This is a genomic window from Streptococcus sp. A25 (assembly GCF_043674095.1).
In the GTDB taxonomy this organism is placed as follows: Bacteria; Bacillota; Bacilli; order Lactobacillales; family Streptococcaceae; genus Streptococcus; species Streptococcus suis_V.
This window is the reverse complement of record NZ_JBIMJO010000001.1, coordinates 1-57,671: the sequence shown is the minus strand read 5'-3', so window position 1 is coordinate 57,671 and position 57,671 is coordinate 1. Positions and strand designations below refer to the sequence as shown.

General features: G+C 41.7%; 56 protein-coding genes, 1 tRNA gene, 1 other RNA gene and 2 pseudogenes (1 of these 60 running past the window's edge). 16 read left to right on the top strand and 44 right to left on the bottom strand.

The features are described 5' to 3' along the window. The 6 genes from pepT to ACHBID_RS00275 form a co-directional block, all read left to right on the top strand. Positions 1-905, top strand: the 3' portion of a protein-coding gene (pepT, locus tag ACHBID_RS00300) for a peptidase T (protein ID WP_105111839.1). The gene continues 316 nt to the left of window position 1, outside the view; 905 of the gene's 1,221 nt are visible here — the last part of the coding sequence; the start codon falls outside the window, past its left edge; its stop codon occupies positions 903-905. Positions 906-1,024: 119 nt separating this feature from the next. Continuing rightward, positions 1,025-1,423 (top strand): DUF5684 domain-containing protein, encoded by a 399-nt coding sequence (locus tag ACHBID_RS00295; RefSeq protein WP_105111840.1) that lies wholly within the window; start codon positions 1,025-1,027, stop codon positions 1,421-1,423. 148 nt (positions 1,424-1,571) lie between these two features. After that, a complete protein-coding gene (locus tag ACHBID_RS00290; protein WP_257117576.1) occupies positions 1,572-1,889 on the top strand; it encodes a PadR family transcriptional regulator in 318 nt (105 codons plus the stop codon). Next, positions 1,886-2,953, top strand: coding sequence for a DUF1700 domain-containing protein (locus tag ACHBID_RS00285; RefSeq protein WP_394731358.1), 1,068 nt, complete (start codon positions 1,886-1,888; stop codon positions 2,951-2,953). The genes ACHBID_RS00290 and ACHBID_RS00285 overlap by 4 nt, the downstream gene beginning before the upstream one ends. 10 nt (positions 2,954-2,963) lie before the next feature. Then, complete coding sequence (locus tag ACHBID_RS00280; protein ID WP_394731359.1) at positions 2,964-3,548, top strand: DUF1700 domain-containing protein; 585 nt, start codon at positions 2,964-2,966, stop codon at positions 3,546-3,548. Continuing rightward, on the top strand, positions 3,535-4,389 hold the full coding sequence (locus ACHBID_RS00275; protein ID WP_105160125.1) for a DUF4097 family beta strand repeat-containing protein: 855 nt from the start codon (positions 3,535-3,537) through the stop codon (positions 4,387-4,389). Before ACHBID_RS00280 ends, ACHBID_RS00275 begins: the two co-directional genes overlap by 14 nt. A gap of 38 nt (positions 4,390-4,427) precedes the next feature. Here the strand turns inward: ACHBID_RS00275 and ACHBID_RS00270 are convergent, their stop codons facing one another. Together ACHBID_RS00270 and ACHBID_RS00265 are read right to left on the bottom strand one after the other, a co-directional pair. Further along, the gene (locus ACHBID_RS00270) at positions 4,428-4,787 is read right to left on the bottom strand and encodes a DUF1304 domain-containing protein (protein WP_105160124.1); all 360 of its coding nucleotides are present in this window, start codon (positions 4,785-4,787) and stop codon (positions 4,428-4,430) included. Positions 4,788-4,808: 21 nt separating this feature from the next. Continuing rightward, positions 4,809-5,204, bottom strand: coding sequence for a MarR family winged helix-turn-helix transcriptional regulator (locus ACHBID_RS00265; protein WP_394731390.1), 396 nt, complete (start codon positions 5,202-5,204; stop codon positions 4,809-4,811). A 189-nt stretch (positions 5,205-5,393) separates the two neighbouring features. Here ACHBID_RS00265 and ACHBID_RS00260 point away from each other — a divergent pair, with 189 nt between their 5' ends. Genes ACHBID_RS00260 through ACHBID_RS00250 form a run of 3 tightly spaced genes read left to right on the top strand, consistent with a single transcriptional unit; the run spans position 5,394 to position 7,851 of the window. After that, the gene (locus ACHBID_RS00260; RefSeq protein ID WP_394731360.1) at positions 5,394-6,149 is read left to right on the top strand and encodes a threonine/serine exporter family protein; all 756 of its coding nucleotides are present in this window, start codon (positions 5,394-5,396) and stop codon (positions 6,147-6,149) included. A gap of 3 nt (positions 6,150-6,152) precedes the next feature. Then, positions 6,153-6,605: a threonine/serine exporter family protein gene (locus tag ACHBID_RS00255; protein ID WP_394731361.1), complete on the top strand. Its 453-nt coding sequence runs from the start codon at positions 6,153-6,155 to the stop codon at positions 6,603-6,605. 52 nt (positions 6,606-6,657) lie between these two features. Continuing rightward, positions 6,658-7,851 (top strand): cation diffusion facilitator family transporter, encoded by a 1,194-nt coding sequence (locus ACHBID_RS00250; protein ID WP_394731362.1) that lies wholly within the window; start codon positions 6,658-6,660, stop codon positions 7,849-7,851. Between the two features lie 45 nt (positions 7,852-7,896). Here the strand turns inward: ACHBID_RS00250 and ACHBID_RS00245 are convergent, their stop codons facing one another. The 6 genes from ACHBID_RS00245 to ACHBID_RS00220 form a co-directional block, all read right to left on the bottom strand. Continuing rightward, the gene (locus ACHBID_RS00245) at positions 7,897-8,727 is read right to left on the bottom strand and encodes an amino acid ABC transporter substrate-binding protein (RefSeq protein WP_394731391.1); all 831 of its coding nucleotides are present in this window, start codon (positions 8,725-8,727) and stop codon (positions 7,897-7,899) included. A gap of 20 nt (positions 8,728-8,747) precedes the next feature. Further along, positions 8,748-9,380, bottom strand: coding sequence for an amino acid ABC transporter ATP-binding protein (locus ACHBID_RS00240; RefSeq protein WP_105111848.1), 633 nt, complete (start codon positions 9,378-9,380; stop codon positions 8,748-8,750). A gap of 9 nt (positions 9,381-9,389) precedes the next feature. Beyond that, positions 9,390-10,031, bottom strand: coding sequence for an amino acid ABC transporter permease (locus ACHBID_RS00235; RefSeq protein ID WP_105111849.1), 642 nt, complete (start codon positions 10,029-10,031; stop codon positions 9,390-9,392). A gap of 148 nt (positions 10,032-10,179) precedes the next feature. Continuing rightward, positions 10,180-11,991, bottom strand: coding sequence for a glutamine--fructose-6-phosphate transaminase (isomerizing) (glmS, locus tag ACHBID_RS00230; RefSeq protein WP_394731363.1), 1,812 nt, complete (start codon positions 11,989-11,991; stop codon positions 10,180-10,182). Positions 11,992-12,178: 187 nt separating this feature from the next. Beyond that, positions 12,179-12,721, bottom strand: coding sequence for a signal peptidase I (lepB, locus tag ACHBID_RS00225; RefSeq protein ID WP_172059452.1), 543 nt, complete (start codon positions 12,719-12,721; stop codon positions 12,179-12,181). Positions 12,722-12,773: 52 nt separating this feature from the next. Then, positions 12,774-13,391: a GDSL-type esterase/lipase family protein gene (locus tag ACHBID_RS00220; protein WP_172096014.1), complete on the bottom strand. Its 618-nt coding sequence runs from the start codon at positions 13,389-13,391 to the stop codon at positions 12,774-12,776. Positions 13,392-13,475: 84 nt separating this feature from the next. Here ACHBID_RS00220 and ACHBID_RS00215 point away from each other — a divergent pair, with 84 nt between their 5' ends. After that, on the top strand, positions 13,476-14,582 hold the full coding sequence (locus ACHBID_RS00215) for an NAD(P)/FAD-dependent oxidoreductase (RefSeq protein WP_394731364.1): 1,107 nt from the start codon (positions 13,476-13,478) through the stop codon (positions 14,580-14,582). 87 nt (positions 14,583-14,669) lie between these two features. Here the strand turns inward: ACHBID_RS00215 and pyk are convergent, their stop codons facing one another. From pyk to ACHBID_RS00200, 3 genes are all read right to left on the bottom strand, one after another. Next, complete coding sequence (gene pyk, locus ACHBID_RS00210; protein WP_105111854.1) at positions 14,670-16,175, bottom strand: pyruvate kinase; 1,506 nt, start codon at positions 16,173-16,175, stop codon at positions 14,670-14,672. Between the two features lie 64 nt (positions 16,176-16,239). Then, positions 16,240-17,250, bottom strand: a complete 1,011-nt coding sequence (gene pfkA, locus ACHBID_RS00205; RefSeq protein WP_105111855.1) for a 6-phosphofructokinase — start codon at positions 17,248-17,250, stop codon at positions 16,240-16,242. 79 nt (positions 17,251-17,329) lie between these two features. Next, entirely contained in the window at positions 17,330-20,440 is a 3,111-nt protein-coding gene (locus ACHBID_RS00200; protein WP_394731366.1) for a DNA polymerase III subunit alpha, read from the bottom strand. A gap of 149 nt (positions 20,441-20,589) precedes the next feature. On the opposite strand from ACHBID_RS00200, the gene ACHBID_RS00195 reads away from it, so the two are divergent. Genes ACHBID_RS00195 through ACHBID_RS00185 form a run of 3 tightly spaced genes read left to right on the top strand, consistent with a single transcriptional unit; the run spans position 20,590 to position 22,449 of the window. Further along, the gene (locus tag ACHBID_RS00195) at positions 20,590-20,964 is read left to right on the top strand and encodes a GntR family transcriptional regulator (protein WP_105111857.1); all 375 of its coding nucleotides are present in this window, start codon (positions 20,590-20,592) and stop codon (positions 20,962-20,964) included. Beyond that, positions 20,957-21,664, top strand: coding sequence for an ABC transporter ATP-binding protein (locus ACHBID_RS00190; RefSeq protein ID WP_394731367.1), 708 nt, complete (start codon positions 20,957-20,959; stop codon positions 21,662-21,664). The genes ACHBID_RS00195 and ACHBID_RS00190 overlap by 8 nt, the downstream gene beginning before the upstream one ends. 17 nt (positions 21,665-21,681) lie before the next feature. After that, a complete protein-coding gene (locus ACHBID_RS00185; RefSeq protein WP_394731368.1) occupies positions 21,682-22,449 on the top strand; it encodes an ABC transporter permease in 768 nt (255 codons plus the stop codon). A 97-nt stretch (positions 22,450-22,546) separates the two neighbouring features. Here ACHBID_RS00185 and ACHBID_RS00180 read toward each other — a convergent pair. After that, positions 22,547-22,634 (bottom strand) — tRNA-Ser (locus ACHBID_RS00180). 2 nt (positions 22,635-22,636) lie between these two features. Further along, positions 22,637-22,984, bottom strand: a transfer-messenger RNA (tmRNA) gene (gene ssrA, locus ACHBID_RS00175). A gap of 105 nt (positions 22,985-23,089) precedes the next feature. Between ssrA and ACHBID_RS00170 the strand changes: the two genes are divergently transcribed. Beyond that, the gene (locus ACHBID_RS00170) at positions 23,090-23,683 is read left to right on the top strand and encodes a TVP38/TMEM64 family protein (RefSeq protein ID WP_105122309.1); all 594 of its coding nucleotides are present in this window, start codon (positions 23,090-23,092) and stop codon (positions 23,681-23,683) included. A 48-nt stretch (positions 23,684-23,731) separates the two neighbouring features. On the opposite strand, the gene ACHBID_RS00165 is transcribed toward ACHBID_RS00170, so the two are convergent. The 10 genes from ACHBID_RS00165 to dnaG all read right to left on the bottom strand — a co-directional run bounded on the left by ACHBID_RS00165 (position 23,732) and on the right by dnaG (position 35,582). Continuing rightward, positions 23,732-24,337 carry a hypothetical protein gene (locus ACHBID_RS00165; protein ID WP_161948241.1) on the bottom strand — a complete coding sequence of 202 codons (606 nt, stop codon included), beginning with the start codon at positions 24,335-24,337 and terminating at the stop codon, positions 23,732-23,734. Between the two features lie 111 nt (positions 24,338-24,448). Next, the gene (gene aguB / locus ACHBID_RS00160; protein ID WP_394731369.1) at positions 24,449-25,324 is read right to left on the bottom strand and encodes an N-carbamoylputrescine amidase; all 876 of its coding nucleotides are present in this window, start codon (positions 25,322-25,324) and stop codon (positions 24,449-24,451) included. 106 nt (positions 25,325-25,430) lie between these two features. After that, complete coding sequence (gene aguA, locus ACHBID_RS00155) at positions 25,431-26,534, bottom strand: agmatine deiminase (protein WP_257104645.1); 1,104 nt, start codon at positions 26,532-26,534, stop codon at positions 25,431-25,433. Then, a complete protein-coding gene (gene nspC, locus ACHBID_RS00150) occupies positions 26,531-27,658 on the bottom strand; it encodes a carboxynorspermidine decarboxylase (protein WP_394731370.1) in 1,128 nt (375 codons plus the stop codon). The genes aguA and nspC overlap by 4 nt, the downstream gene beginning before the upstream one ends. Beyond that, positions 27,659-28,918 (bottom strand): saccharopine dehydrogenase family protein, encoded by a 1,260-nt coding sequence (locus ACHBID_RS00145; protein WP_394731371.1) that lies wholly within the window; start codon positions 28,916-28,918, stop codon positions 27,659-27,661. Continuing rightward, on the bottom strand, positions 28,918-29,775 hold the full coding sequence (gene speE / locus ACHBID_RS00140; RefSeq protein ID WP_172053564.1) for a polyamine aminopropyltransferase: 858 nt from the start codon (positions 29,773-29,775) through the stop codon (positions 28,918-28,920). Before speE ends, ACHBID_RS00145 begins: the two co-directional genes overlap by 1 nt. Positions 29,776-29,777: 2 nt before the next feature. Continuing rightward, on the bottom strand, positions 29,778-31,226 hold the full coding sequence (locus ACHBID_RS00135) for an aminotransferase class I/II-fold pyridoxal phosphate-dependent enzyme (protein WP_394731372.1): 1,449 nt from the start codon (positions 31,224-31,226) through the stop codon (positions 29,778-29,780). A gap of 520 nt (positions 31,227-31,746) precedes the next feature. Next, positions 31,747-32,070: a metal-sulfur cluster assembly factor gene (locus tag ACHBID_RS00130; protein ID WP_105122859.1), complete on the bottom strand. Its 324-nt coding sequence runs from the start codon at positions 32,068-32,070 to the stop codon at positions 31,747-31,749. 600 nt (positions 32,071-32,670) lie between these two features. Then, the gene (gene rpoD, locus ACHBID_RS00125) at positions 32,671-33,789 is read right to left on the bottom strand and encodes an RNA polymerase sigma factor RpoD (RefSeq protein WP_105111872.1); all 1,119 of its coding nucleotides are present in this window, start codon (positions 33,787-33,789) and stop codon (positions 32,671-32,673) included. Between the two features lie 2 nt (positions 33,790-33,791). Further along, a complete protein-coding gene (dnaG, locus tag ACHBID_RS00120) occupies positions 33,792-35,582 on the bottom strand; it encodes a DNA primase (protein WP_105160557.1) in 1,791 nt (596 codons plus the stop codon). 162 nt (positions 35,583-35,744) lie between these two features. On the opposite strand from dnaG, the gene mscL reads away from it, so the two are divergent. Further along, a complete protein-coding gene (gene mscL, locus ACHBID_RS00115; RefSeq protein ID WP_105111874.1) occupies positions 35,745-36,104 on the top strand; it encodes a large conductance mechanosensitive channel protein MscL in 360 nt (119 codons plus the stop codon). An 84-nt stretch (positions 36,105-36,188) separates the two neighbouring features. On the opposite strand, the gene galE is transcribed toward mscL, so the two are convergent. The 16 genes and pseudogenes from galE to ACHBID_RS00035 form a co-directional block, all read right to left on the bottom strand. Continuing rightward, positions 36,189-37,202 (bottom strand): UDP-glucose 4-epimerase GalE, encoded by a 1,014-nt coding sequence (gene galE / locus ACHBID_RS00110; RefSeq protein WP_105122861.1) that lies wholly within the window; start codon positions 37,200-37,202, stop codon positions 36,189-36,191. A 97-nt stretch (positions 37,203-37,299) separates the two neighbouring features. Next, positions 37,300-37,476: a 30S ribosomal protein S21 gene (gene rpsU, locus ACHBID_RS00105; RefSeq protein ID WP_000048054.1), complete on the bottom strand. Its 177-nt coding sequence runs from the start codon at positions 37,474-37,476 to the stop codon at positions 37,300-37,302. A 94-nt stretch (positions 37,477-37,570) separates the two neighbouring features. Continuing rightward, entirely contained in the window at positions 37,571-38,203 is a 633-nt protein-coding gene (locus tag ACHBID_RS00100) for a TIGR01906 family membrane protein (protein ID WP_394731373.1), read from the bottom strand. Next, entirely contained in the window at positions 38,193-38,966 is a 774-nt protein-coding gene (locus ACHBID_RS00095) for a TIGR01457 family HAD-type hydrolase (RefSeq protein ID WP_105160559.1), read from the bottom strand. Before ACHBID_RS00095 ends, ACHBID_RS00100 begins: the two co-directional genes overlap by 11 nt. Positions 38,967-38,975: 9 nt before the next feature. Beyond that, positions 38,976-39,305, bottom strand: a pseudogene (locus ACHBID_RS00090) (NUDIX domain-containing protein); the annotation flags it as partial. Between the two features lie 110 nt (positions 39,306-39,415). Beyond that, the gene (locus tag ACHBID_RS00085; protein ID WP_394731374.1) at positions 39,416-40,855 is read right to left on the bottom strand and encodes a recombinase family protein; all 1,440 of its coding nucleotides are present in this window, start codon (positions 40,853-40,855) and stop codon (positions 39,416-39,418) included. Further along, positions 40,848-42,455, bottom strand: a complete 1,608-nt coding sequence (locus tag ACHBID_RS00080) for a recombinase family protein (protein ID WP_394731375.1) — start codon at positions 42,453-42,455, stop codon at positions 40,848-40,850. The genes ACHBID_RS00085 and ACHBID_RS00080 overlap by 8 nt, the downstream gene beginning before the upstream one ends. Continuing rightward, positions 42,455-44,029 (bottom strand): recombinase family protein, encoded by a 1,575-nt coding sequence (locus ACHBID_RS00075; protein WP_394731376.1) that lies wholly within the window; start codon positions 44,027-44,029, stop codon positions 42,455-42,457. The genes ACHBID_RS00080 and ACHBID_RS00075 overlap by 1 nt, the downstream gene beginning before the upstream one ends. A gap of 98 nt (positions 44,030-44,127) precedes the next feature. Beyond that, positions 44,128-44,268: a hypothetical protein gene (locus ACHBID_RS00070; protein WP_099778355.1), complete on the bottom strand. Its 141-nt coding sequence runs from the start codon at positions 44,266-44,268 to the stop codon at positions 44,128-44,130. A gap of 269 nt (positions 44,269-44,537) precedes the next feature. Further along, positions 44,538-44,735: a helix-turn-helix domain-containing protein gene (locus ACHBID_RS00065; RefSeq protein ID WP_044683880.1), complete on the bottom strand. Its 198-nt coding sequence runs from the start codon at positions 44,733-44,735 to the stop codon at positions 44,538-44,540. Between the two features lie 405 nt (positions 44,736-45,140). Further along, on the bottom strand, positions 45,141-46,346 hold the full coding sequence (locus ACHBID_RS00060; RefSeq protein WP_394731377.1) for an MFS transporter: 1,206 nt from the start codon (positions 46,344-46,346) through the stop codon (positions 45,141-45,143). Next, positions 46,343-47,602, bottom strand: a complete 1,260-nt coding sequence (locus ACHBID_RS00055; protein WP_394731378.1) for an ATP phosphoribosyltransferase regulatory subunit — start codon at positions 47,600-47,602, stop codon at positions 46,343-46,345. Before ACHBID_RS00055 ends, ACHBID_RS00060 begins: the two co-directional genes overlap by 4 nt. Before the next feature lie 3 nt (positions 47,603-47,605). Next, on the bottom strand, positions 47,606-48,541 hold the full coding sequence (locus ACHBID_RS00050; protein WP_394731379.1) for a S66 peptidase family protein: 936 nt from the start codon (positions 48,539-48,541) through the stop codon (positions 47,606-47,608). A 5-nt stretch (positions 48,542-48,546) separates the two neighbouring features. Then, entirely contained in the window at positions 48,547-49,806 is a 1,260-nt protein-coding gene (locus ACHBID_RS00045; protein ID WP_394731380.1) for an acetyl-CoA carboxylase biotin carboxylase subunit family protein, read from the bottom strand. Positions 49,807-49,833: 27 nt separating this feature from the next. Beyond that, entirely contained in the window at positions 49,834-50,838 is a 1,005-nt protein-coding gene (locus tag ACHBID_RS00040) for an asparagine synthetase A (RefSeq protein WP_394731381.1), read from the bottom strand. Beyond that, entirely contained in the window at positions 50,831-51,724 is an 894-nt protein-coding gene (locus tag ACHBID_RS00035; RefSeq protein WP_394731382.1) for a class I SAM-dependent methyltransferase, read from the bottom strand. Before ACHBID_RS00035 ends, ACHBID_RS00040 begins: the two co-directional genes overlap by 8 nt. Positions 51,725-51,967: 243 nt before the next feature. Here ACHBID_RS00035 and ACHBID_RS00030 point away from each other — a divergent pair, with 243 nt between their 5' ends. After that, positions 51,968-52,816, top strand: a complete 849-nt coding sequence (locus ACHBID_RS00030) for a helix-turn-helix domain-containing protein (RefSeq protein WP_394731383.1) — start codon at positions 51,968-51,970, stop codon at positions 52,814-52,816. 269 nt (positions 52,817-53,085) lie between these two features. On the opposite strand, the pseudogene tnpA reads toward ACHBID_RS00030, so the two are convergent. The 5 genes and pseudogenes from tnpA to ACHBID_RS00005 form a co-directional block, all read right to left on the bottom strand. Next, positions 53,086-53,600, bottom strand: a pseudogene (gene tnpA, locus ACHBID_RS00025) (IS200/IS605 family transposase). A gap of 344 nt (positions 53,601-53,944) precedes the next feature. Then, positions 53,945-55,807 (bottom strand): SAG1250 family conjugative relaxase, encoded by a 1,863-nt coding sequence (locus ACHBID_RS00020; protein WP_394731384.1) that lies wholly within the window; start codon positions 55,805-55,807, stop codon positions 53,945-53,947. Next, entirely contained in the window at positions 55,794-56,159 is a 366-nt protein-coding gene (gene mobC / locus ACHBID_RS00015; RefSeq protein ID WP_394731385.1) for a plasmid mobilization relaxosome protein MobC, read from the bottom strand. Before mobC ends, ACHBID_RS00020 begins: the two co-directional genes overlap by 14 nt. A 2-nt stretch (positions 56,160-56,161) precedes the next feature. Continuing rightward, the gene (locus ACHBID_RS00010; RefSeq protein ID WP_394731386.1) at positions 56,162-56,524 is read right to left on the bottom strand and encodes an SAG1252 family conjugative relaxosome accessory protein; all 363 of its coding nucleotides are present in this window, start codon (positions 56,522-56,524) and stop codon (positions 56,162-56,164) included. Between the two features lie 378 nt (positions 56,525-56,902). Continuing rightward, positions 56,903-57,340 carry a hypothetical protein gene (locus ACHBID_RS00005; RefSeq protein WP_394731387.1) on the bottom strand — a complete coding sequence of 146 codons (438 nt, stop codon included), beginning with the start codon at positions 57,338-57,340 and terminating at the stop codon, positions 56,903-56,905. Positions 57,341-57,671: the final 331 nt, after the last annotated feature.

The following is a 57,671-nucleotide window of genomic DNA, read 5'->3' as shown; positions in this document are numbered from 1 at the left end:
CTTTAGGAACTTCTGGCTATGAATTGCATCCAAAAGACTTCCCTCAACTTGCCAACTACCAGGGTCAAACCCTGATTACCACAGATGGTACCACCTTGCTAGGCTCTGATGACAAGTCAGGAATTGCAGAAATCATGACGGCTATCGAATACCTAGTCCAAAATCCTGATATCAAGCACTGCGAAATCCGTGTCGGTTTTGGTCCTGACGAGGAAATCGGTGTCGGTGCTGACAAGTTTGATGTGGAAGATTTTGATGTGGACTTTGCCTACACCATGGACGGTGGACCGCTGGGGGAACTCCAGTACGAAACTTTCTCAGCTGCTGCTGCCAAGATTGACTTCCTTGGACGCAATGTCCACCCAGGATCTGCCAAGGACCAGATGATCAACGCCTTCCAGCTAGCCATTGACTTCCACAATGCTCTTCCAGAAGCAGACCGCCCTGAAAAAACTGAAGGTTACGAAGGTTTCTTCCACTTGATGAACATGGTAGGCAGTGTCGATACTGCTTCTACCACCTATATCATCCGTGACTTTGAGGAAGAGGATTTCCTTGCCCGCAAACAGCTCATGCTGGACATTGCTGATAAAATGAATGACAACTTTGATACGCCACGTGTCATTGTCAACTTACATGACCAATACTACAACATGAAGAAAATCATCGAAAAAGACATGACTCCAATCAACATTGCTAAGGATATCATGGAAAATCTGGGTATCAAGCCACTGATTGAGCCTGTTCGTGGAGGAACAGACGGCTCTAAGATTTCCTTCATGGGCATTCCAACGCCAAATATCTTCGCAGGTGGTGAAAATATGCACGGCCGCTTCGAGTTCGTTAGCCTGCAAACCATGGAAAAAGCTGTTGATGTGATTTTAGGTATTGTAGCTTACAAATAAGAAGGAAAAGTAGGTTTTCTGAAAAAATCTACTTTTTTTGAAAATTGTTCGATATAACTATTGTATTATTTAAATAATACCGTTATAATAGAACCATCAAAAAGAAATGGAGTTTTATTATGACAGAAGAAACATTTGCACAAGGTATTTTAGTTGGGCTTTGGGGAGCCGGTATGATTTTTTCACTCATTTGGTATGTCCTCCTTGCCATTTCCAACTTCATCCTCTTTAAAAAAGCTGGCTATGCTGGTTGGAAATCCCTCATTCCTTTCTACAACCTTTATATCCAACAATGTATCACATTCAGCGAAGACAAGGGCTGGTTTATCCTATTCCTACTCATCCCACTTGCTGGACCACTTTATGGCATTTATTTGACTTACTGCTATGGTAAAGCATTTGGTTTGTCTGATATTCAAGCCATCTTCTATGTCTTGTTTACACCACTTTTCAATGTCTACATCGCCTTCAATGACAGAAGCCGTTACCAAGGTCCACAAACTTTCTTTATCGACTAATATCAAATGAAGTAACTTTTTCTAGCTGGAAGGGTTGCTTTTACTTTTTTAAAAAATATATAAAAAATTTATATAATTACTTGACTTTAGGAAATGATAGGTATATTATTTATATATAAAATATTTACACAATAAAAGGAGGGAGCTTATGTACTACCCCGTTTCCTCTATCTTGATAGAATTTCTGATTTTGGCCATGCTGGAAAAGCAGGATTCCTACGGATATGAAATCAGTCAAACCATCAAGATAGTGGCCGATATAAAAGAGTCCACGCTCTATCCTATTCTGAAAAAACTGGAAAAGGCCGGCTATGTAATCACTTACAGCCAGGAATTTCAAGGACGCAAACGCAAATACTACACCATTACTCCTGCCGGCCGCAACCACATCCCCTTCCTCAAGGGAGAATGGACAGCCTACAAGGACAATATCGACGGAATAATAGAAGGGAGCCTACGAAAATGATACGTGTAGATTATTTAAAACAGCTTGAACAAGCACTCAACAAACTCAATCCAACCGCCAAACAAGAGGCCATGGACTATTTCCAAGAATACTTCGACGACCGAAATGATGACCAGGCGACTATCTCAGAGCTAGGCGATCCGATCTCTGCTGCTCAGGAAATCATAGCTAACCTGCCTGAAGATGCCCTGATAGAGAACCAGGAGCCACCACGTGTTGATTTGACCTGGGACTGGAAGAATTTTTTCAAGAACTTCAGCTTCAAGGACACCAAGCCCCTCGACTTTGAGACTGTGGAGACCCCTTTGCCAAACTTCCAACGCCTTAACCTCCAGCTGGAGGACCAAACCTTGATAATTGAGAGCTGGGACAAGGACTCCGCCAGCCTCCTCTCCCCCGCCTCTCTTGATAGCAACTACCAGCCCTTTACCTTCTGCCTGGATGGCGACACACTCCTCCTTTCTTCTATGGAGATACCAAAGGGCTTTGGGATGGCTTACTCAGACAGCAGACAAAAAACTGTCCTCAAACTTCCCCAGAAACCTGCCCTGCACACAGCAGATATTCGTTTGACCGATGCCAATCTGGTTATCAACAACCTGACTGTGGACCGCTTAACGGTAACAGAAACCAGCGATAGCAATCTCTCCTTCAAGCACATCACTGCCCAAAACTGGATCATGGAGGCAAAAGACATCAACCTTACGTGCAAGGATTCTAGTTGTTCAACCCTTGACTGGCAGACAGCAGATTGCAACCTCATGTTGACAGGTCTGAACCTCGGCAAGGGGCATGTGGAGATTGCGGATTGTCACCTTTCAATGAACCAATCCACCTGGCAGGGAGAACTTGCCCTTGAAATCAAAGATTCTGTGGTCACCTTGGGCATGTCCCAAAAGAGCAATCTTCTAGCGGAAACAGACGATAGCCTGCTCCATTTGCCTCAGGAAATTGCTGCTCACCTAGAACGTGACGATGATTGGCTCCACCTGGAATACCTGCTGGAGGGCATCACCCCTACTCTGATTTTGGACGCAAGCGATTCCAGTATTACTGTCAAATAAGGAGAAAATGATGACACGCGCAGACTATATGAACCAATTGGCTGGCTATCTCAAACGCCTGCCACAAGAAGATTTCCATGATGCTATGGAACATTTTAATGAATACTTTGACGAGGCTGGACCTGAGAACGAAGACCAGGTTATCGCAGAATTGGGCAGTCCCAAGCAAGCTGCTAGTGATATTTTAGCTAATCTCTATGAGAAAGAAGTCAGTGGAGAAAAGCCTAGCACCAGCAACCGTCTACTTCTGGTAACCCTGTCTATCTTGGCTGCTCCCATGGGCTTGATTCTGGGTCTGGTGGTGTTGGCTCTCTTTGTGAGCCTCATCCTCCTCGTCCTAGCCCTGGTTCTAGCCATGGCCAGCATCTGCATCGCCCTGATTAGCCTAGGAATTTCCGGCTTTCTATCAGCCTTTGAACTCTTTACCACTGCTATCAGCTCAGGCATCCTGGTCACCGGCCTATCCTTGATTGGAATAGCTCTGGGAATTTTGGGCATCAAGGCGACCATTTTTATCGGCCATAAGCTCCTGCAGGCCAGCCTTCACTTTATTCAACAGTTATTGCCGAAAGGAGACCGCTATGAAACAGCTTAAATCCAGCACACGCTACACTCTCATTACCCTAGCAACTGGCCTCCTTCTGTCCTTGCTGGGTCTCCTACTAGGTGGCTGGCATGAAATCGGAAATCACCTAGAAAATTCCTACCAGGTCCAGCAGGTTGAATTTGACAACTTGCAAAAAATCAATAGCTCCACCAATCTCACAATCTCTACAAGTGATGTCGAAAAACCGACCCTCTATTTTCAAGTCAGCAAGAAACACGGCAGTCCTATTGTCTACGAACTGATAAATGGCAGTCTAACCATTGAAGACAATAACGAACAGGGGTTTCGCTATGACGATTTCCTAGAAGGAATAAAAATGCTCCAAGAGAACCAAACCCAAACATTCACCACACCGACCCTGCTCTTGCCAGCCGGTAGCCACTTGGATGAATTGACCGGCGGACTCTTTGATGGAAATGCCAATCTTGAAGATATGACCGTTGACAAACTGGATATTTCTATTATCAACGGTAACTTCTTGGCCAAGAAAACCACCATTCACTCAACTAACATCGTAGTCTGGGATGGAGATATTGATTTGCAGGAAGTAAAACTAGAAGATGTGGAAGACTCAAGTAGTGACCAGCTCAACCATTTGACCGTAGAAAATGGCAACATTCGCGCCACTGGGCTGCAAGTCATCGGCAACTATGATGTCTTGGCCTACGACGGTGACATTGACCTGACCATTCATAAGGAAAGCCTGAAGGATCTTGCAATCGAAGAACTTTCTGCTGATGAAGATAGCGAACAAACCACTCATGGTAATCCAAATGCAAAAAACAAGTTGACCCTGCATAGCCAAAATGGCGACATTTATGTTCAGTAAGAGTACACGAAAAGCCCTCCAGCTCGGGGGCTTTTTGACTACTTAAATATCAAAAGTGACAAGAGGGTCAAAATGGCTGGACCTCCTTGGCTCAGGATAATTTTAGGGCTTGAAGTAATCGCACCATAAGCAGCTGCGCCGATAACAAAGAGAACAAATAAGGTCACAATTTCAAGATTGCCAGTCACAATTCCGTAAAGTAGGAAAAGGGCCAGTAAGCCATTGTAGATTCCCTGGTTTTTGAACAGGGTGGTTACAGACTTGCGTTGCAGCTCGTCCTTGGCCATATTAAAGACACGGCTGGTCGAGTCCGAATGAGTAGCAAAAGTTTCCAAATACATAATGTACAAGTGTTCCAATGCTACGATGGTAGCTAAAATAGTTGTAAAAATAGACATGCTATATCTCCTTAAGAATAGTTATAGAGGGAGGTCTTTCAAGCCTGCACTTAGCTTGGTCAGAATCTGCTGAAATTGCTCCACTTGGTCAGCTGTTAGGATATGTTCCATAGCCCGTTTGACCACCACATGCTGGCTGGGCGGGCTATCAATCAAATCCTTCTGCGCTTTCTTGGTCGGGTAAACCAAAATTTCCCTCTGATTGTCAGGGTTTCGCTCACGACGGATGTAAGCCGCCTCTTCCAAAATTTTCAGATGCCGGCTAATGGCTGCGCGGTCAATTCCAAGCCTCTCCTGCAAGGCTGTTTGGTGAAGTGGTGTCTCCTCTAGCAAAATCTGAAGAATCCGATAACGGGTCAGGGAAATCCCCAACCGCTTTTCAAATAGATTGGTAATGGCCTCTTCGGTAATTTTCAGTTAGTAAAGTACCTCTTCCATGCTTGACATGACTTCTCCCATTTGTTGATTTGTCAATCGTTGACCAATCAATTGTACTGCAATCCGAATATTTTTCAACTATTTTGCTCATTATTTATAAAAATCCTTCTTCCCAGAGCTGATTTTGATATAATAAACTAAAACACCAAGGAAAGAGCTAGGGATGAAATGAAACAAAAAGAGCAAGACCTGGTCATTGACGTGCTTATGCTGGCCGGTAGCATCTTACTCCAAAGCGGGGCGGAAATTCATCGGGTGGAGGATACCATGATTCGCATCGCCCATTCTCATGGGATAATGGATGCCAATGTGCTGGCCATTCCAGCGGCCATTTTCTTTTCCATTGACCACACCAACATTTCCCGGATGAAGAGAATTGTCTCCTCCAGCTACAATATGCAGAAGGTCTGCGATGTCAATCAGGTCTCTCGTTCGCTGGTTGAAGGCCAGATTAGCCCTAAAGAGGCCTGGGAAATCCTGTCTGCTATCAAACTGGAAAAAGCACCTTACACGACTGGCCAGCTGATTTTGGCGGCTATTTTTGCCGTTCCCTTCTTTACCATTATGTTCGGCGGCTCCGCCTTGGATGCTTTTTGCGCTGCTGCTGCAACCGCTCTGGCCTTTCCCCTCTCGCTGCAGATTGAGAAATTTATCGGCATTGATTTTGTGACTACCTTCTGTGGAGCTCTGCTATTTTCCCTAACCGCCTACCTACTAGAGAAATACACCAGCCTGGCTATCAATCCCAACCTTATCAATGCTGGCGCTGTCATGCCCTTTGTGCCTGGTATCACCCTGACCAATGCGGTCCGAGATCTGATGACCAACCATATCAATACCGGCATGACCAAGCTCTTTCAAACGGCTCTAATTATCCTGTCCCTGGGTGCAGGGACCACTGTTGCACTCTTACTCGTGGGGTAACTTATGAATTTTTTACTACAAGCTGTAGCTTCTTTTCTAGCCATGATTACCTTCATGGTCATCCTCAATGTTCCTCGGAAACTTCTGGTTCCCGGAGGACTTCTAGGAATGTTTGTCTGGCTCCTCTATCTCCTACTGCAGGGACCAACCAATCCGCTCATTGCCACTTTTTTGGCAGCGGTCATTGGCTCCATGATTAGCCAGGTCATGAGCATCCTACTCAAGACACCCTCTATCATTTTTTCTCTGGCTATCCTGGCTCCTCTAGTCCCTGGCTATCGGTCCTATATGACAACGACCTATTTTGTTTCTGGAGATTATGCCCAAACCCTTGCCAATATCACCAGTGTCCTGACCCTCTGCCTCATCATTCCTATCGGTATGGCCAGCGGTACCGTACTCTTGCAAGTGTACAGAGCCATTCAAAAACGCTGGTACCAGACACCGACCACCTAGATTGAAACTAGGTGGTTTTTTTGGTACAATATTAGCTTAAAAAGGAGACCAGATGAACAATCAACCGACAAGCAATCTCAAACTAGCCGAACGTGGTGCACAGATTTCCATTTCAGCCTACATCCTCCTATCCGGGCTCAAACTAGCTGCTGGCGAGCTCTTTCATTCCGATGCACTTCGAGCCGACGCCTTCAACAACCTCTCTGATATCATAGGAAATGTGGCCGTGCTGATTGGCTTGAAAATGGCCCAAAAACCGGCTGATAGAGACCATAAGTTTGGCCATTGGAAAATGGAAGACCTTGCTAGCCTGATTACCTCTTTCATCATGTTTATGGTTGGTTTTCAGGTCCTCTATTCAACCATTGAAAAACTCCTGAGCAAGGAAGTGGTTCAAGTCGATATGCTGGGTGCCCTGGTGGGTATTTTCTCAGCCCTGGTCATGATTGGGGTCTATATCTATAACAGCAGACTGGCTAAAAAAGTCCATTCCAAAGGACTTGAAGCAGCTGCCAAGGACAATTTATCCGACGCAGTTACGTCAATTGGAACTTCCGTTGCTGTCTTTGCTGCCGCCTTCAACCTCAGTATTGTTGACAAGGTTGCAGCCATCGTCATCACCTTCTTCATCCTGAAAACGGCCTACGACATCTTCATGCAAAGTTTCTTCAGCCTATCTGACGGTTTCGATGAAGAATTGCTCCACAAGTACGAAGAGGATATCCTCAAGCTCCCCAAGATAGTCTCCGTCAAGTCCCAGCGAGGCCGAACCTACGGCGCCAATATTTATCTGGATATTGTCTTGGAAATGAATCCTGACCTTTCTGTTTACGAAAGCCATGAAATCACCGAGCAGGTTGAGCAACTCCTAACACTCAAACATGGTGTTTTTGATGTAGATATACACGTAGAACCATCTGAAATTCCACATGATGAAATCTACGAGCATGTTTACGACAAACTCTTCCGTTATGAAACTGAAATTCAGACCCATGCACCAGGCTATGAGGACTTGATTGACCCAGCCTATCTCCTGATTGATGCCAAAGGACGTTATCATGACAAGGATGGCATGCTGGAACAGCACCAGGTCCAGTCCACCTACTTGTCCAACTATCAAATGACATCTGTCAGTCAAAAATCCAAACTGGTCACCTTTGAAATCGGTGACTATGTCCACACCTCTCTCTGGCGCCGCCACGAAGAATGGACTGTCGTCTTCCATCAGATTTCTAAAAAACTGTAAAGAAAAAAATTCTCAGCCAAATGACGGTTGAGAATTTTTATTTGCTTAGTTTTTCACAGCATCAGTTGCCACATCTTCTCCGAACCATTTTTCAGAGATTTCCTGGAACTTACCTTCTTTATAAAGCTCTGTAAAAGCTTTGTTGATATTGTCTACCAAGGTCTTGTCTGACTTACGTACACCAACACCGAAGGCCTCGTTAGCATAGCCAGCATCAATGATATTGTAGTCATCAATGATACCTTCTTTTTGCAGATAGTAATTGGCATACACACGGTCAATCAAGAGCCCGTCGATACGGTCATTTTTCAAGTCGATAAGGGCCTCGTTGAAGGTCGCATACTGACTAGCATCACCGTCTTTTACCAGGTCCTTAAGAATTTCAGGCTGAGATGTAAATGCATAATAACCTGCAGAACCTGCTTGAGCACCGAGAACCTTGTCCTTCATGCCAGCTGGATCAGCAATAGAAGATGATTTCTTGGTCACCAAAACTTGCTGGTTGTCCATGTATTCATCAGAGAAAAGAACTTTTTCCTTGCGTTCATCTGTAATGGAATAGCCATTCCAAATCATATCAATATTGCCGTTATTGAGCTCTGTCTCTTTCAAGTCCCAGTCAATCGGTTGCCAATCAATCGTAATACCGTATTTTTCAAAAACAGCTGTTGCTAATTCGATATCAAAACCAGTGTATTGACCGTCTTTTTCTTCAAATCCCATCGGGACAAAGGTCTTATCAAAACCAATAGTCACTGACTTATCTTTTTCATAAGTAGACCAATTGTCTGACTCTGTAGTAGAACTGCCTGAGCCACAGGCTGCAAGGGCCAAACTTGTTACAAGAGCTGTTGCTCCAAGAATTATGTTTTTCATTTTCACCATGTCTTACCTCTTTAATGCTTCGGTTCAATCTTGATAATTTCATCTGCGATATTTTCAGCAAACTGCATATCGTGGGTTACCACAATCTGCGTGATTCCTGTCGCACGGTTTTCCAAAATCAGCTTTTCAACTTCTTTTCGTAGCTCAGGATCCAATGCCGAAGTCGGCTCATCGTAGCCAATAATCTCAGGATCAATCATCATTGCGCGAGCCAGGGCCACACGCTGCTTCTGCCCTCCTGATAGAGAATAAGGATAGGCTGCTGCGTGGTTGGCCAGGCCTAGTGTTTCCAGAAGTTTACGGGCCTTGTCTTCTGCTTCTATAGCCGACATATTTTGTGTCTTAATAGGGGAGAGGACCAAATTTTCCAATACTGAAAGGTGGGGGAAAAGCTGGAAATCTTGGAAAACAAAGCCTAGCAAATGTCGTTTCTCCAATTCCTCGACTGGCAGTTCTTGACCATTGTAAATCAGAGTACCTTCATCAATGGTCTCCAAACCTGCCAGCATACGGAGAAGCGTAGTCTTACCGCCACCGGATTGACCAACAATGGCGACAATTTTCCCCTCCGGGATGACCAAATCATAGTTGGAGAAAATCTGCTTGTTGCCAAATCGTTTGGATAGATTGCGTAATTCTAACATGACTTCCTCCTATTTGTAGTAATCAAATTTCTTTTCAACCTGTTTAGAAACCAGCGTAACCGCTCCAATCATGAGCAGGTAAATGGCTCCTGCAATAAACATAGGTGCTAGACTAGCATCACGGTTGGCAGCAGTTCGACTGGCCAAGAGCAAGTCACTAACTCCCAGGGCGTAGACCAGAGAGGTATCCTTGACCAGGGTCATGACTTCATTGAAGACACTTGGTAGGACAATCTTGACAACCTGGGGCAAGACGATGTAGCGAATAGTCTGAAGAGGTGTAAATTTCAAGACCTTAGCCGCCTCATACTGACCAGCTGGGATAGCCTCAATTCCTCCACGGAAAATCTCAGAGAAATAAGCCGCATAGTTGAAGGTAAAGGCAGTAATCACCGCTGGCATCCTGTCAAATGTAATCCCCACACTCGGCAAGACGTAGTAGACAAAAATCAATTGCAGGAGCAAGGGAGTCCCTCGCATAATAAGTACATAAAAATGCAAGAGCCACTGCAAGGGCTTGAATTTGATTTGCATGAGGAAGGCAAAGACAGCTCCCAAAGGCAAGGACAAGACTAATACTAAAACAAATACTTGTAAGGAGACTAAAGCACCATCCACCAAGGGGGGCAAGACTTCCAAAATATAATCCATAAACATCTCCCAAAAGAGTTATTATCTTATCTAGTATAGCAGAAACTTGGGCGATTTGAAAGAAATTTGTCAGAATTTTTCATAAATTTCACACAAAAATCGAATATTCATGCAAAAATCCACCAAATTTACAGGTGGATTTGCAAGCTTATTCAACTGTTACTGATTTCGCCAGGTTACGCGGTTTGTCCACATCCAGACCACGTTGGAGCGTCGCATAGTAGGCAATCAATTGGGTTGGGACAACCATGGCAATGGTAGACAAGAATGGGTGAGCACTAGTCACTGTGAAGTCATCCTCTTCCTTGGCAATGGCCTCGTCAACGATAGTCATGACATGAGCACCACGCGCCACCACTTCCTGGATATTTCCACGGGTGTGGCTGGCCAGATGAGGATTATTTGAAATCAAGGCCAAAACCGGCACACCGTCTTCAATCAGGGAAATGGTACCATGCTTGAGCTCTCCAGCAGCAAAACCTTCACACTGGATATAGGAAATTTCCTTGAGCTTGAGAGCCGCTTCCATAGAAACATAATAGTCGCTGCCACGTCCGATATAGAAGGCATTTCGAGTTGTACCAAGTAGTTTCTCCACTTTCTCAGCAATAATATCTTTTTCTGATAAAGTAGCCTCGATAGACTGGGCAACAATGGACAATTCGTGTACCAAATCAAATTCCTTGGCATAGGTATTTCCATTGGCATCCCCAACAGCCTTGGCCAAGAAAGCTAGAGTTGCAATCTGAGCAGTATAGGCCTTGGTCGAAGCAACAGAGATTTCTGGACCAGCATGGAGCAACATGGTGTAGTTGGCCTCACGAGACAGGGTAGAGCCTGGAACGTTTGTCACCGTCAAACTTGGAATGCCCATTTCATTGGCCTTAACCAAAACCTGACGGCTATCCGCTGTCTCACCAGACTGGCTGATGAAGATAAAGAGGGGCTTTTGGCTCAAGAGCGGCATATTATAACCCCATTCAGAAGAAATCCCCAGCTCAACTGGTGTATCCGTCAACTTCTCCATGAAGTCTTTTGCGGCAAATCCTGCGTGGTAGGAAGTACCAGCTGCTAGGATATAGATACGGTCAGCATCTTGTACTGCCTTGACAATCTCCGCATCAACTGTTACTTGTTCATCAGTATTTGTGTATGCGCCAATCAATTTACGCATGACAGCTGGTTGCTCATCAATTTCCTTGAGCATGTAGTAAGGATAGGTTCCCTTACCGATATCAGACAGATCAAGCTCAGCAGTGTAGCTTCCACGTTCGATAGCATTGCCGTCGTAGTCCATAACTTGAACACTGTCTTTTTTCACGATAACCAATTCTTTGTCGTGAATTTCCATATATTCACTGGTTTCACGAATCATAGCCATGGCATCGGAGCAGACCATGTTGTAGCCATCACCCAGACCAATCAAGAGTGGTGATTTATTCTTAGCAACATAAATCGTATCCGCATCTGTCACATCAATCAAAGCAAAGGCATACGAACCTTGGATGATATGAAGTGCCTTTTTGAAAGCCTCCAAAGTTGACAAGCCTTCTGAGGCAAATTGTCCAATCAAATGAACAGCAATTTCAGTATCCGTTTGCCCTTTAAAATCATGGCCTGCCAGGTAGTCTGCCTTGATTTCAGCATAGTTCTCAATCACACCATTGTGGACCAGAATATGGCCAGCTGTTTGGGATGTATGAGGGTGGGCATTGTTTTCAGTTGGCTTGCCATGGGTAGCCCAGCGTGTATGGCCGATACCAGCTGTGCCATCTGTCTTATCCCCTACCTTAGCGGAAAGTTCTGCAATACGACCCACAGCCTTAACCAGGTGGTCTTCTGAACCACCGGTCACAAAAATACCAGCTGAATCATAACCACGGTATTCCAATTTTTCCAAACCTTGAATCAAAATATCTGTTGCGTTTGTATTTCCAACAACACCAACAATTCCACACATATCCTATCACCTCGGTGTTTGCTACACCGACTTTCATTCATTTTCAATAAATTGGTCTAGTCAGATTTTCTACTACAAAGACCAGTAAAAACAGTATATAACAGACTTATAAACTTGTCAATCATTAAATTGGTATAGTCAACTTTTAATTTTCGATGAAAATTTTTGAAAATAAAAGAACCAACCTCTATTGGGTTAGTCCTGTTTCAATAAAGCCAAATTTTGACAAGGGGCTGATTCTAAAGCTCAAGCGCCCTATAATGTCACTCTGATCAATCAAACCAAAGCTGCGGCTATCATTCCGGTCCATTCGATTATCATTTAAGACCAGAATCTTACCTTTGGGAATAACCTGAAACTCCCCGCCTGTTAGGGTTTCAATCGTCAAGTCTTCCGTATAATACTCCTGCTCCGGGATAAGCTCCAAATAATCCTCACGCACAATCTTTTGGTTGCGGTAGAGAACATTATCTAGATAGGTCGCTGTTTCCTCTTCGAGGGCGATAATCCTGCTAACATGTTCCTTGCCCTCGTGTTCGTATAGGACAAATTCCCCATGCTTGAGTTCTGTATTCTTTAGGGCGATAATGACATCATTTCGCTTAATGTAGTCATTGGCCATGGTTGAAGTAATACGCACTGGTTCAAACAACCATACCCTCAGCCCAATAATTCCTAAAATCAGCAATACCAACAATAAGAGTTGGCGAAAAAGGTCTCTCTTTACCATAATCTCTCCAATCTCTATTAGTATAGCATATTTTCATGAAAATACTTGACATTTACCCTTGGAGGTGACGATAAATTTCCTGGGCAATGACCTGATTGCCCAGCGGACTGAGATGCAGGCCATCGCTATAGTACTCCAGTTTCCCCTTGGTTATGGGATAGAGATTGATGACAGGCAGGCCCAGCTCCTGACCGATTTGAGGAATGATAGCCTGCAACTCTTCCTCGATAATCTGGTTATTGAGGCCGAAGCGGCTGGTTGGCACGAAAGGCGGGATAACCAGGTAGACGTCTGGCTGGCTGGGCAAATCCATATAACGCTCTGCCATTTCCTTATACTCTCGCCGAAAGCCTTCCTTGTTCCAGTAAGGTCCCCGGCTATCATTGCTACCAATCATGATGATGACGATGTCAGCCTCGCTCTCCAAGGACAGTTGGGCATTTTCTTCCTTGAAATAGGGAAAATCTGCTGTCGATTGGAGGGAACGGCCGCTAAGACCGAAGTTGGACACCTGGTAGTGGTGACCCAATTTTTCAGCCAAAATAGACGGATAAGCATCCTTTTCACGATTGTCCAGCCCATAACCATAGGTCAGACTGTCTCCCACTGTTGCTACTTTGACGGCTCCGCTCCCAAGCGTCAGAACCTCTGGATACATAATATCAGACACAATCTCTCTCCTTGATTTCTAGATTCTATTGTAACATGGGGGAAAAAATAAATAAACTCCTGAATTTGTGATATAATGAACATTATGAAGAAACATATCATCATTATTGGTGGAGGCATTGTTGGTTCAACCGCTGCCTTCTACCTTTCTCAAGATAGCAATATTGACCTGACACTGATTGACCACGGTGTTGGTACAGCTACCCGTGCTGCTGCTGGCATTATCTGCCCCTGGATGGCCCAGAAGAAAAACAAGGACTGGTACCGCCTGACCTCGAAAGGTGCTGTCTTCTACCGCCAGTTGGTAGCTGATTTAGAAAGTGCAGGAGCCAAGGACATCCCCTTCAAGCAAACTGGAACCATTGGCCTTAAAAGCAAGCCCGAACTCCTGGACAAAATCAAGAAAATCGCAGAAGACCGCAGGCTAGACACCCCTACCATTGGAGACATCACTACTCTTGAAGGACAAGAAGTCAGCAACTATCTACCACCACTCAAGCCTGATTTCTACGGTATCCACCTGGAAGGCGGCGGCCGTATCGACGGTGGAAAACTGATTGACTTGTTACAGGAAAAGTTTTTGGAAAATGGCGGAGCTCTATTGCAGGGACAGGCTAGACTGATAGATGAAGGAACTGTTCAGCTGGATGGGCGAGAACTAACTGCCGACCACATTATCCTAGCTACCGGTTCCTGGTTGCCAGATATGCTGGAACCTCTCGGCTATCAGGTAGATGTCCGTCCACAAAAAGGTCAGCTTCTGGAATTGGATACAGATTTTGATACCAGCGGCTGGCCAGTCTGCATGCCCTATGGTCAAATTGACATCCTGCCGTTTGAGAATGGAAAAATCATTGTCGGGGCCACCCACGAGGATAATATGGGCTATGATTTGACCCTTGACCCTGAAAAAATCCAAACCATGCATGAAAAATCTGCGGAATTTATGCCTGATTTGGCCAACTACCCTGTGGTCCGTACTCGTATTGGTACCAGGGCCTATACTTCCAACTACGCACCATTTTACGGAACTGTTCCTGAAATGGACAATATCTGGGTGGCCAGTGGTCTGGGCTCTTCTGGCCTGACTAATGGCCCCTTTATCGGCTGGCAAATTGCCAAAGAAATTCTGGGCAAGGATACGAATTTTGACAGAAGTCCTTATGAGCCTGCCAATTATATTAAAAGATAATACGACAATCCTGCCAAATGGTAGGATTTTTGATTTGGCTCATGCAAAAAGTCTATCGCTTCCGCAATAGACTTCTCAATTTAATTATTATTGTACGGTGCGCACACGCATTGTGTTTGTAGAACCTGCTACACCTACTGGTACACCAGCAACGATTACAATGTTATCACCTGCAACAACAAGTCCTTCTTCCTTAGCAATACGCTCAGCCAAGTCGAACATATCGTCTGTTGAGTTTGGACGGTCTGTCACAACTGGGATGACACCCCAGTTAAGCATCAATGATTTTTGAACTTTCTCAGTGAAAGTAATTGCCAAGATGTCTGCATCTGGACGGTATTTAGAGATAGCACGCGCAGTGTAACCAGTTTCTGAAACTGTTACGACCAACTTGATATCCATTGAGTGGCAAGCATCTTTAACCGCAGATGCCACAACCTCAGTTTTAGATGAACGGTTGAAAGTGTCAGAGTTCAAACGACCGTACTCGTTAAGAAGAGTTTGTGCGTTTTTGTTAACAGTTGCCATAGTGCGAACTGATTCAACTGGGTATTTACCGTTAGCTGACTCACCTGAAAGCATAGTAGCATCTGTACCGTCGATAACAGCGTTGAAGACGTCAGAGATTTCTGAACGAGTTGCACGTGGCTTGTCAGTCATTGTTTCCAACATGTTTGTAGCTGTGATAACTGCTTTACCAGCTGCATTGACTTTCTTGATAATCATTTTTTGGTAAACTGGAACCATTTCAAATGGTACTTCGATACCCATGTCACCACGTGCAATCATGATACCATCTGAAGCTTCGATGATTTCATCAATATTGTCGATACCTTGTTGGTTTTCGATTTTAGAGAAGAGTTGTACGTGTTCGTTACCGGTCTCTTTCAAGATAGCACGAACTGACTCAACGTCTTGTGCAGTACGAACGAATGAGATAGCGATGAAGTTAAGACCTTGTTCAAGACCGAAACGGATATCCGCATCGTCACGCTCAGCAAGCGCTGGGAAAGGAATCTTAGTGTAAGGAATGTTTACACCTTTTTGCTTAGCAATAACGCCATCGTTCTCAACACCAACGATAAATTCACGTTTTTCTTCATCTTTGGCAATAACAGTCAAACCTAGTTTACCATCGTCAACAAGAATTTGCTTACCAACTTCAACGTCGTCGAAGATGTCTAGGCCACCAGCAACGTTCAAGGCAATCACTTCTTGAGTTGACTTGATACCTTGTTTTGTAGCAACACGCAATTGGTCACCAGTCTTATAAGCGTACTCACCTTCGCCTGATTCGAACAATTCAGTACGGATTTCAGGACCTTTTGTATCAAGCAAGAAACCTACTTTTTTGCCAGCGATTTCTTCTGCACGACGTACAGTTGCCATACGTGCACCTTGCTCAGCATGGTCACCATGTGAGAAGTTGAAACGGAAAACGTTAGCACCTTCAGTAATCAATTGAGCAATTTTTTCAGCTGATGCTTCAACATCCAACTGCTCACCCCAGTAACCTGACTCACCGAATTTCTTACCACCGCGGAATTCTACCGCAGGACCAAGGGTTGCAACGATTTTAACACGTTTGTTCATCTTAACTAAACTCCTTCTTATTTCTGGTCTTATGACCTTAATAACTAATTTTCTAGACTATCTATTAGATAGACAAGTTACGGTTCAACTCAGCCATGTCAAGGTCTGCTTTATGCGGATTGTTAACGACAATCTTACCTTCAGCAGTGAGGCTAAACAAGGCACCTTCTTCGGCAGTACCAAGGATTGGGTTTTCCACCATTTGCTCATTGCGGATACCGACAGCAAGTCCGCCACGGCCTTCTTTGAGCAATTTAACAGCGTGAGCACCCATACGTGACGCAAGAACGCGGTCACGAGCTGTTGGTGAACCACCACGTTGGATGTGACCAAGTTCAGTCACACGAAGGTCACTTGTGTCACCAGCTGCTTTCAATTCTTCAGCAAATTGAGCTGCTGGCATAACACCTTCTGCCAAGACAATAATGCTATGTTTCTTACCATTGTCATAACCTGCCTTGATGCGAGCAACAATATCCTTGATGTCAAACTCTTCTTCCGGCACAACGATAACGTCCGCACCTGATGCGATACCTGACCAAAGGGCAATGTCACCTGCATGGCGACCCATTACTTCGATCACAAAGGTACGACGGTGACTAGAAGATGTGTCACGAATCTTATCAATGGCATCCATAGCTGTAGTCACAGCTGTATCAAAACCGATGGTAAAGTCTGTTCCTACGATATCATTATCGATTGTTCCTGGCAAACCAATTGCTGGGAAACCATGCTCTGTCAGACGCATCGCACCGTGGTAAGAACCGTCACCACCGATAACAACAACGCCTTCAATACCATGTTTTTTCAGCTGTTCAATCCCTTTTAATTGACCTTCCAATTGGGCAAATTCAGGATAACGAGCTGAACCGAGGAAGGTACCACCACGAGAAATGATATCTCCTACTGAGCGTGCAGACAATTCATGGATATCTCCGGCAACCATTCCAGCATAGCCCTCATTGATACCGTATACTTCCATTCCTTCTGAGATTGCTTGGCGAACAACTGCACGAATGGCAGCATTCATACCAGGTGCGTCACCACCACTGGTCAAAACACCAATACGCTTCATTATATGCTCCTTCAATTTTCAATTTAACTGCCTTATTATAACACACTTGACTAGATCTTGCTCGTCTTTTTACGCTTTTTCAACGAAAAACCGTTTTCATAGCAAATTCAGCCAACTCTTGCTCTAATTGAGGCGTTTTCATCACTTGAAACTGGTCTACCTGAATGGTCTGATTGCTGTCTTGGTAATGCAGAACGACAGGAATTGATCCCTTATATTTGGCTAAAATTCGAGCAACTGCATGGTCATGCTCCCGGTTTTCCAGTAAAATCCACAGCTTTTCCAGACTGACTATTTCTAACTTGTCAGCCACCAGTTGTAACTGTCCCTCCCTTTCCTGGACCTTGCCAGTTACGTAGAGGATATCCCCTTCCTTCAAGAACTGCCCTGTCTGTTGGTAGAGTTCCGGAAAGACCGTGACTTCCGATTTATCTTTCATATCGGTCACTTGTAGAAAGGCCATGGGCTGACCCGATTTCTTGGTCCGAATCCGGCGGATAGACTGAACTTGTATCAGGATGGTCACCCGATTTCCAGCCACCAAATCGCCTAAATCGGTCACAGGTCGCTGGGTCTCCTGTCGGAGCTTAATCAGAGGATGAGGACTGATACCGATACCTAGCACGGCCTGTTCCAGCTGGTATTTTTCACTATCATTAAAGTAGTCCGACTGGAGCCAGCTATAGGTCTCCTCCGCAAAAAAGCTACCAAAGGCATCTGCAAAGACAAAGAGATTGTCCAGATTTTCTACTATCTTCTTGCGATTGGACTCAAATTCATCAAATAAACCGATGTGAATGAGCGGAGTCAGCAAATCCTTCTTTTTATACTGGGCAGGCAGTTTCAAGATAAAATCTTCGACCGACTTGTAGGGACGGTTTTCAATCAACCAGAGGGAGAAATCCTTGGGCAGACCCTTGATATTTTTCAAGCCTAGATAAATCTTGGACTTGTCGAACTTGTCATAGTAGGGAATGGTGTTCATCGACAACCTAGCCACCTGAAAGTCAAATTGCAGGGCATCCGTTATATATGTACTGCTAGAGAAATTCAGCATGACATCAAAGAAGATGTCCGGATAGTGGGTCTTGAAATAGGCCATTTGGAAGGCCAGGGCCGAATAGGCGTAGGCATGACTGCGGTTAAATCCATAACCTGCAAACTTGGCCATCATGGCAAAAATCTTCTTGGCCTTGGTTTCCTCATGTCCATTGGCTAGCGCTCCTGCCAGAAAATCCGCCTCCATGGCCTGCATCTCCTCAGCCTTTTTCTTGGACATGGCCCTGCGGAGCAAATCGGCTTTCCCCAGAGTAAACCCAGCATAAACCTGGGCTATCTGCATGACCTGCTCCTGGTAGAGCATAATGCCATAGGTTGGTCGGAGAATGTTTGCAACGGACGAATCCAGCAAATCAATCTCTTCCTGACCTTGCTTGCGTTTGACAAAATTATCGATATAGTCGCTGGCACCTGGTCGGTTGAGACTGGTTGTCGCTACCACATCTTCAAATCGGTTGGGCTTGACCCTCTGGAGGAGATTGATAGCTCCCGGTTGTTCAAACTGGAAGATCCCCTTGGTTTTACCAGCAGCAAAGAGCGCCAAGGTAAGTGAATCTTCCAGGTCAATACCGGCAATATCAATAGTTTTCCCATATTTATCAGCCACAGCTTGGGCCATTTTTTGGACAAAGGTCAGGTTACGCAGGCCCAAGAAGTCCATTTTCAACAGACCATTGGCCTCGACAGCATGGGCATCATACTGGGTAATCAGCATGTCCTCACCCATTTTTAGGGGAATTGTATCCGTCAGCTCTTCATCACTCATAACGACACCGGCTGCGTGGATAGAGGTCTGGCGAGGCTGCCCTTCAATCTGCTGGGCAATAGCAAAGGCCTTCTGGTACTCTATTTTACTGTTGATGAGCTGGCGGAAGGAAGCATTGCGCTGATAGGCTGATGCAAGACTGTCTTTAAAAGAAATCTTGCGGGTAATGTTGGTCAACTCGTATTCGGGCGTGCCAAAGCGTTTGAAAACATCCCTTATAGCCTGCTTGGCCCCAAAGGTCGAATAGGTCACAATTTGGGCAGCATGGGTCGAGCCATAACGGTCACGAACATAGTGGATAAAGTCTGGTCGATGAATATCCGGAATATCAATATCAATATCCGGCATGGAATAGCGTTCTTCATTTAGGAACCGTTCGAAGAGCAGATTGTGCTTGACCGGGTCAATGCCTGTGATATTAAGAGCATAGGCCACCAAGCTCCCTACTGCAGACCCCCGTCCCATTCCCATATAGTAGCCCTGGCTACGTCCAAAGCGCAAGAGGTCCCAGACGATAAGGAAATAGTCATCAAAGCCCATCTTGTGAATGACAGCCAATTCCCTATCCAATCGCTCTTGATAAGCCGGCTCAAATAAGCCTTTTTCTCGCAAGCCTGCCTCAGCCTGCTCGCGAAGTTCTTCTACTGCCGACCGTTGTCTGTTGAAACGTGGTAATTTGAGACTTTTGTCCAAATCATAGGAAATACCTTGAACCAGTTTTTCCAGATTGACCACTGCCTGTGGAAAGCGGCTGCTAAACAAGTCTTTCAGACTATCTGCCGATAAAAGGACCTGACCTGGCTCCAAGTCAGGGACTTGGTTGAGCTGGACATTATCCCGAATTGCCCTCAGCACCTGGAGGGCCTGAGCCTGCTCTCGGTCAAACAAACGAACGGGATAGAGAGGCAAGATAGGTTGTGTAAACTCTTGGACAGGTGTTTCCAAGCCCACACCAATATAAAAATCCAGCCCCAGGTCTAACTGGTCAATTCCTGGAAAATAAGGCAGGATAAGGGCCACATCTTGCAGATACTGACGAATGCTCTCAAAATCATCCTGTCCCAGCATCTTGGCCGTTGATATCTTAAGGAGATTGCGATAGCCAGTCGTAGACAGGGCTACTAATTTCGTGGCAATTGGATGCTCATAGCCAGCCAAATCCCAGTCGAACTCACAACCAATGACAGGCTGTAGACCAACTAATTGACAGCTTTCCATAAAACTGTAGGCTGCATAGAGATTATCCCTATCCATCATCCCAATGGTCCGATAGCCCAGCTCTTTGGCCTGCTGGACATAGCGGTCAATGGTGACCATGCTATCCATAAAGGTATAGACGGTTTTGGTATCTAATTGTGCTAGCATGGCTACCTCCTTTTTCTATATTATATCAAAAATTCCTTCTAATTTTTTTCAAAATATCGTCTCTTTTCGCTTGCATTCTTAAAAATATTATTGTATTATGTAATCAGAACAAGAACACAGGGAGCCTGTCTCCCGGAAAGGATTCTCTTATGGCTTGGAAATTTGATAACAACATGCCCATCTATATCCAAATCACCAATACAATTAAATTACAAATTGTAACCAATCAATTAAAACCTGGAGATAAGTTGCCAACCGTGCGGGACCTGGCTGAAATTGCCGGTGTCAACCCAAACACGGTCCAGCGGGCCCTGTCCGACTTGGAGGCAGAAGGTTTTGTCTACTCCGTCCGCACAACAGGCCGCTATGTGACAGACAACCAGGAACTGATTACTCAGACCCGCCTCCACCTGGCGCAAAAGGAATTGGAAAACTTTATCAACAATATGTTGGACCTCGGTTTTAGCCAGGACGAATTGACCGAACGATTGGATGATTATTTGAAAGGAATTAGCTATGAATAACCCATATACTTTAGTCGAACTGCAACAAGTTTCAAAATCTTATGGCGGAGCTGTTGCCCTCAACAATGTCAACCTGAAATTAGGCGCTGGAAAAATCATCGGTCTCCTGGGTCCAAACGGTTCTGGTAAGACCACTCTCATCAAGCTCTTAAACGGTTTGCTCCAGCCTGAATATGGCCAAATCATTATCAACGGCCGCACTCCTTCACCAGAGACCAAGGCTATCGTGTCCTATCTGCCAGATACGACCTATCTGGACGAGCATATGAAGGTTTCAGATGCCCTCACATTCTTCACGGATTTTTACGCAGATTTTGACAAGGAACGGGCCATCCATCTCTTGCAGGACCTAGGAATTGACCTCAACGCCCGCATGAAACACCTGTCAAAAGGAAACAAGGAAAAGGTGCAGTTGATTTTGGTCATGAGCCGCCAGGCCCAGCTCTATGTCTTGGATGAGCCAATCGGTGGTGTAGACCCTGCAGCCCGCGACTACATCCTCACAACCATTGTCAACAACTATTCGCCTACTTCTTCTGTCATCATCTCTACCCACTTGATTTCAGATGTAGAGCAAATTTTGGATGAGGTCATCTTTCTTCATTATGGAAGTGTTATACGTCAAGGAAATGTCGACGATTTGCGGATTGAAACGGGTGAGTCTATCGATCAACTCTTCCGTCAGGATTTCAAAGCTTAGTCAAATAGGAGATAATTATGTTTAAGAAATTGGTAAAATACGAATTCCAATCTGTGGGCAAGTGGTACTTCGGTATCTATGCCGGAACCCTAGCTTTAGCCACTGTGCTTGCTTTTTGGGTACAAGCCATATCCAGCCGTTCTGATCAGCCTGAAATAGCTGAAGGGATTTTCGTGGGATCCGCCTTCATGATTTTCGGTATCCTAGTAGCAGCCCTCTTCCTCTCAACCTTCCTTATGATTATCAATCGTTTCCGGAAAAATGTCTATGGTAGACAGGGCTATTTGACCATGACTTTACCTGTCAATGAGCACCAAATCATCCTCAGCAAGCTCTTTGCCTCTCTGGTTTGGTATCTCTTGTCTGGTATTACAGCCGTTCTTTCCATTGGTATCGTCATAACAGTCCTCCTGATAAACACCGGCGAGGTTCTTCCAGATCTACAAGTTGTTCTGGAACAGATAAATGTGGCATCACTAGCTAGCTACTTAATTGACAGTTTTATCGGTGCCATTACTTGGATTCTGCTTATCTATTTTTCAGTTTCTGTCGGTCAACTCTTCAAGGACCACCGTCTCCTGTTCGCGATTATCACCTATATCGGTATCACAGTCGTGGTCGGCATTTTGACGAATCTGCTGTATTTAAATAATCTGGAAGGAATGTTCGGTTCACCCTTATCACTCTATCCAAACCCAGTAATGGTCCTAATCAACATTATATTGGCCTTCGCCTACTACTTTGGTACCCATTACATCATGACCAAGAAATTGAACCTACAATAAAAAGAAAAACGCTCTCTGCCAGTTACTTTTGTAGCTAGTAGAGAGCCTTATTTTGCAAAAGAAAAAGAACAGTCAATGCTGTTCCTTCATTTCTATACGGAAGACATGGGATTCGAACCCACGCACGCTGTTACACGCCTACCGCGTTTCCAACACGGCCTCTTGAGCCTCTTGAGTAATCTTCCATATATGGAGCTGGTGGGAGTCGAACCCACGTCCAAACACCTGCTAACTTATTCGTCTACAACCATAGGTTATGTCTTGCTTTAACTTGGGCTCGATACATAACTCAAATCCAGACCAAGCGAGTTAGTACATCTCTTTTGGGACAGCCTAACTCAATCCCAACGTAGCTTGTTATTTTAAGACCAATCAGCAAACACAAGCAATTCGCGACTGGTCACGCAGGCAGGTTATTAAGCTGCTAATGCGTAAGTGTTTGTATTTTTTGCAGTTATATTTAACTGGCATTTTTACATCTGCCGATGAGTTGCAGAACAAGCCTCATAATGCCTGTCGAATCCGTAACAACCCCGTAGGTTTGATACTTGGTTAGTATAACAGATTTTAGTAAAAATTGCAAGACTGCAATCGCTTAATTTCATTTTCAAATTTTCTAGAAATATGGTAAAGTAATATCATGTACAAATTCTCTCAAAAAGCCATCCAGGTCCTAAGCGTTCTAACCTTGATTGGAACGGCTGTTTTCCTCTTTTGGCTCTATAAAATCGGGATTCTAAATGATCAAAATGTCCTCAGTCACTTCATCAAGAGTCAAGGGGCACTGGGTAGTCTGTCCTTTTTATTGCTACAAATCATTCAGGTTGTTTTCCCTATTATTCCCGGGGGCGTTACTACTGTTGTTGGCTTTTTAGTATTTGATTTTTGGTGGGGATTTTTGCTCAATTACATTGGTATTTTTGTCGGCGGTATTATCCTCTTCTGGTTGGCCAGACGCTACGGCAAAAAATTCTGCCTGCTCTTTATGTCTGAAGAAACCTTCTACAAATATGAAAGCAAGATTGACAACAAGCGCGGTTACGAGATATTCTTTATCCTCTGTATGCTATCGCCCATTTCGCCTGCGGATATCGTTGTCATGATTACAGGATTGACCAGTATGAGCTACCGAAAATTCATTCTCATCACCCTCCTCTGCCGTCCGGTTTCCATCGTTGCCTATAGTTATTTTTGGATTTACGGCAGCCAGTGGTTACAACAATTCTTACAATAAAAAAAATCCTCATCTATGCGTTTAGATGAGGATTTTTTAGTGCTGACCTTAGTTATAAAAGGTTCCATTTTTTGCGTATACTCTGTAAATTCCATCTTTTTGTCGAACAAATCGAAAATCTACGAATGTTTGCTTTGAACCAGATCCATTTTTGTAAAATATTTGAAGTTCTTTCCTTTCTTCGAAAATTCCTCCTCCATAAGCAAACAGAGTAGCTTCATATGGTAGACCTCCCAAAGCAATCACCTCTTCATAGCCCATCCCGCCTTGTCCTGTATTGCTATCTCCCACGATGACTTGCTGAAATACTTCTTTGGTCCACAAATTCGTATTTGGATCTGCTTCCTTGGTCGGGAACTGGTCATCTGGTAAATAAAAGACTTCCTTATTCATTAAATAGTAGTCTGAACCATTTTTATAAAAGACCAATTTAAGGTTTCGCTGGTCTTCATTGATCCCATACTCCATAGCAGCGTAAGTTAAAAATAAGTATTCTTCTGAATATTCGCCGAATCTAGCTGATGAAGGTTTTCCATATTTCTCAATGATATCCGACAAACTATCCCCAGTGGCATCCTCTTTCATCCCAGTTACCAAACTATCATAGTCTTTCAGTGTCCAATTAAAACTAAATTCTTCTTGTGTAGCAGTCAATCCGCGCGTAAAGTCTGTCACGCCTGTGTCACTAGCTTCTGTCCAAGTTTGACTGACCGCTGACGAAAACTGCCGATCCGTACTCACAGAACTTGGAGAATAGGTTGAACACTATTGACAAATAGACCTGTACATGTGCGGTCTACGATCTCTGAAAAGTCCCCAGTCCAAGCGCTCACGCGCTCCCTTGTCCAAATCATAAGTAGCAAGCAAGACAACTTCTTCCTCTCGTCCCGCTTGTTCAATCAATTCACCTGTTTCATCAGTCATAAAGGACGAACCATAAAAACGCAGGCTAGAAGATTGGCCGCCATTTTCTACAGAAGGCCGTACTTTTTCCAAGCCAATTCGATTGGCCGCAATGACAGGTGTGATATTGGCTGCAGCATGACCCTGCATAGTCCGCTGCCAATGACCTTGGCTATCAGTATCCAAAATCGGCTCCGAACCAATAGCTGTTGGGTAAAAGAGTAATTCTGCTCCATTCAGAGCTAGACAGCGAGCCGTTTCTGGAAACCATTGATCCCAGCATATTCCGATACCAAACTTGGCATAACGAGTTTCCCAGACTTTAAATCCAGTATTTCCAGGTGTGAAGTAAAACTTCTCCTGGTAATAATGGTCATCAGGAATATGGGTCTTGCGATAAACTCCCAAAACTGTCCCATCCGCATCAATAACTGCAATCGAGTTATACAGGCTATTGCCATCCTTTTCATAAAAAGAAATGGGCAAAACCACCTGTAACTCCTTGGCAATAGGAATAAAGTGCTGAATAGCATCATTTTCTTCTACAGACTTGGCATAGTTATAGTAATCATACTGGCGTTCCTGACAAAAATAAGGACGCTCAAAGAGTTCGGGTAGGAGGATAATCTGCGCTCCCTGACCAGCAGCCTGTCTAACCAAACGCTCAGCAGTCTCCAGATTTTCCTCAAGATCCTGACTACACTGCATCTGAACAGCTGCAACAGTAACATTTCTCATATTATTTATCCTTTTCATAAATTCTTTATGGGAGATAGAATGTTCCTGAGATAAGGAAAGACGGTACAGGCTATACTAGAGTATGCCAAACCGAATTGACGCAATATCAGGGACATTTAGCCCCATAAAGAGGAATTTGCTGGGTAATACAATGAACATTCCCACCCCCAAGCAGGATGTCACGGGCTGGAATGCCTACGATTTTTCTGGTGGGAAAAAGCTGCGCTAGAAGCTCAAGTGCCTGCGCATCATGCTCGTCATCAAACTGGGGCACTAAAACCGCACCGTTGCTGACGTAAAAATTCACATAGGAAGCCGCCAAGCGTTCGCCTGCTGTTCGTTCTTCTTCCCCCTCTTCATAAACATAGCCTGGCAAGTCCTCTTCTGTTACTAGAATAGGATGTTTGGGAATAGGCAATTTGTGGACGGTCAACTTTCTACCCTTGGCATCCACTTGCTTTTCCAAGTAGTCCAAATCTGCTCTGGACATGGCATATTGGGGATCTGACTCATCATCCGTCCAGGCTAAAACTATCTCAGCTGGGCCAACAAAGGCCGCAACATTGTCCACGTGTTCATTGGTTTCATCATTGTAGATACCATAAGGCAGCCAGAGGACCTTTTCAGCTCCTAGACTATCTAGAAGTACTTGCTCAATCTGATCCTTAGTCAGATGAGGATTGCGGCCTGGGCTCAGCAAACAGGATTCGGTCACCAAGATGGTTCCTTCACCGTCACTATGGATGGCTCCACCTTCTAGGACATAGGGATGGGCATCATGGACTGGCAGACCGATGGCCTGACTAAATCGACTAGCCACCTGATCATCTGCTTCGTAGTCCTGATAAAGACCATCATAGCTTCCGCCCCAAGCGTTAAAGGCCCAATCAACAGACAAAGCTCTGCCATTTTCATTGACCAAAACCGTCGGACCTGTATCACGCGCCCAAGCGTCGTTGGTGGGGATGTCCAGATAGGTAACACCATCACCCAGCATGGATTGGGCCTCCTCACGATGTACCTCGTCCACCAAAAGATAGACCTGCTCGCTTTCAGCAATGGTTTTAATGACCTGGCTAAAGGCTTTTTTTGCCCCCTGACCATCAAAGGGCCAGGATCCTGGGCGAGTCGGCCACACCATTAGGGTTCCATGATGGGGCTCATACTCAGCAGGCATGCGGTAACCCGCTGCTTTGGGACTTTCTATCATGACAACCTCCCCTTGAAATCTTCATAGCCAAATTCCTTGATAATACGGCAGTTACCAGACTTGTCCATGAGGGCCAGACTTGGCAGACCGATGCCGTTGAAGGTATTATTTTTAACAAAAGAATAGATTGCCATGTCCTCAAAATAGAGTTTGTCACCAATCTCCACAGGCTTTTCAAAGGAATAATCGCCGATGATGTCGCCCGTCAGACAGGTATTGGAAGACAGTCGGTAAGTATAGGCCTTTTCACCAGCCTCAAAGCCATGGCGAAGCGGTGGACGATAAGGCATTTCCAAAACATCTGGCATGTGACAGGTCGCAGAGGCATCCAAGACCAAGGTTTCAATACCATTTTCCACAATATCCAGCACTTCAGTAACCAGATAACCTGCGTTGAGAGCAATAGCCTCACCTGGCTCGATATAAACTTCCAGACCGTAGGTGGTTTGGATGTGCTGGATACAATCAATCAAGATTTCCAACTGGTAGCCCTCACGGGTCACATGATGGCCACCACCCATATTGAGCCATTTAAGCTTGTGAAGATAGGGACCGAATTTCTCCTCGACTGCTGCCAAAGTTATTTTCAAATCATCCGCATCCTGCTCGCAAAGGGTATGAAAATGCAGACCGTCCACCATGTCAATCAAATCTGGGCTGAATTTGTCAATGGTCACTCCAAAACGAGAACCTGGGGCACAGGGGTCGTAAAGGGCATGCTCGTCTTGTGTGGAACACTCTGGATTAATCCGCAGACCAATACTAACTCCTGCTACTCTACATTTGTCCGCATGCTTGCGGAGTTGGCGCTCTGAATTGAAGACAATGTGGTCAGCAATTTCCAAGATTTCATCCAAATCTGCATCCTTAAAGGCGGGGGCAAAGACATGGACTTCACCACCAAATTCCTCACGACCGAGTCTAGCTTCATAAAGTCCAGATGCGGTGGTTCCAGCCAAATATTGGCTAATTAGTGGATAGGTGGCATACATGGAAAAGGCTTTTTGGGCCAAAAGTACCTTACAGCCTGTGCGCTCTTGGACCGACTTGAGAATTTCTAAATTGTTGACCAGCTTGGCTTCGTCAATGACATAGGCTGGTGTTGGGACTTCTTCTATTCTCATCTAGTCCACCAAAACAGGATTTTCTACTACCTGCCAAGGCAATCCGTATTGATTGAGTAAGTCCATGAATGGATCTGGATCCAATTCTTCCAAGTTGTAGACGCCTGGTTTCTTCCAAGTTCCGTCCATGACAAGCTTGGTTCCAATCATAGCAGGAACACCAGTTGTGTAAGAAATAGCCTGTGAACCCACTTCCTTGTAACATTCCTGGTGGTCACATACATTGTAGATGTATATAGTCTTCTCCACACCGTCTTTGACACCAGTGAAAATACAACCAATATTGGTTTTCCCAACAGTACGTGGACCTAGGCTAGCTGGGTCTGGCAATAATGCTTTGAGGAATTGGATAGGCACTACTTCTTGTCCATTAAAGTTGATTGGATCCGTACGCAAGAGACCAACATTTTCCAAACATTTCATATGGGTCAAGTAGGATTGACCGAAGGTCATGAAGAAGCGGATGCGTTTGACACCTGGAATATTCTTAGCCAGCGACTCGATTTCTTCGTGATGGAGGAGGTACATATCTTTTTGACCCACTTCTGGGAAATCGTACTCTCGCTTGATCGACATGGCTTCAACTTCCACCCATTTGCCATTTTCCCAGTAGGAACCTGGTGCTGAAACCTCACGCAAGTTGATTTCTGGGTTGAAGTTGGTCGCAAATGGATAACCGTGGTCTCCACCGTTACAGTCTAGGATGTCGATGTAATGAATTTCATCAAAATAATGCTTGAGTGCGTAGGCTGAAAATACGCTGGTCACCCCTGGATCAAATCCGGACCCCAAAAGTGCTGTCAGCCCTGCTTTTTCAAAACGCTCCTTATAAGCCCACTGCCATGAGTAGTCAAAGTAGGCTGTGAAGCCTTCTTCTGCACAGCGTTTTTCGTAGATAGCCCGCCATTCTGGATCCTCTGTGTCCTCGGACTCGAAGTTGGCGGTGTCGATGTAGTCCACACCTGTCGCCAAGCAGGCATCCATGATGGTCAAGTCTTGGTAAGGCAGGGCAACGTTTAAGACAGCTTTGGGCTGGTAGCTTTCAATCAAAGCAATTACTTCTTCCACCTTGTCCGCATCCACTTGGGCAGTTTCAATTTTTACGGACGTTTTTTCTTCCAAAACAGCCTTCAAATCATCACACTTGGACTTGGTCCGGCTGGCAATCATGACTTCCTTGAAGGTATCTTCTGCCTGACAAACCTTGCTGATGGCAACCTGAGCAACTCCACCACAACCAATCACTAACAAACGACTCATTATTTTTTCTCCTCTTCTTCTAAAATATCTTCGACATAGCGGGGCAAGAGAAATGCTCCGATGTGGAGGTTAGCGGTATAGTATTCTGTGAAAAGCTGACGCGCCTTCCATTTTTCCTTGTCAAAATCTTCGATGGGATGGTATTTTTTAGAAGCAAAGCCAAATAACCAATAGCCTGCCGCAGATGTCGGAATATGGGCCTGATAGACACGGCTGATAGGGAAGGATTGGGCCGCCTTTCTGTGCATAGAACGAAAAGCAGACTCGTCTTCGTCATAAAATGGCGAACCATGTTGGTAAACCATGATCCCATCTTCCTTCAAAGCCCTATAGGCATTACCGTAAAATTCCTTGGTAAAGAGTCCTTCCGTATGCCCAAAAGGATCTGTCGCATCATTGATGATGATGTCATACTCGTTTTCACAGTTGCGCAAGAAACGCAGGCCATCCTGTAAATAAACCTCGACCCGCTCATCTTCTAAGCCAGAGGCATAGTCTGGGAAATACTGACGACACACTTCAACCAAGAGTTCATCTGGCTCAACCACATCGATGCGTTCGATTTCAGGATACATACTGAGAACTTGGGCAACGCCACCATCTCCACCACCTAAAATCAAGATTTTCTTGGGATTGGGATGGACGGCCATGGGCACATGGACAGCCATTTCGTTGTAAACAAAATCATCTGCATCTGAAAAGAGAACCCGACCGTTAAGTGTCAAAATCTTTCCAAAGGCTGGTGAATCCAGTACAGCAATGTCCTGAAATTCACTCTTGCCAGCATAGAGCTGCTGGCTGGTCCGAATGGATAACTTGACATCTGGCGTTTGGACTTCTGAAAACCACATTTCCATCTTTAACCCTCCTTAATGACATTGATAAAATTAACATCTGGATCTTCTGTACCTTGGACGGAGCAACCGCGCTCCTTGGCAAAGATGATGTAGTCAACAATTTCCTGAGTCACTCGTTCACCTGGAGCCAAGAGCGGAATACCAGGCGGGTAGCACATAACAAATTCTCCGCAGACCTGACCAACTGCTTCTTGCAGGGAACGGCTTTCCCGCTCCGCATAAAAGGCTTCCTGCGGTGACAAAACCAGCTGCGGCTGGATGTATTCTCCCGAAATCAAATCCGAACCATCTCGTGAGTAGAGACGCTTGATGTCAGCCAGAGCCCCCACCAGCCGCTCGATGTCCTGCAGGCGGTCACCGATGGAAATATAGGCCAGGATATTGCCAATGTCGCCAAATTCAATCTGGATGTCGTACTCATCCCGCAACAAATCATAGACTTCAATCCCCGTCAGACCAATGCCCTGCGTATAGATGGAGAGCTTGGTTACATCAAAATCATGCACCGTTTTGCCATCAATCAATTCCTTAGAATAGGCATAGTAGCCACCGATAGCATTGATTTCACGACGAGCATACTCAGACATTTCAATGACCTTTTCAAAAGATTCTTTGCCACGAAGGGCCAGATTTCTCCGTGAAATATCCAAACTAGCCAGCAAGAGATAGGAAGCGGATGTCGACTGGGTCAGATTGATAATCTGGCGGACATACTCCACATTCATATCTGGACCGACCAATAGGAGCGAGCTCTGGGTCAGACTGCCACCTGACTTATGCATGGAAACAGCTGCCATATCAGCCCCCACATCCATAGCTGCCTCTGGCAATTTTTCCGAAAAATGCAAATGCGCACCATGAGCCTCATCGACTAATACTTTCATGCCCGCTGCGTGAGCTTTCTCAGTCAATGTACGCAGGTCTGAGCAGATACCATAGTAGGTCGGATTGTTGATCAAGACAGCAACCGCATCAGGATGCTCAGAAATAGCCCGTTCAAAGGCATCATTTTCCAAGGCAAGAGCAATACCAATCCGTGGCTCCACACTCATATCCACATAGACTGGTATAGCTCCGCATAGGACCAAAGCATTGAGGGCGGACTTGTGGACATTTCGAGGGAGGATGATTTTATCGCCCGCCTTACAGGTCGCCAGAATCATGGTCTGGACGGAAGAGGTTGTCCCTCCAACCATGAGAAAGGCATGGCTGGCACCAAAGGCTTCCGCAGCCAATTCCTCGGCCTCTCGGATAATGGAGACTGGATGTCCCAGATTGTCCAAAGGTTTCATAGAATTAACATCAATACCAACACATTTCTCTCCTAACAGTTCGACCAACTCTGGATTTCCACGGCCCCGTTTGTGTCCTGGGACATCAAAAGGGACAATCCGTTTTCGGCGTAACTGTACCAATCCCTGATAAATAGGGGCTTGGTGTTGATTTTTCATATTGAAAAACTCCTTTGCTTGATGGACTCCTACACTTTTTTAAAAAAGCAAAAAGAGCAGGGTTCATCCTGCTCTACAATCCAAATTGACGTTTTTTATTCTTCTCTTGAGTTTATGTGCCTACCGTTTCCTACTCTCCAGTGCAAATATATACGTACTTTATTGACCGTTTCACAAGATGACGTGTGCTTTCACCACACTGACAAAATTAGAAATTAGGAAAAACTTCCCAACATCAACTTATAAAATGTAGGCTTTTAACCCTATCAATAATGTGGCTTACGCCACGCTTCGGCATTCGACCCGCCTGTCCGTAGGCTTCGGTTATGATCAATAGCGGAGCTACTCATCCCATATAGGTCTGATATTTGCTAGAATAGGTTTAATAACTTTTCCTAGGCATGATAAGTGTACCATCATTCCTACTATTTAGCAAGAACTTTTTGATAGTTTCAACAAAATTATCAAAAAAATCCGTACAAAAACAGAAAAAACAGTCTCAATATTCGAGACTGTTTAATTATTTAATCCCAAGTGCAATACGAGCGTAACGGCTCATTTTTTGAATGGTCCAAGCAGGCGACCAAACCAAACGAACATCGACTTCGGTCACCTCAGGAACTGTTTTCAGAACATCATGAATTTGGTCTGTAATCAAATCTGCCAAAGGGCAGCCCATTGTGGTCAAGGTCATGTCAATTTCAGCCTTGCCCTCAATAAAACGAATTTCGTAGACCAAACCAAGATTGATAATATCGATCCCAAGTTCTGGGTCAATCACATCTTCAAGAGCTTGAAAAATACGCTCCTGAATGTCTTTAATCTGATCTTCTGTATAAGCCATTTTCAATCACTCTCTTTCTTTGATAAAAATATAACTAGTATCAACAGCCCGGGGAAATAAGACTAACGGAAGTCAGTCTGAGTTTGTAGACAAGGTCTCTTTTGGGCTCCGCTCACAAAATAAACTAAATTTTTATTTTTTCTTAGCAGAGCTACTTACTTTATTTACCTAAAACATATTTTGTCTACGTTCTAAGACTAACGGAAATCAGTATCCTTGTAATTCACCGGACATTAGCACACTATCTTATTTTCGGGCGGGTTTCAACAGTCTGGGGAGAGACTGTTGAAAGTGGGAAATAAAACTGACGAAAGTCAGCATCCTCGCGCTAAACGTCCATTAGACTTCTCTCGCTTTAGAGTTTTCAGCGATCGACCTGATAAGTACCAATGGCATATGCACCCTTTCCTATTTCAAGGGGAGCGGTTGATTTTGTCTCCCAGACAGCCTGCTCTCTTATTTTCAAGCAGGCTTCAACAGTCTGGGAGACTGTTGAAGGTTGGAGATGAAACAAACGAAGTTTGTGTCAAAACCTCCCCCGGAGGTTAGCCTCGCTTTCCTATTTCTAGGCTCGGGTTAAAACACCACGTTAGTGGTGTTTTAATCCTCAATAAAATCTCTGAGTGGTTTGCTGCGAGATGGATGGCGGAGTTTGCGGAGGGCTTTGGCTTCGATTTGGCGGATGCGTTCGCGGGTTACGTTAAAGACCTTGCCTACATCTTCCAAGGTGCGCATTTTTCCATCATCCAGTCCAAAGCGCAGGCGGAGAACATTTTCCTCGCGGTCAGTCAAGGTATCCAGAACCTCGTCCAATTGTTCACGGAGAACGACGCGGGTTGTGTAATCAACTGGATTTTCAATTACTTCGTCCTCGATGAAATCCCCCAAATGGCTGTCATCTTCCTCACCAATTGGCGTTTCCAGAGACACAGGCTCTTGAGCAATTTTCAAAATTTCACGCACTTTTTCAGGCGTCATATCCATACGCTCAGCAATTTGTTCTGGCGTTGGGTCTTGACCAAGTTCCTGCAAGAGGTTGCGTTGCTCACGGACCAACTTGTTAATAGTTTCCACCATGTGCACAGGAATACGGATGGTACGAGCCTGGTCCGCAATGGCGCGGGTAATGGCCTGACGAATCCACCAAGTCGCATAGGTCGAGAATTTGAACCCTTTCGAGTAATCAAATTTATCAACGGCCTTCATCAAGCCCATATTGCCTTCTTGAATCAAATCAAGGAACTGCATACCACGACCAACATAACGCTTGGCAATAGATACCACCAAACGCAGGTTGGCCTCAGCCAAACGTTGCTTGGCCTCAGGATCGCCCGCTTCAACAGCAAGCGCCAATTCCTGCTCTTCTTCATTGGTCAAGAGGGGAACAACACCGATTTCCTTGAGGTACATGCGAACTGGGTCATTGACCTTGGCAGAGTTGCTGCCAAGTAATTCCTCATCAGAAAGTTCTGGCTCTTCCTCTACCTGCATAGCACGCGCAGAAGGATTTCCTTCCTTGTCCACAATAGAAATCCCTGCGTCTTGGATACGCTGAAGAAGGTCATCGATGCCGTCCGCATCCAAGGTGAAAGGAATGACAAGCTGGTCATTGATTTCGTCATCTGTCGCAGAACCCTGCTTTTTATGGTTGCGGATAAATTCTGCAACTTGGACATCAAAAGTGGTCACTTCATTTTTCTTGTCTTTTTTATTTGTCATCTTTACTCCATTTGTTTTCTTCGATTGAGGAGTTCTTGCAACTCATCAAGGGCAATGTCTGTATTTCCCACATGGGAATGCTCACGAATGGCTCGTGCAGCATGCTGGTTTTCTTTTTTTAGCAATTCTCGATCCCGACTGACCAGTAATTCCTCTACTTCATGAGTAGCAACCTCCTCTGGCAAGCGTTCTTCCAGGACCCGGTACCAGGCCTGTTGGGCACTATCACTGACTTGGGATAATTCAAAGCTGGAAATCTCACCATTCTTCTTCAAGAGCTGAAAGAGTTCCTCCAATTCAGGCGTCGCAAAGGCAAAATCCTCTCTCAGCCGAAATTCGTTGAGAATATAGGGATGTTCAGCCATCCGATAGAGCAGGTGATTTTCTGTCCGAACCAGGCTAGTCACTCGCGGAACAACCTGCAGGTCCGGCAAATTTTTTGCCTCAGAAAAGGACTGTTGGGCCTGCTGACTGCGTTGCTGGCGGTGCGTGAGGCGAACGTTGTTGACCGCCTGCTCCACCTGACCATAGTCAAAATCAGACAAGAGGTCTGCTACCTTGTAGATATAGGAATTCTGGGCCGTAATAGACTTAACCTTGGCAATGATAGGGGCAATTTTTTCCACAAAATCAATCTGCATCTGCAAATTATCAGGATTTTCCGGCTTGAGATAATTGATTAAAAACTCAACCGCACTAATGCGCGATTTGGTCAAAACCTGCTCAAGAGCCACCTCAGAGTTCTTCTGCAAAAACTCATCGGGGTCCATATTATCTGGTAGACTGACAATCTCCACTTGGAAATCCTGCAATTCGTCCAAAGCCTTAATGGTAGCAGCCTGTCCCGCCTTATCACCATCATAGGTCAGGACAACCTTCTTACAATACTTGGATAGGTGGGTCACGTGCTCACGGGTCAAAGCCGTTCCCATAGAGGCTACCGCATTCTCAATTCCTGCACGATGGGCCGCAATAACATCCAGAAAGCCCTCCATCAGATAGACCTCGTGCTGTTTCTTGATGACAGCTTTTGCCCTATCCAAATGATATAGTTCGTAACTTTTATTGAAAATTGCAGTGCTTCGCGAATTTTTGTACTTGGCCAGCTGCTTATTCTCCCGGTCCGTCTCTGTCCAGATACGACCAGAAAAGGCAATAACCCGACCGTATTCGTCGGTCAAGGGGAAAATAATTCTACCGTGGAAGGAATCATAGATTCTATTATGGTCACCAGGATGGAAAAGACCCGATTGCAAGAGAGCGCCTTCCTCAAACTGGCTGGACAATTTTTGATAGAGGATATTTTGCTGGTCAGGGGCCAGGCCTATTTGAAAGGTTTTGATGACTTCATCTGTCAGGCCGCGCTGGTGGAGATAGTCTCTCGCTTCCTCTCCCATCTTGGTCGTCATGAGCAAGGCATGATAAAACTTAGCCGCCTCAGTGTGAATATCGTAGAGAACCTGGTTGGGATTGGCAACTTTCTCAGCCCGCTGAAATTGCAGATTGGTTTCTAGGACAATTCCCGCCTTTTGAGCGACAATCTGTACCGCATCCCCAAAGGTCACGCCCTGGATTTCCTCGATAAACTTGAAGACATCCCCCGACTTCCCACAGCCGAAACAATGATAGAATTGCTTGTCCTCCACCACATTGAAGGAAGGAGTTTTCTCACCGTGGAAGGGACAAAGTCCCAGAAAATTGCGTCCAGCCTTGGTCAGGGCAACCGACTCACCGATAATATCAACAATATTGACAGCCTGTTTAATGTCATTGATTTTTTCTTTTGATACCATCGGTCACCTCCTCACAAATACAGAGAATACGCACATTTTAACATTCTATATTGTATAACAAATTTCTAGAAATGTAAAATGTTCGAGACATATTACTTGAAAAATAAATGTAAGTGTATATAATAGATAGAGTAAAAATTTATGAAAGGACATATTTAGGATATGTTGAAAGATTTAAAAGCATTTTTGTTCCAAGGTAACGTTATTGACCTTGCTGTCGCAGTTATCTTCGGTGCTGCCTTCAAAGCCATCATCGATTCATTCGTTGCTGATTTGATTACTCCCCTCTTGTTGAACCCAGCTTTGAAAGCTGCTGGTGCAGAAAAGATTGCTGATTTGAGCTGGAACGGTGTTACTTACGGTAACTTCTTGAGCGCTATTATCAACTTCTTGATCATCGGTACAGTTTTGTTCTTCATCGTTAAAGCTGCAGAAAAAGCAATGCCTAAGAAAGAAGCTGCTCCTGCAGGACCAACTCAAGAAGAATTGCTTGCAGAAATCCGTGACTTGTTGAAAAAATAATCAATAAGATAGTGAAACAGGCTTTCCGCCTGTTTTTTTATATCTATCAGAAAACGCTGCGAACCAAGTCACAGCGTATTTTTTTTATGCCTGATAGCCATTCGGGTTCTTAGACTGCCAGTTCCAGGTATCACGGCACATGTCTTCGATTGTTTTTTCTGTTTTCCAGTTGAGCTCTGCCAGAGCCTTGTCCGCATTAGCATAACAAGTGGCAACATCGCCAGGACGGCGGTCTACAATCTTGTAAGGCACCGGAACACCATTGACTTTTTCAAAGGCTTGTACCAACTCTAGTACGCTGGTTCCCTGACCAGAGCCGAGATTATAGGTATGAACACCAGTCTCACCAGAAATTTTCTCAAGAGCCTTGATATGACCAAGTGCCAAATCAATCACGTGGATATAGTCACGGACACCGGTACCGTCCACTGTATCGTAATCATTACCAAAGACGCTGAGCTCTGCACGTTTACCAACGGCAACTTGTGCGATAAAGGGCATAAGGTTGTTTGGAATACCAGCAGGATCTTCACCAATCAAACCTGATTCATGAGCACCAATTGGGTTGAAATAACGGAGAAGGGCCACTGACCAGTCGCTATCTGCTACCGCCACATCACGAAGGATTTGTTCCAACATGACCTTGGTGTAACCGTAAGGATTGGTTGCGCTGGTTGGCATGGTTTCCACAAGCGGTGATGGATTGTTGAGTCCATAGACAGTTGCGCTGGATGAGAAGACAATCTTCTTGACACCAAATTCTGCCATGACTTCGACCAAGGCAAGCGTTGACATGATGTTATTTTCATAGTACATGATTGGTTTTTCAACCGACTCACCGACCGCCTTGTAGCCTGCAAAATGAATAGCAGACTCAATCGTTTCTTTCTCAAAAACCGCACGGAGGGCGTCCTTATCCGCTACGTCTAATTCATAAAAAGTCGGACGTTTGCCTGTGATTTCCTCAATGCGATCCAAGACCAAAATGCTTGAATTAGACAGGTTGTCGACAATGACAACATCTTTGCCCAATTTCTGCAATTCAACCACTGTGTGGCTACCAATATAGCCTGCTCCACCTGTTACTAAAATACTCATAGGTACTCCTTTGAATGTCCAAATAATGTATATCCATTATATGAAACTTCGCCTAAAATGTAAACAAAAAACAGCCCGAAGGCTGTCTGAAATTCAATTAGAATTTTTTACGCTTGCGAGCTGCTTCTGATTTACGTTTACGTTTTACAGATGGTTTTTCGTAGAATTCACGTTTACGTGTTTCTTGAAGAGTACCAGCTTTAGTAACCGCACGTTTGAAACGACGAAGAGCATCATCAAGTGATTCGTTCTTGCGTACTACTGTTTTTGACATTTTTTTCACTCCCCTCAATTTCAAAGTCCTAACTATTTTACTACTAAAAACTATCTTTGTCAATGATTTTTCATGATAAATCTGAAAAATTATCCTAGTTAGTTTTCCTGGTAGATTTCACTGTCCACGCCAGCATTGCCAAAGAAAAGAGCTCGTAGAGAACGAAAAACAAGATAAAGCAATGGAGGAAAAAGTCCTGTGGCAGAATGTAGATGACAGGGTCTTTTGCTGGGTCAAAGAGCCAGGTCGAATCGCCCGGAAAGAGGACCTTGTGGAAGAGGACAAAGAACGTATCAAATCCAATTAAGACACCGACCAGTCCGATAAGAACAGGCGCCAAGGCAACCCAAGTAAAAACCCGATGATAGATCTGACCATAGCCCATGTTTAGAACCTGTTTAACAAAGGAAATAAAGACTGGCAGGCTAATCAGAAAGGCAAACTGGGCAAAATGAAAGAGATACTTAACATCCCTAAAATGCTTGAGACCAGCTGCCGATGAGCGGAAATTTGGCATGTCTAAAACACTTGCAAAAGGATTGGTCAGATAGTTCATCAGGATATTGAAATTGTAGGAAATATCCGACGCATTCATGTAGACAACATTTTCCAAGCCTAGGTAGGAAATTTCTAGCGGATAAACTAGCCAAGCTAGGTAGATGGTTCCTAGAACTGCTGCCGACAAGACAAATAAAATCGTTCCGATAATCTGTAACTTAGTTCTCATCAAAACTCCATTCATCTAAGCTCTCGAGGACATGGGTTGGAGCCAGGGGTAAGACTGCTACTTCTTTTGGCTTGGTAAATCCAGTCAGGACTAAAAGAGTTGGAAATCCATTATCAATCCCTGCACGAATATCCGTCAGGTAGTTATCTCCCACCATAACCGTTTGGCTGCGTTCCGTCCCTAAAATCTCTAGAGCCTTGTCCATGATAATAGCTTCAGGCTTGCCAATAAAGATCGGCTCAACACGGGTAGCAGCTTTCAAAAGTGCAATCAATGAACCAGCACCTGGCAAATGACCTCTTTCAGTCGGAATGTTCAAATCAGGATTGGTACCTATAAAGGTCGCTCCCTTTTGAATAGCCAAGGTAGCAATGGTAAGCTTTTCATAGGTCAACTGAGTATCCAAACCGACAACTACATAGGCTGGATTTTCCGTATCTTCAATATAACCTGCCTCAAAAATGGCAGACTTGAGCCCGTCCTCACCGATGACATAAACCGTCATTTCCCGACCTAAGTCATTCATGTAGTCCACAGTAGCCAGACTGGCCGTGTAAATGGTCTCAAGTGGCGTTTCAATATTAAAATTCTCCGCCAACATAGCTTGCACCATCTCAGGACGGCGGGTGGTATTGTTGGTCACGAATAAATAGGGAATCTGACGTTCTTGCAAGCCATGAATAAACCGTTCACCAGCAGGAATCCGCTTTTTCCCTTCATAGATCGTTCCATCTAAATCAATCAAATAGCCTTGATAGGTCATACTTTCTCCTTAATCAAATCGTGTTTCCCAATGCTCAGATCGACTGGCTTCCAAGCAAAGTGCTAACTGCTCAGGAGTATTTTTCCCAAGCGAGAGCGGAGGCAAGTCATCTAGACTGAAAAAGCCACTGGCGACTGTTTCCGAATTGGGCTGAAACTCCCCGCCAAGGAGACGACATAAAATGAAGACCTTGGTCACGCGGTGAGCTGACTTGGCAGGATTGTTCTTGTGCTTGTCCAAAATCGCAACGACTCGCAGAGCCTCCACATCCAGCCCTGCTTCTTCCATGACCTCTTTCACCACATTATCCTTAACGGACTGATCCACATCGCACCAACCCTCTTATGTCAAGTAAATGACACTATTTTTCTACACTGAAAACACCCTTATTATACCACAAAGCTACTTTTTAAGAAAGAGACTCGCTATTACACAAGTCTCTCATTAGATTATCTATAGACAACTGTAAAAGAACCTTGGCCATTGACGACAATCCTCTCGATATGAGTGTCAACCACTTCCCTGGTCATTTTTTTGTCAAATGCTATATTTTCCCTACCAACTACCTTTAATTGTTCTTCTATTTCCATTATAGAATTATCTAAGTTCTGACGTTTTTCCATGTAAGTTTCTCTTGTCATCAAGCCCTCTTTATAGTCTTGAAAATGAGAAACCTTTTGAGTTTTCAGCCGTTCAGCTTCTCTTATAAGATTCGTTTTTGATAGCTTTGGAGAGTTCTTCGGCAACCGAGACTTTAATTCTTTCTCAATAGCCTCTTCTATTCTATCTATCCGACAGGACTTCATGGTCTGGCCTTGACTTCTACAGTAACGACAATAAAAATAATCATAGTTGTTATAGTGGCTATATCGAAGGAGACGATGCCCGCAATGTTCACAGATAACTAAACCTCGTAATAAAACTTCTTCTGGCTGGTTGCAATTCTGATTTTTCGGCCCACTAATGCGAGAGGCAAGTGATTGTTGAGCTTTGTCAAAGTCCTCACTTGATACAATTGCCTCATGATTATTGTCAAGACGTTCCCACTCTGATTCAGGCCGCCGAATCTGCTTACCATTTACCGTTGTTCTAGTGTTAAACAGATATGTCCCCTTATAGGCTTCATTTTTGAGTATTTGGAGAACACTACTTCTCGTCCATACATTCCTCTTTTGTTCGGCAGTAATGATAATTGAATTTGTATACCTTGCTTGACTAACCTGCATTTTCCTCTCAGCTGGAGTAATCGTCTGTTCACTATTAAGTAACATCGCTATTTTTTGAGTTCCCATTCCCTCAATACAAAATCTAAAAATTCGTCTCACAATTGGAGCGACTTCCTCATCAATGATAATCTTAAATCGGTCATTTGGGTCCTTGATATAACCAAACGGTGGTAACCAACTCATGTTCTTCCCAGAGCGTTTCATACTGTTCATTGCACTCTTGACTTTTTCAGAAACATCTTTGGCGTAGAAATCATTGAGTAAGTTTCTAAAGGGCACATCAATATCCAGTCCATTATGCTCAGACACCAGGCTATCATAATGGTCGTTGAGAGCAATAAATCGAACTCCGAGAAAAGGAAAGATATTCTCCAAATAGTTTCCCAATTCCAGATAGTCACGCATAAATCGAGACAAATCCTTGACGATGATATTACGGATAGTTCCAGCCTTAACATCAGCCATCATGCGTTTAAAGGCTGGACGGTTAAGACTGGTGCCCGAAAAACCATCGTCCACAAACTCCAAACGTTCCCAGTTCTTGAACTTAGGTTCTTGGTCAAGAAAATGGTTTAATAAGTACCGTTGATGAGTAATTGAGTTGCTTTCATCTGTATTAGCCTCATCAACTGACAAGCGGAGGTATAGAGCGATTTTAGTCATGCTCGTCCCCCCCGATCCGACAGTTAAAAGTTACTGTGACTGTTTTGTCCACATCAACTTCAATCCGTTCTATTAAAGCATTTAAGAGTTCTGCCGTTAAAACTGCTTGATTGTTACTCTTGGCTAGATGTCTAACCCAATTCACCTGCTTACTGTGCTCCTCCTCAATCTGCTTTATTGAAGTTTCACATTGGACTAATTCTTGTGAAATGGTTGTGATTTTTGAGTTTATTTCTTTCTTTTTGGAAAGATAGTCTTCTCGCTTAGACCGGTTAAGACTGAAAGTAGCGTAAAGATCGCTTAGTTCAGCATTCCATTGTACTACTGAGCGTTGATGAACCATCAACTGCTTTCTATATTTCCTTAGACAATCCTCCTTTTTAGTTTCTAACCGTGGCAACAATGTCTCAACTGTACCTAAACGCTTCATTGCAGTTTGAAGCAACTCTAAGATTCTCTTATCCAAAGCCTTCTCACTAATAGAAACGATCCGTCTTTCTGATTGGTTGGAATCATAGACATAGTCCATAAAATAATAATCAGACTTATTGTTTGAAAAATGGCGACACTTTCGAACCATTTGAGTTGAATTGGTTTTGGCATAAATTAAACCTTTATACCGATTTGAAGTTATCACTCGGTCAGTCTTTTTAACAGACTTACGACTAGCAGAATACTGAAGAATTTTTTCGTAGTCATCTTTGCTGATGTAGGCTTCCTGCGCATTTTCAAAATAGATATAGTCATCTTCAGATAAGGATTTGTTTCGTGTTCGCTGAACAAGGTCTCCCCTGTAAACAGGCATCTTAATCAGACGAAGTAAATTTCCTGCTTGCCATCTTTTCGTATCCTGCTCACTTCTATATAATTGACCTGTCTTACGGTAGGAATGAGGTACAGCAATTTCTCTACTATTCAATTCAGCAGTAATCTGAGGCATGGATTTACCTTCGATTGCCTCTTGAAAAACAAACTCTAAAATTGGCCTAACCTGATTATCTATGACTAACCTTGCACCAGCTTCATTGCGGTCAATGCGATACCCATACGGAGCAGAAGTTCCAATATAGTACCCTTGACTAGCCTGCTGAATATGATAAGCCATAACTTTCTTTGAAATATCCTTAGAATAAAGGTCATTGACCAAATTCTTAATTTCCACCTCAAAAGATTTTTTATCTTCCAATCCATTGAGAGTATCTAGGTTATCATTGATTGAGATAAAGCGAACCCCCATAAAGGGGAATACTTTATCAATCAGTCGTCCCATCTCAATGTAGTTACGACCCAAACGGGATAAGTCCCGAATCAAGATACAGTTGATAATCCCTTTTTTGAGGTCTTCCATCATGTCCTGGTAGGCAGGTCGATTAAAGTTTGTCCCAGAATACTCATAGTCGATGTAACACTTGGTTACAGTTAACCCTTTCTCCTTGGCAAAAGCTCTAGCAAGACTTTCTTGCGTCTCTAAGGACTGCGACTTGTTTCTCCAGGTTTCAGTACGTTCTTTGGATAGGCGAATGTAAATGCCCGTACGATAAGTTTGAAGTGGTACCTCATCTATCGTTTCCTTACGGTAGCGGTTCTTGGTACGTGCCATTAGACCACCTCCGTCTCTCGATGAGAAAACTGCTGGAGGAGTTCTAGTTCTGCCACATCATGAAACACTAAGGTCAACTCCTGATTCTCATGAATGACAATACGGTCAAGTAAGGTCACTAAAGTGAGACGATTGAGTTCTTTATCTTTTGGGATTTCACTTAACTGGTCTAACCACTTCTCCTTATCCTGAAGTTTGTCATACAGGGTTTGAGCCAGTGCTTTCTTTTGAATGATTGTGTCTTCAATTTGATTTAGCTTTTGGCGATAGCATCGCTGAAACTCTTGGTATTCTGTATCATTGATCAAACCGTCGTCTAAATCCAAATACAAGGACTGGAGCAACTGTTCATACTTCTTGCGATTCTCAAGTAGAGAAGTAAAATCGACTTCCAAAAACTGTTCTTGATTAACATAATAAGGAACTGCTTTAATCAGATAAGACTTCCAGTCAAGGTGTTGATGAATAAAGGTCAATACTAAGTCAAGCAATCTCTCTTGCTTGATTGCATGGCGACTACAGCCTCGTCCATTATTGTAGGTGCTACAAATATATTGAACAGCCTCTTTGTCTTTGTAGCGGAGTTTTCGTTGTACAAGTTGAGCCTGACAGTCGCTGCAAAATAACAATCCTGCAAAGAGGTCAGGTAGCTTCTTCCCGTGCTTGACATCCCTGAGTAAGAGATTATTGGCTATCTCAAACGTACTTTTTGAGATAATGGCTTCATGCGTATCGTCAACCCGAACCCAATCTTCTGGATTCACAGCTACAGACTTTTGAGACTTGTAATTAAGTTTGGTTTGCTTCCCCTGTTCCAAACTACCAGTATAGACACGATTTGTCAAAATACGATTGACCATTTTCGTGTCCCATTTATAGCTATGCCCATAAAAGCCTTTAATCTTTTCCTGACAGGCTTTTTTACGTTGTAGAGGTGTTTCTATCCCTGCTTGATTAAGAAACCTTGCAATAGAGTTTGAGGAATATCCCTCTAGTTTCAGAGCAAAGATTTTCTCGATAGTCGGGCGTATAGTCTCATCAACCACCAAATGATTCCGTTGCTTGTCATCTTTAAGATAGCCATAGGGAGCAAAGGCTCCGATAAACTCGCCTTTTTGCCGTTTCGCTTTTTGGGTACTCCGAACTTTGGTTGAAATATCTCGACAGTAGCTATCGTTAATTAGACTTTTAATGGGCATAACCAAGTGTGTTTCATTTGTATCAGCAGTCATACTGTCATAGTGATCATTAACCGAGATAAACCTAACTCCCATAGCAGGAAAAATTCGCTGAAGGTATTTCCCAGTCTCAATATAGTCACGACCGAAGCGTGACAAGTCCTTAACAATAATAGTATCAATTGTCTTATCATTTACCATTGCCATCATACGGTTAAAGTCAGGGCGGTTAAAGGTTAAGCCACTAATACCATCATCCATAAATTCTTCTAAAATCGTGAAATCATGATTTCTGGCATAATCTCTCAAAAGTGAGCGTTGGTTGATGATGGAATTGCTTTCCACATTATCCCCATCATCTCGTGACAGGCGTAAATAAATACAGGCTTGTGTCATGTTTATCTCCTTAATCAGTGTTTAGGTGCTTACCGATTAAGGATTGAGGTTCTACTATACTATTTTACATAATCTATCAAGACTTGTCCGCTAAAAACTCAAATTTTTTCAAGCTGTCGCCCCAGCAAATCATCTAAAACGTCTGTAAGACTTAGTGGCTGATCACTTACTTGTACTGTAACCTTATATCCCTCAATCACAATCTGCGGTAATTCCGCACCTGTTTGTATTTTTTTCATAAACGTTTTTCCTTTACTTAAAATTTTGACCTCTGTAGGTAGAACTGGTTAAGTTCTTCATGGGAGTTTCACCCGCTGTCCTTTCTCGATGGCAGCCTGAACGTTCAGAAGTATCATTATCCTCATTTGTCTCATGGCAGATAGGTAACCAACCTATTTTATAGCCGATAATTATCGCTCATCTCACGGCGTACCAGGCTAAATTGCTCCACAAATGATTAAAGTCCCACTTCAGTCTATTCAGTTGTCAATGAACAACAGAAGGGATATTATTCCTTATCCATCTCTAGCAAAAAATCCGTAGTTACTCCATATAACTTTGCTAATTTCTTTAAAAACTGAGTAGGAACATCTTGAATACCATTCTCTATTCTAGAGTAAGCAGATTGTGAACAATTTAGGTACTGTGAAATTTGACTCTGTTTATAGTCTCTGTCTTCTCTTAAGTTTTTTATTCTAATGTACATAGTACCCCTTCCGATACTATTTTAGTCATTCTAAAACTAAAATTTAGATTCTATGCAAAATTTGCATAAAAAATTTGTTTTTAAGAAAAATCAGAATCTACAAGACTCTTTAGCCTGAATCAAAGGAAATGAACGAGCCAAAAAAAGGCCAATGAGCTAACTCATGACCTTCCCAGGACACAAAAGGTTGTGCCACTATTTAGTGTAGCGATTATTAATCAAATCGTCCTTTCTGCAGAACATTTTTCTAGTTTTTGAGATTAGTACGAAATCAGCAAAGAATTTACTGATAAGGACGATTTGACTATCATGTAGCAGTCTATGGAATAGTATAAAACGAGCAACTCTACATTAAAAGTCTACTTTTAAAAAATGGTTTTGACTCATCTATATTAACTAATCTTACTATCTTTCACTATACTTAATAGAGATTCCAAATACTAAAGATAATATTAAAATTGACATTCCTATTATTAAGAAATTAAATAAATTATCAACATCTAATAAAGAGGAAAATATACCTGTACCGATTGGCATGAACAGTACTGCAACAGTAAATATTACCCCGAATACCCTACCTAAATATTGATTACTTACCTGCTTTTGTATAAGAGAGAAAAATTGAATATTGAAAACTGTCAAGAATAGATTAAAAAGCCCTGGTCCCAACATAATAAAAAACTGGTTCTTATAAATTAAATATAAAAATGGAGTAGCAATTAAAAATATACTTGAGACACCCAATTTAACGACTAAACTAAAAATTGATGCATCTTTCTTTAACCTACTACTTAATATTGCTCCTAATAATCCTCCAATAGCTTCTGCTGTCAAGAATAAACCATATAGTCCATCAGATAGATTGATAAACATACGATGAGTATATGGTAATAAAAGATTATATCCGGCTAAGAAGAAATTCACCAAAGAGGATAAAATTATAAGAAATAGAATCTGTTTATTATCAAATATGTACCGAAAACCTGAAGCCATATCACAAAAAATACTTTTTACAGAGAAGCTTACTGCAGCACGTTCAAAATTTAGCGGTTCTATACAAAATATCAAAATAGAAGATATTATAAAAGTAATACCATTTAATAATAAAACACCTTGAAGTTTCAATAAATTGTATAACAATAATGAAAAAATAGGTAGCACTAATCTAATCGATGTACTTGCTGTTTCCAAGTAAGAATTTAGTTTTGAGATGGATTGTTCACTGACTATTTCTTTCGTTAACGCCTTGTATGAAGGAGATGAGAAAGCAAACATTAATGATAGAATCCCATTCCCGACCAACACAAGGTACATTAATATATTTTCGCTCCCGACAAATGATAAAGCTATACAAAACAAACCATTTATTAAGTTTGTTGATATGATAATTTTTTTCCTATGTGAAAGATCAGCAAATACTCCTCCGAACATATTAAAAATAACAGCAATTACTCTTTCAATTGCTTGATACATAGCAACAAGACTTAAGGAGTTAGGAGCAATATTAGCAAGAAATGTATTATTGGCAAAATCAAAGAGCACATCTCCTACTAATGAGATACTTCTACTGGCAACCAAGTAATTAATATTATTTTTCTCTCTATTTTTCATTTATTCTCCGTTACCTTCATTTCTTTTTTCTTTTTTTCTATTTTCTGCATTAATTGTTCTATATATGATGAATCTAATTTGGAAGAGATTATCTTAAAATTACTATTTTCATTAACTAAAATGAAAGTGTCGTCTATATAAAATTCATTATTAATGATTTTCTTTCTTTTTTTAAAAGAACACGGGAGTATCGAAAAATTGGATATACAAAGATAGGTCATTATTTCCCTCCATAAAATATAAGTATTTTCTACATCATCTATCGGAATTAAAATGACATACCTTGACTCTCTCTCTTCTAAGTTCAAAAATTGCGATAAAACAGTTGTACCAATTCCCATACACACACCTGGAGTATTAACTTTATTAAATTTAGAAGTCATAGCATCTATTCTACCACCATCCGCAATATCATAACAGCTTCCGGTTGGATCAGTAATGAAAATTTTGTAGTTCATTCCTGAATAATGACCTGTACCATATAAATTAGATAGAGAAAAGTAAATTGGACAATCCTCAATATATTTGGAAAGAAGTTCACATAATTGAATTACTTTTTTTATTTCTAATTTTATTCGCTCGTCTATTATTTGAGAATAATAGAAAGAGAGATTACTATATAAAATTTTATCAAATTGAAATAATTCAATAATCTTTTCTCTATCTCCCTTCTCTATATCAATTTTTGACATTGCTGAACTAATGTCCCTATTTGAAAATCTTAAATACTCAGACAATCCTGGAGATATTACTTCTAATATTCCTGTATTAGAAATTAAGATATAATTGACCTTAATGTCTTTTAATTCAATTAAGGTTTTCCAAGTTAGATATATTACTTCAACATCAGCAATAGATGATTCAATTCCCCATACGCCAATCAATGTCTGATAAAACATCCTTCTATATCCTGAATATGACGGAATTCGATCCCTAAAAAGTAATCCAGTCTGGATAAACTTTAATGGAACTTGAGTGGATAAATCAGAAACAAATCTTGAAATGCTCATCGCTAAATCAGCTTGTAATACATACTTTGATTTTTCCTTCATACGATGTACTTCAAAAATTTTTGATGGGTGAACTTTAGTTGCCTTTAAGTATCTATCCGCTTGTTCAATTAATGAAGTTTGAATTTGTTCAAAGCCAAACTCCCTAGAGTTTTTTAAGAATCTTTGATGTATCAAATTTATATTTTTAATCTCATCATCGAAAAGATCATACATTCCCGTTATTTTTGTTTCTTTATATTCCACTTCTTAATCCTTCTCAAGTATTAAACTGACTTCTCCACCTATAGGAACTAGATAACTTGGATGCGTATGCCCACAGTCAAAATCCAACAATATAGGGATATCCCGCTTGTCAACGAAATTTTGAAGAAGCCAGATAATTTCATCTCTTCTTTCAAAATATTCAATTTTAGAAATGATCAAGCCAGATATTTTATCAAAAACCCCATGCAATGCTAATGTAGAAAAATTTCTATACAGTCTCCCAAAATCGCTAAAAGTTTCTTCCAATAATAGAATGGTATTTTCATCTATTTTGGGCATATAAGAAGTACCTATAATCCCAATAATTGTATCTAAATTTCCAGCAATTAATGTCCCTTTTGCTCGTCCATATTTATATATATGCCATTCGTTTTCTTTAATTGTCTTTGGTTTTACAAAAATTTCCCAATTTGATCGTTCATCTGTCCAGTAAGGTGGTTGTTTATAACTGATATCTCTATTTTCTTCACTAAAGAGAATATCATTCAATGAATGATAGCTTAACTCATTAAAAGGGGGAAATTCTCCGTAATTGCAAATCAAACTCTGTGACATAAAAGTAATCTTGTTTGTTTTAGCATATAAAGCTAATGCAATCGCTGTTGTATCTGAATAACCAATAAATATTGAGTTGCTTTTTCTATACTTCTCATAGTCCAAATAAGGCAAAACAGAATTTGAATTATATCCCCCTATACTTGTGATGACAATATCCACTTGATTAAATAGTTGATTAATTTCTTCGCTTCTTTCAAATACACTTCCCGATAGTTGATTTTGACAAATTTTTCCTGCTAATATCCCATGAGTGACCTTAAATCCTTTTTGTTCTAAAAAACTTATCCCTCTATCATATCGTTTCTTATATAAGAAGCTACCAGAAAAAGATGGAGAGCACACTCCTATGGTACGCTCCAAATTTCCTAATTTTTTTTGATGGTAAATGAATTTAATAATTTTTTCATTTCCTCCTGTAAGGTTTCATAATTTTCATTTTCTAAGCAGACATATCCAAATCTTTCATTACTCCAGTTAATGGGTGTTGGTAAAACTGAACCCTCACTTTTTAGCATCCCACTATAAAATATTTTAGATTCTTTCGGAATTTCATAATCAATTCCTTCAAACTTTTTCCCATAATCTTCTGGACGTAATTTGAAAAATACAATTCCAGAAAATCGATCTGTTTGTGTATCTACAATTTTTCGAATACCCATTCTAGCATGGACATAGCTATCATAGAAATTAAAACTTTTATCTGCGAAACTATTCGTCATAAGTTTCGGAATAAAATCACCGCCAATTCTAGCACCGATTTCAATTAAATAAATTTCTCCATTTTTATCAACTCTAAATTCTGCATGTGAGGAAACATTATGTAATCGCAATACATTGTGTAGTAATTCTCCCCATTTTAATACTTTCTCTTTTAAGTGATAAGAAATATTAGCTGGGAAGATGTGACCAACTTCATCCATAAAAATTTTATCATCTACAATTTTTTGAGTAATTCCCAATGGATAATATTCAGAGTTTACGATAATACTCTCTAGACTGTATTCCTCTCCTTCTATATACTCTTCGACAAGAACTCGAGGCTCCAAATTGTAAATATCACCTAGTTCATATACTGAGTTGGCGATGTAAACAGGAAACTTAACCGAAAGGAGTTGCCCAACAACTTGTTGCAGTTCTGAAAAATTATTTACTTTTTTTACACCAATACTAGATAAAAAAGAAGTTGGTTTAACAATCAAAGGATATTCCCAATTAATTAATTTTACTGTATCAGAAAACTGATCAATAATCCTATATCTTGGTGTTTTTATTCCTGTAGCCTCACAAACCATCCTCATTCTATCTTTAAATCTAAATGGTTGAGAATCTAATTTAGAGATTGGGCTTAAATTAAGTTCTTTAGAAATGTCATCTGCAATATGTGTCATTGCCTCATCCCAACAAGCAACCGCATCAATGTTAGTTGAAAGTTCTCTAATCTTTTCAACTACTTTTCCCCAATTTTTAAATTCAACTACAATTGAATCATTAAAAATTTCAGGATACATAGGAGGAATTTCGGAGATAGAGATAAACTTAAAGTCTCCATTATCTTTTATGTAATCATAACACAAAGTAATCTCAGGTCCTCCACCTACTACCAATACAGTTTTTTTCATTTGCATAATCTTCTCCTTTCAATTAGACATCATTTACGGAACGATATTTTCATTATTTGATCGACTGATTAGTGGAATTTTTCTAATATCTTCACAGCCTAAAATCCACATTATAAATCGTTCAACTCCTAAACCAAAACCTGATGTTGTTTTTGGTGATAGTGTTTTCATTTGTAGATACCATTCATATTGATCCCTATCAACATTGAGATTAGACATGTTAGTTAATACTTCATCCACTGTATCACAACGTTCGCCACAACCTACCACTTCGCCAATTCCCATTAGTAAATCGGCATTTCTTGTAGTTTCCTTATCATCATCTAATTTCTGATAAAATGGAACACTCTTTGCAGGATAATTTGTAACCCAAACTGGACTTCCATAATGCTCTAATATTTTCTTCTCACCTAAATTTGTTAATTGGTAGAAATTATGAATCTCATCTTTTACAAAAGCTTTTTCATCATTCAGTAATTTTCTTATCTCATGAAATCTAACACGTGGAATATTCAACTTCAAGAAATTCTCAATATGGGTTAAATCATATTGTTGTGACAGTAAAAATTCCTTATGCTCTTCTAATAATTTATGACATAAAAATTTTAAATAGTCATCAATCAGAATCATAACATCTTCTAAAGTTCCATTTATCTCACTTTCGCTATGATAAAATTGTGATAGATGTCTTTTGTCTGTCTCTTCTCCTCTAAATGTCGGCATTACATAGTGAACTCCTAATTTATCAGGGAATAAACGAAGAAGGTATTCAAGATGGAACTGCATTGAATCTGCAAGATACACCTCGTTCTCAAATAATTTAATCTTTACAGGTAGAGAGTCACTTCCTAATCCCATAGGACTAGTTATACTTCCAGTTGTCACCGGTAAATGTACACTTATAATTCCTTTACTTCTAAAAAATTCAAAAGTAGCATTTGTTATTGTTGAATGGATTAATCCAACAGTTCTTAAAAAAGTATCACTATTTAATATCTTCAAAAATTTGTTATCAACTATAGGGGTATTATTAGACATCCCACTCTTCCTCCTCTTTACATATTGTATATGGATCCATAAAATCATCTTCAAAGAAAAATTCTCGCTGTTCAGCATTAGCAGTATTCCTCAAAATAACAATCATAAATGATAGATATTCATGATTATTATTGAAAATATCCATTATCTCATACCATCGTTTTCTAACAGCGTTTTTTACTAGATCATCTTCACCTTTTAGGGGGTTAGAGCTTTCAATAATATAATCAACATACTCATTCAATGTCTGTAGACTGCGTTTCCTCATTTTTTTCTCTTTGAAGTTATATAACTCAAATCCAGAATTTAAAAACAACTTCAACCAATAAGCTCTACGCAGAGGCCTTATCGGAAAACCTAATACTTTTTCTAAATCAGTTAAGATTTTTTTGGGAACTGGTTTATGATAAAACAACTGTGTTACAGCTAAAAAACCATTAGCTTTTAAAACTCTACGGTATTCTGAAACTGCTATTTTTCTACTTTTTTCTGCAATAAAGCCGTTCGCACCTCCTGTGACAATAAGATCAAAATACGAGTCACTAAATCTTAAATCGCTTGCATCTCCAATTTCAAATGATACTTTTCTCTGTACCTCAGCGGATTCGCCACTGAGTAGTTCTTGAGATTTTTTTACTGCATTTGCATTTACATCTATACCAATAATTGTAGGATCATCCAAAATTTTAGCCAGTTCAATAGATGTAAAGCCCGTATTAGAACCAATTTCTAAAATATTTGATTTTTTAGAAATATGAGTATAATTAACAATCTCAGATATTGTTCTCTTTCCTCCAGGACAACGATTAGTCTCTTCAATGTAAGACAATAAATCGACATAATTCATCTTTTCAATCAACTCTAATTTTTCATTTATGCTAGCCATTATGACTCTCCTATCTATATTTTTGAATAATACATTCAAGACTATAAGCCTTTAGGATATTCCTAAAGGCTTAGGTGTGCACCTAAGCAATTTATCCACCGACGATAATAATTATATCCATAACCAACATCATTATTGGTATGAGCTTTAAAATTTTCTTCATCACAGGCTTCCTTTCCGTTTTTATTTATTGTACAATAAATAAAACTAGAAAAATTTTTCGTTGGGAAAGTGGGAAATTAAATGAAATCAACTCTTGGAAAAACATTGAGAAAAGTAAGACAAGGGAAACAAATCAGTCTACATTGTGTAGCAGATGAGCATCTCTCTAAGTCACAAATATCTCGTTTCGAACGTGGAGAGTCAGAAATATCTTGTGCTCGACTCATCAATATTTTAGATAAATTAAACATTTCTTTAGATGAGTTTCTTATTCTTCATAATAGTGATTATACTAAAACAGAATCATTTGCTAATTTAATACAATACATTCGTAAACAATATTCATCAAAGAATATAGATAATATAACCTCTTTACTTTCAAACTCTTCAAAATATAATTTAAATCCGTATGAGAGAACCATGGTAAAATCTATTCTACATACACTGGACAATAATATTGTTCCAACAGATGAAGAGATACTTCAACTAATAGACTACCTTTTTAAAATTGAAAAATGGGGTTACTACGAAATCATATTATTGGGAAATTGTGTTCGAACAATAAAATATGAATCTTTCTTCTTGCTCACCAAAGAAATGTTAAAAAATTATATATACTCTTCTTTGAATAAGACTAATAAAAAGTTAGTTACTCAGCTATCTATTAACTGTTTAATATCAAGTATTGATGTCAAACAATTGGAAAACTGTAAATATTTAATACAGGAGATATCACTATTACTAGAGAACGAACTAAATTATTATGAGCAGACAGTTTTCCTCTACGCACAAGGATACTTTGAATTCAATAACGATACTGAGACTGGAAAATTTAAGATGCAACAGGCATTACAAGTTTTTGAAATACTTAGAGAAGAAACTATTCATAAGCAATACTTAGAGCACTACTTAAAAGTTATAGAAAAATAGACCAAGCTTATTCTCGATAAAAAATCGCAAACAATCTAAATATATTAGCAATTATTAATTTCCAGATTTTGATAGTTACTTGCGATTTTGCCATTCTGACGACTACACTGCTGCAAGATTTCAAGGAATCATGACCACCCGTCTAATGGGTGGTTTGAACAAGGGCTATAAGCCCATAACACCAGCCAGCGCCTAAAGACGCTGGCTTTCACCTTGTTCAAGCCTAACTGCTTTTGACTCATCACTAGCCTCTTAAAGAGGCGTTAGTACTACTTGCCATTATCCCTAAAGGGATCTTCATATTCTTTCACACTCAGTTTATCAAGTGCGATATCATGTTAATTCGCCTTCTTATTTCTAAACTCATGAAAAAATCATCCACTGGATAATTTCTTTGCTCCTGTATATATTTTTTAATCGTGGCTTCATTAGGTCCTACCGTGCTCACGTAATAACCCTCTGCCCAAAAATGGCGATTCCCAAACTTGTATTTAAGATTAGCGTGTTTATCAAACATCATAAGAGCACTCTTACCTTTTAAATTGCCCATGAAACTGGAAACGCTGATTCTTGGTGGAAGACTAACTTGCATGTGAACATGATCTGGCATTAAATGTCCTTCTATAATTTCAACACCTATATAACTACACAAACGGCGGAATATCTCTCCTATACTGCTTCGATATTGATTATAGATGACTTTTCGTCTATAATTAGGGGTGAACACAATGTGATATTTACAATTCCACTTTGTGTGTGATAAACTATGTGCTTTTTGAGCCATATTTTTCTCCTTTCGCTTTACTTTAGGCTTGAACACCTTTATTGTATCGCGATTGGAGTTTTTTTGGCATAACCTTTGATGCGCACCCGCATAGCGGGTGGTTTATTTGTTTCGCACCTGCGGAGCGAAACGGACTAAAGTCACATAATACAAAACTTTCAGCTGAAACGTAAATTTCAGTTTAAAGTTCTTAAGGATTATGTGCCGTCACCCTGTTTATCATAAAGTAGATACTCTAAAATAAATTAAAGTTAAGATTGCAACACCACTTAGAAGCAATGAAAAGTTTTTATCCTATAGAGATTCTTTTAATTTTTTATTAAAATTAAACTATTTTAGAAATTCTAAATCTCCAAATCAATACGTGTAGTCTGTAATCTGTCCCGACTTAGAATATCTACCAAGCTCTCCAACTTTCTCACATGATGTTCATAGTCATCTATTTCTCTATTCAGATGTTCTTGACAACCTTCTATCTCCTTCTCCACCTCCTCCAGTTTAATGGCCGGTGTCAGATTCATCTTAGCATAATCATACCTAGCTAACCGTCTGTTCTCTGGGTCTGAGTTGTTGAGATTGAGCAGGACTTCTGCGACCTTATTCAGATGAGCAACCTTATCCTGCAAATCCGTAATGGTCAAATCCAGCTGGGCAATTTCGTTGATGAGTTCGTCTTTGATTTCTTGGTAGGACTGGTTGTTGAGGTCTAGCTCGATAAAAAAATTGAGCTCTGCTATTTTCTCTTTGAGGCTGGTCATGGTCGGGCGTCTGCGTTTAGGGATATGCTTACTGTCCTGAGTGAGTTGGCGGATTAACTCCCGTCCTCGCATGTAGCGGTTGAAGTCAGAGTTCTCTTTATTGTAGATGAAAAACTGGGCTGTCTCTCGAATAAAGACATGGTAGGACTTGCCCTGCTCGCTCTCATGAATATCCAGGTTACGGTTTGGTATGAAGACCAAGCCGTCTTTTTTGATACCATAATTGATTCTGACAAAGAGACCGTCCTTGACTAACTTGTCAATCTGGTGCTCCGCTAATGCAACTTCAAACTCCTGGACCTGGTCTCGTTTTTCTTTGAAATCCTTATAGGCCGCCAAGAGTTCCTCAATTGGGAGCTTATTCTGGTTCTGCTCTTCTTGGTAGGCTTCAAAGTCTGAGACCAGGTTAGCCAAGTCATGTTCTGGTGTGATGTCGCTTTTATCAAAATAATCCTCCAAGAACTGGACATCGTACAAGTGTTTTGTGCTGACCTTTTTATTCTCCATGGAAATGGTTCGGTCGCCCTCTTTCAAGGTAAAGGTCACATGCTTTTTCTTCGGGGAGATTTTCAGGTTTAACTGCTCTGCTATTTCCAAAAGATGAGAGAGGTTTCGTGCTCTGGGCAAGAGAAAATCCAGTCGCTGCTCAATAGCTCGTGCCGCAAAATGCTCTCTGAAATAATCCTCGGTGTAGGGCTGGCGCTTATACAGCTGATGGCCGCGAATGACCTGCTTCATGTCTCGGTCGGTCATGAAAAATCTGGCATGCTTGCGAGAGAAATCCATCTCCACGTTGAGAGCGGGAGCCTTGACCACAAAGTCCTCAAAGTTCTTGCTGTTCTCCATGAGAAAATAGAGCCGCTGCTTGAGTTCAAACTTGTGATTGGTCTTGCGATAAGTTTCAAACTTCTCATGCGAATAGCGATTGGGCGGAATAATCTTTGCTCCTGCTTCCTTGGCCAAGCGGTCAGAAATCATGCGAAGATTCCTCTCCTGGGCATAGTCCCACTTGAGCTTCTTCTCAGAATTGAGGTCAATGGCATTTATCAGGATATGATTATGGATATGATCCTTGTCTGTGTGAGTCGTGACGATGAAACGAAAGTTGCCCCCTGTCAACTCCTTGATAGTCTCGTAACCAATGCGATTAATTTCCTCTGGTGTCAGCTTGTCTTCAGGAGAAAATGATTGAATCAAGTGGTGGGCATGGATTTTGGTATGCTTGAGTTGCTGGCGGTCGTTTCTGGAATCATAGAGCCGATCATTGTTGGTCAAGTTTGCCTGATACATCTCCACCAATTCCTCATAGCTGGGAAAGTCCAAGTAATTGCTCATGCCAAAATCAGAGACCAGTTTCAGCTTCTTCGTCTTTTCTGGATTGAGAATATACTTGATGAGGCTCTTACGATACTTGGTGCTATGCACCGCAAAGTGTTTAGTGACGACCATAAAACTCCTTCAGCTGCTGGCACTTGATGTTAAAGTCCTTCTCCACTTCCTTGATGAGTTGATTAATCCCCTGCACCAAGAGCTCACGGTCGATTGATGTTAGAAGATGAGTTTGATTGACGGTCCGTGCAATTTGGTTTATGTTATTTCCGATACGTTTCAGTTCAAAGACCAGGTCGTCATAGTTACTGGTATCAATGGTCAGAAAGGTCGTATTGGGATTGAGCAGCACCTTTCTGGCATAAGCAGAGAAATTTTTACAGCCACTCTGCCCGATATGGTCGTTCAAAGTTGCTAACTCCTGGTCCGTCAGAAAGACTTTTTTGAGGTTAGTGCGGTAACGATTTTCCATGTCTAACCTCCCATGTACTTGTCACGAAAATCTGGACTGAGTGGGATAGACTTCTCTACTTCAGCCATCAGCTCTTGCACACAGATCAAGATAATTCGCAAGTTCTCTGCCGTGACCTGCTGGGTCTGTTCGGCCATGATAGTCACCTGTAAGATGTCTCGGCTGATTTGTTCAATCTTCTGAGAATGCCAGAGGGCAAACCAATCCGTTACTGCCTGCTTCCTCTCAACTAAGTCCATCAGTTTTTGACGGACAAAGGGGGAAAACTGGTCAGCGTGTTCCTGCTTCATCAGCTCCTGGATCTGCTCCAGTTCCTCTGGTGTCAGATTGATTTCCTTACGGATAATACGATAGTGGTCTGTCATCTTGTCATTCTCCTTCTCTACTTGCCTCTATCGGGTCAGCCCCGATACCGTGTGGGATACGGGTGCTTCTAAAAAGCCTCAACGCTTCGCTTTTCGGCTTTTGCGAGCTCAGATATTGTGTCCACAATATCCCAAAAATCATATCGCCAGCTGACAAAAACCTTCCAGTTTTGACAGCCAACGATAAGATAACTTGGTGGCTCCGCCCCCAAACCCCCAGTGAAAAATTAAGTATTGATTTTCAATGGAATGAGATTAGGATAACAAGAAAGATTTGGAAAAGGTATCACAGAATTGAAAATATGAGTAAGAAAAAAGAGAGCCAAGGCTCTCAAAAATAACATACAAACAATATTATTTTGTAGTTATATTTGTAAATTATTGAGAAGACTTCAAAATATAATTGCTTATATTTTGGGAATCGTCTTTAAATACAAGAATACCTTGTTTATTGTATGATCCAACTACTTCAGAATTACTATCTAGTATTTGCATGGTGACATTATCTACTTTATAAATTTGCTTATTTAATAAAATTTCATTATTCTTAAATTCAATTTTTTTAGACTGATCAATTCTGTTTATAATTCCATCTTTCACATCAGCAAAAACATACTCTCCTCTCAAATTATTAGTCATAATATTGTTTGCTAGTGTTGACCCAATTATGGAGATAGTTAACAAAATAAGTGGGAATAAAATAACGCTGAATTCTGGCTTTTTCAATAATTTAAATCCAATTGATTTATTTTCTTGCAGTAAGCTCTTATAAACGTCTGAAGTAGTTTTTACATAATAGGTATCATCAATAATCAAAATATCTTCGGATACTATTTTAATATTCTTGTAATTACCAGATTTAGTTTTTATAATCCCTTCTTCATACGTATATACCTCCTTATTACCACTTTGAAAATTATTCTTAATACACCAATAATAATCTGACTCATCGAACTGCCATTTTTTATTTTTTAAAAATGCCCTATTATATTGTCCATATAAGGCAACATTAAATTCATTTTTTAAAACTTTAATTATAATAAATTTCGATAACTTATCAATAATAATATTTTAAATTGTCAAATTAAGTTAGACTTTTTATATAACTCAGAAAAACTTGGTAAGGTGTTTGATAATTCAAAGACTT

Bases quoted from the DNA above. Each gene is read 5' to 3' on its own strand.
- ACHBID_RS00100 (WP_394731373.1), bottom strand. From the start codon at position 38,203: ATGAGAACTAAGTTACAGATTATCGGAACGATTTTATTTGTCTTGTCG.
- ACHBID_RS00010 (WP_394731386.1), bottom strand. From the start codon at position 56,524: ATGACAGACCACTATCGTATTATCCGTAAGGAAATCAATCTGACACCA.
- pfkA (WP_105111855.1), bottom strand. From the start codon at position 17,250: ATGAAGCGTATTGGTGTTTTGACCAGTGGTGGTGACGCACCTGGTATG.
- ACHBID_RS00095 (WP_105160559.1), bottom strand. From the start codon at position 38,966: ATGACCTATCAAGGCTATTTGATTGATTTAGATGGAACGATCTATGAA.
- ACHBID_RS00060 (WP_394731377.1), bottom strand. From the start codon at position 46,346: ATGAAAAATAGAGAGAAAAATAATATTAATTACTTGGTTGCCAGTAGA.
- ACHBID_RS00030 (WP_394731383.1), top strand. From the start codon at position 51,968: ATGAAATCAACTCTTGGAAAAACATTGAGAAAAGTAAGACAAGGGAAA.
- ACHBID_RS00285 (WP_394731358.1), top strand. From the start codon at position 1,886: ATGATACGTGTAGATTATTTAAAACAGCTTGAACAAGCACTCAACAAA.
- glmS (WP_394731363.1), bottom strand. From the start codon at position 11,991: ATGTGTGGAATTGTTGGTGTTGTTGGAAATACAAACGCAACAGATATT.
- aguA (WP_257104645.1), bottom strand. From the start codon at position 26,534: ATGATAGAAAGTCCCAAAGCAGCGGGTTACCGCATGCCTGCTGAGTAT.
- ACHBID_RS00295 (WP_105111840.1), top strand. From the start codon at position 1,025: ATGACAGAAGAAACATTTGCACAAGGTATTTTAGTTGGGCTTTGGGGA.
- ACHBID_RS00040 (WP_394731381.1), bottom strand. From the start codon at position 50,838: ATGTCTAATAATACCCCTATAGTTGATAACAAATTTTTGAAGATATTA.
- ACHBID_RS00260 (WP_394731360.1), top strand. From the start codon at position 5,394: ATGAAACAAAAAGAGCAAGACCTGGTCATTGACGTGCTTATGCTGGCC.
- ACHBID_RS00195 (WP_105111857.1), top strand. From the start codon at position 20,590: ATGGCTTGGAAATTTGATAACAACATGCCCATCTATATCCAAATCACC.
- aguB (WP_394731369.1), bottom strand. From the start codon at position 25,324: ATGAGAAATGTTACTGTTGCAGCTGTTCAGATGCAGTGTAGTCAGGAT.
- ACHBID_RS00275 (WP_105160125.1), top strand. From the start codon at position 3,535: ATGAAACAGCTTAAATCCAGCACACGCTACACTCTCATTACCCTAGCA.
- lepB (WP_172059452.1), bottom strand. From the start codon at position 12,721: ATGGTAAAGAGAGACCTTTTTCGCCAACTCTTATTGTTGGTATTGCTG.
- ACHBID_RS00270 (WP_105160124.1), bottom strand. From the start codon at position 4,787: ATGTCTATTTTTACAACTATTTTAGCTACCATCGTAGCATTGGAACAC.
- ACHBID_RS00185 (WP_394731368.1), top strand. From the start codon at position 21,682: ATGTTTAAGAAATTGGTAAAATACGAATTCCAATCTGTGGGCAAGTGG.
- nspC (WP_394731370.1), bottom strand. From the start codon at position 27,658: ATGAGAATAGAAGAAGTCCCAACACCAGCCTATGTCATTGACGAAGCC.
- ACHBID_RS00200 (WP_394731366.1), bottom strand. From the start codon at position 20,440: ATGCTAGCACAATTAGATACCAAAACCGTCTATACCTTTATGGATAGC.
- ACHBID_RS00190 (WP_394731367.1), top strand. From the start codon at position 20,957: ATGAATAACCCATATACTTTAGTCGAACTGCAACAAGTTTCAAAATCT.
- rpoD (WP_105111872.1), bottom strand. From the start codon at position 33,789: ATGACAAATAAAAAAGACAAGAAAAATGAAGTGACCACTTTTGATGTC.
- ACHBID_RS00075 (WP_394731376.1), bottom strand. From the start codon at position 44,029: ATGACACAAGCCTGTATTTATTTACGCCTGTCACGAGATGATGGGGAT.
- ACHBID_RS00080 (WP_394731375.1), bottom strand. From the start codon at position 42,455: ATGGCACGTACCAAGAACCGCTACCGTAAGGAAACGATAGATGAGGTA.
- dnaG (WP_105160557.1), bottom strand. From the start codon at position 35,582: ATGGTATCAAAAGAAAAAATCAATGACATTAAACAGGCTGTCAATATT.
- mobC (WP_394731385.1), bottom strand. From the start codon at position 56,159: ATGGAAAATCGTTACCGCACTAACCTCAAAAAAGTCTTTCTGACGGAC.
- ACHBID_RS00235 (WP_105111849.1), bottom strand. From the start codon at position 10,031: ATGGATTATATTTTGGAAGTCTTGCCCCCCTTGGTGGATGGTGCTTTA.
- ACHBID_RS00045 (WP_394731380.1), bottom strand. From the start codon at position 49,806: ATGCAAATGAAAAAAACTGTATTGGTAGTAGGTGGAGGACCTGAGATT.
- ACHBID_RS00020 (WP_394731384.1), bottom strand. From the start codon at position 55,807: ATGGTCGTCACTAAACACTTTGCGGTGCATAGCACCAAGTATCGTAAG.
- ACHBID_RS00280 (WP_394731359.1), top strand. From the start codon at position 2,964: ATGACACGCGCAGACTATATGAACCAATTGGCTGGCTATCTCAAACGC.
- ACHBID_RS00170 (WP_105122309.1), top strand. From the start codon at position 23,090: ATGTACAAATTCTCTCAAAAAGCCATCCAGGTCCTAAGCGTTCTAACC.
- mscL (WP_105111874.1), top strand. From the start codon at position 35,745: ATGTTGAAAGATTTAAAAGCATTTTTGTTCCAAGGTAACGTTATTGAC.
- rpsU (WP_000048054.1), bottom strand. From the start codon at position 37,476: ATGTCAAAAACAGTAGTACGCAAGAACGAATCACTTGATGATGCTCTT.
- ACHBID_RS00250 (WP_394731362.1), top strand. From the start codon at position 6,658: ATGAACAATCAACCGACAAGCAATCTCAAACTAGCCGAACGTGGTGCA.
- ACHBID_RS00290 (WP_257117576.1), top strand. From the start codon at position 1,572: ATGTACTACCCCGTTTCCTCTATCTTGATAGAATTTCTGATTTTGGCC.
- speE (WP_172053564.1), bottom strand. From the start codon at position 29,775: ATGGAAATGTGGTTTTCAGAAGTCCAAACGCCAGATGTCAAGTTATCC.
- ACHBID_RS00240 (WP_105111848.1), bottom strand. From the start codon at position 9,380: ATGTTAGAATTACGCAATCTATCCAAACGATTTGGCAACAAGCAGATT.
- ACHBID_RS00255 (WP_394731361.1), top strand. From the start codon at position 6,153: ATGAATTTTTTACTACAAGCTGTAGCTTCTTTTCTAGCCATGATTACC.
- ACHBID_RS00135 (WP_394731372.1), bottom strand. From the start codon at position 31,226: ATGAAAAATCAACACCAAGCCCCTATTTATCAGGGATTGGTACAGTTA.
- ACHBID_RS00215 (WP_394731364.1), top strand. From the start codon at position 13,476: ATGAAGAAACATATCATCATTATTGGTGGAGGCATTGTTGGTTCAACC.
- ACHBID_RS00245 (WP_394731391.1), bottom strand. From the start codon at position 8,727: ATGAAAAACATAATTCTTGGAGCAACAGCTCTTGTAACAAGTTTGGCC.
- ACHBID_RS00070 (WP_099778355.1), bottom strand. From the start codon at position 44,268: ATGAAAAAAATACAAACAGGTGCGGAATTACCGCAGATTGTGATTGAG.
- ACHBID_RS00035 (WP_394731382.1), bottom strand. From the start codon at position 51,724: ATGGCTAGCATAAATGAAAAATTAGAGTTGATTGAAAAGATGAATTAT.
- pyk (WP_105111854.1), bottom strand. From the start codon at position 16,175: ATGAACAAACGTGTTAAAATCGTTGCAACCCTTGGTCCTGCGGTAGAA.
- ACHBID_RS00145 (WP_394731371.1), bottom strand. From the start codon at position 28,918: ATGAGTCGTTTGTTAGTGATTGGTTGTGGTGGAGTTGCTCAGGTTGCC.
- ACHBID_RS00130 (WP_105122859.1), bottom strand. From the start codon at position 32,070: ATGGCTTATACAGAAGATCAGATTAAAGACATTCAGGAGCGTATTTTT.
- ACHBID_RS00065 (WP_044683880.1), bottom strand. From the start codon at position 44,735: ATGTACATTAGAATAAAAAACTTAAGAGAAGACAGAGACTATAAACAG.
- galE (WP_105122861.1), bottom strand. From the start codon at position 37,202: ATGAGTATTTTAGTAACAGGTGGAGCAGGCTATATTGGTAGCCACACA.
- ACHBID_RS00085 (WP_394731374.1), bottom strand. From the start codon at position 40,855: ATGACTAAAATCGCTCTATACCTCCGCTTGTCAGTTGATGAGGCTAAT.